Annotated in this window: 42 protein-coding genes (1 of these 42 cut by a window edge); 20 read left to right on the top strand and 22 right to left on the bottom strand. The window is 52.5% G+C overall.

Annotated features, from left to right (window positions below; all coding sequences use genetic code 11):
- Window positions 1–29 precede the first annotated feature (29 nt).
- The 4 genes from PSE_RS06575 to PSE_RS06555 all read left to right on the top strand — a co-directional run bounded on the left by PSE_RS06575 (window position 30) and on the right by PSE_RS06555 (window position 4945).
- Entirely contained in the window at window positions 30–905 is an 876-nt protein-coding gene (locus PSE_RS06575) for a hypothetical protein (RefSeq protein WP_051125886.1), read from the top strand.
- Window positions 906–927: 22 nt separating this feature from the next.
- Window positions 928–1383, top strand: a complete 456-nt coding sequence (locus PSE_RS06570) for a type III secretion system chaperone (RefSeq protein WP_014284139.1) — start codon at window positions 928–930, stop codon at window positions 1381–1383.
- A gap of 415 nt (window positions 1384–1798) precedes the next feature.
- Window positions 1799–2776 (top strand): aldo/keto reductase, encoded by a 978-nt coding sequence (locus PSE_RS06565; protein WP_008552783.1) that lies wholly within the window; start codon window positions 1799–1801, stop codon window positions 2774–2776.
- 558 nt (window positions 2777–3334) lie between these two features.
- Window positions 3335–4945: a BCCT family transporter gene (locus PSE_RS06555; protein ID WP_014284138.1), complete on the top strand. Its 1611-nt coding sequence runs from the start codon at window positions 3335–3337 to the stop codon at window positions 4943–4945.
- A 100-nt stretch (window positions 4946–5045) separates the two neighbouring features.
- On the opposite strand, the gene PSE_RS06550 is transcribed toward PSE_RS06555, so the two are convergent.
- Window positions 5046–6161: an extracellular solute-binding protein gene (locus PSE_RS06550; RefSeq protein ID WP_148266093.1), complete on the bottom strand. Its 1116-nt coding sequence runs from the start codon at window positions 6159–6161 to the stop codon at window positions 5046–5048.
- A gap of 262 nt (window positions 6162–6423) precedes the next feature.
- Here PSE_RS06550 and mgtE point away from each other — a divergent pair, with 262 nt between their 5' ends.
- From mgtE to PSE_RS06535, 3 genes are all read left to right on the top strand, one after another.
- Window positions 6424–7830: a magnesium transporter gene (gene mgtE / locus PSE_RS06545; RefSeq protein WP_014284136.1), complete on the top strand. Its 1407-nt coding sequence runs from the start codon at window positions 6424–6426 to the stop codon at window positions 7828–7830.
- A 184-nt stretch (window positions 7831–8014) separates the two neighbouring features.
- Window positions 8015–8407 (top strand): hypothetical protein, encoded by a 393-nt coding sequence (locus PSE_RS06540; protein WP_041768070.1) that lies wholly within the window; start codon window positions 8015–8017, stop codon window positions 8405–8407.
- Between the two features lie 198 nt (window positions 8408–8605).
- Window positions 8606–8950 (top strand): cupin domain-containing protein, encoded by a 345-nt coding sequence (locus PSE_RS06535; protein ID WP_244421362.1) that lies wholly within the window; start codon window positions 8606–8608, stop codon window positions 8948–8950.
- A 142-nt stretch (window positions 8951–9092) separates the two neighbouring features.
- Here the strand turns inward: PSE_RS06535 and PSE_RS06530 are convergent, their stop codons facing one another.
- The 3 genes from PSE_RS06530 to PSE_RS06520 all read right to left on the bottom strand — a co-directional run bounded on the left by PSE_RS06530 (window position 9093) and on the right by PSE_RS06520 (window position 12958).
- On the bottom strand, window positions 9093–10544 hold the full coding sequence (locus PSE_RS06530; RefSeq protein ID WP_014284134.1) for a DEAD/DEAH box helicase: 1452 nt from the start codon (window positions 10542–10544) through the stop codon (window positions 9093–9095).
- Between the two features lie 382 nt (window positions 10545–10926).
- On the bottom strand, window positions 10927–11220 hold the full coding sequence (locus PSE_RS06525) for a GIY-YIG nuclease family protein (protein ID WP_014284133.1): 294 nt from the start codon (window positions 11218–11220) through the stop codon (window positions 10927–10929).
- Between the two features lie 373 nt (window positions 11221–11593).
- A complete protein-coding gene (locus tag PSE_RS06520) occupies window positions 11594–12958 on the bottom strand; it encodes a pentapeptide repeat-containing protein (protein ID WP_014284132.1) in 1365 nt (454 codons plus the stop codon).
- Window positions 12959–13625: 667 nt separating this feature from the next.
- Here PSE_RS06520 and PSE_RS06515 point away from each other — a divergent pair.
- Window positions 13626–13952, top strand: a complete 327-nt coding sequence (locus tag PSE_RS06515) for a hypothetical protein (RefSeq protein ID WP_014284131.1) — start codon at window positions 13626–13628, stop codon at window positions 13950–13952.
- A gap of 1058 nt (window positions 13953–15010) precedes the next feature.
- On the opposite strand, the gene PSE_RS06510 is transcribed toward PSE_RS06515, so the two are convergent.
- The 3 genes from PSE_RS06510 to PSE_RS06500 all read right to left on the bottom strand — a co-directional run bounded on the left by PSE_RS06510 (window position 15011) and on the right by PSE_RS06500 (window position 17477).
- On the bottom strand, window positions 15011–15679 hold the full coding sequence (locus tag PSE_RS06510; protein ID WP_041768068.1) for an HAD family phosphatase: 669 nt from the start codon (window positions 15677–15679) through the stop codon (window positions 15011–15013).
- Between the two features lie 110 nt (window positions 15680–15789).
- Window positions 15790–16845 (bottom strand): DUF418 domain-containing protein, encoded by a 1056-nt coding sequence (locus PSE_RS06505; protein ID WP_014284128.1) that lies wholly within the window; start codon window positions 16843–16845, stop codon window positions 15790–15792.
- 47 nt (window positions 16846–16892) lie between these two features.
- Window positions 16893–17477 (bottom strand): TetR/AcrR family transcriptional regulator, encoded by a 585-nt coding sequence (locus tag PSE_RS06500; RefSeq protein ID WP_208982468.1) that lies wholly within the window; start codon window positions 17475–17477, stop codon window positions 16893–16895.
- A 111-nt stretch (window positions 17478–17588) separates the two neighbouring features.
- On the opposite strand from PSE_RS06500, the gene PSE_RS06495 reads away from it, so the two are divergent.
- Entirely contained in the window at window positions 17589–18275 is a 687-nt protein-coding gene (locus PSE_RS06495) for a hypothetical protein (RefSeq protein WP_208998102.1), read from the top strand.
- A gap of 41 nt (window positions 18276–18316) precedes the next feature.
- Here PSE_RS06495 and PSE_RS06490 read toward each other — a convergent pair whose 3' ends face one another.
- Window positions 18317–19507, bottom strand: a complete 1191-nt coding sequence (locus tag PSE_RS06490) for a sodium:proton antiporter (RefSeq protein ID WP_014284126.1) — start codon at window positions 19505–19507, stop codon at window positions 18317–18319.
- Between the two features lie 140 nt (window positions 19508–19647).
- On the bottom strand, window positions 19648–20421 hold the full coding sequence (locus tag PSE_RS06485; protein WP_014284125.1) for a class I SAM-dependent methyltransferase: 774 nt from the start codon (window positions 20419–20421) through the stop codon (window positions 19648–19650).
- A 164-nt stretch (window positions 20422–20585) separates the two neighbouring features.
- Here PSE_RS06485 and PSE_RS06480 point away from each other — a divergent pair, with 164 nt between their 5' ends.
- Complete coding sequence (locus tag PSE_RS06480) at window positions 20586–21587, top strand: succinylglutamate desuccinylase/aspartoacylase family protein (RefSeq protein WP_014284124.1); 1002 nt, start codon at window positions 20586–20588, stop codon at window positions 21585–21587.
- Between the two features lie 48 nt (window positions 21588–21635).
- On the opposite strand, the gene PSE_RS06475 is transcribed toward PSE_RS06480, so the two are convergent.
- Complete coding sequence (locus PSE_RS06475; RefSeq protein WP_014284123.1) at window positions 21636–22511, bottom strand: DMT family transporter; 876 nt, start codon at window positions 22509–22511, stop codon at window positions 21636–21638.
- Window positions 22512–22629: 118 nt separating this feature from the next.
- Between PSE_RS06475 and PSE_RS06470 the strand changes: the two genes are divergently transcribed.
- Window positions 22630–24015 carry a PLP-dependent aminotransferase family protein gene (locus PSE_RS06470; RefSeq protein ID WP_014284122.1) on the top strand — a complete coding sequence of 462 codons (1386 nt, stop codon included), beginning with the start codon at window positions 22630–22632 and terminating at the stop codon, window positions 24013–24015.
- A gap of 8 nt (window positions 24016–24023) precedes the next feature.
- On the opposite strand, the gene PSE_RS06465 is transcribed toward PSE_RS06470, so the two are convergent.
- From PSE_RS06465 to PSE_RS06445, 5 genes are all read right to left on the bottom strand, one after another.
- On the bottom strand, window positions 24024–25688 hold the full coding sequence (locus PSE_RS06465) for an SDR family oxidoreductase (RefSeq protein WP_041768065.1): 1665 nt from the start codon (window positions 25686–25688) through the stop codon (window positions 24024–24026).
- Window positions 25685–26143, bottom strand: a complete 459-nt coding sequence (locus PSE_RS06460) for a thiol-disulfide oxidoreductase DCC family protein (protein ID WP_041768063.1) — start codon at window positions 26141–26143, stop codon at window positions 25685–25687. The genes PSE_RS06465 and PSE_RS06460 overlap by 4 nt, the downstream gene beginning before the upstream one ends.
- Window positions 26144–26219: 76 nt before the next feature.
- Window positions 26220–26864, bottom strand: a complete 645-nt coding sequence (locus tag PSE_RS06455) for a DUF1062 domain-containing protein (protein ID WP_014284120.1) — start codon at window positions 26862–26864, stop codon at window positions 26220–26222.
- A 454-nt stretch (window positions 26865–27318) separates the two neighbouring features.
- On the bottom strand, window positions 27319–29988 hold the full coding sequence (gene adhE / locus PSE_RS06450) for a bifunctional acetaldehyde-CoA/alcohol dehydrogenase (RefSeq protein ID WP_014284119.1): 2670 nt from the start codon (window positions 29986–29988) through the stop codon (window positions 27319–27321).
- Between the two features lie 533 nt (window positions 29989–30521).
- Window positions 30522–31160, bottom strand: a complete 639-nt coding sequence (locus PSE_RS06445) for a pseudouridine synthase (protein ID WP_014284118.1) — start codon at window positions 31158–31160, stop codon at window positions 30522–30524.
- Between the two features lie 152 nt (window positions 31161–31312).
- Between PSE_RS06445 and PSE_RS06440 the strand changes: the two genes are divergently transcribed.
- Both PSE_RS06440 and PSE_RS06435 read left to right on the top strand, forming a co-directional pair.
- Window positions 31313–31672: a cupin domain-containing protein gene (locus PSE_RS06440; protein ID WP_014284117.1), complete on the top strand. Its 360-nt coding sequence runs from the start codon at window positions 31313–31315 to the stop codon at window positions 31670–31672.
- Between the two features lie 188 nt (window positions 31673–31860).
- Entirely contained in the window at window positions 31861–32142 is a 282-nt protein-coding gene (locus PSE_RS06435) for an SCP2 sterol-binding domain-containing protein (RefSeq protein ID WP_008552794.1), read from the top strand.
- Window positions 32143–32204: 62 nt separating this feature from the next.
- Here PSE_RS06435 and PSE_RS06430 read toward each other — a convergent pair whose 3' ends face one another.
- Window positions 32205–32852, bottom strand: coding sequence for a TetR/AcrR family transcriptional regulator (locus PSE_RS06430; protein WP_014284115.1), 648 nt, complete (start codon window positions 32850–32852; stop codon window positions 32205–32207).
- Between the two features lie 97 nt (window positions 32853–32949).
- Between PSE_RS06430 and PSE_RS06425 the strand changes: the two genes are divergently transcribed.
- Window positions 32950–33756: a response regulator transcription factor gene (locus PSE_RS06425; RefSeq protein ID WP_008552691.1), complete on the top strand. Its 807-nt coding sequence runs from the start codon at window positions 32950–32952 to the stop codon at window positions 33754–33756.
- 253 nt (window positions 33757–34009) lie between these two features.
- Window positions 34010–34762, top strand: coding sequence for a hypothetical protein (locus PSE_RS06420; protein WP_008552793.1), 753 nt, complete (start codon window positions 34010–34012; stop codon window positions 34760–34762).
- Here the strand turns inward: PSE_RS06420 and PSE_RS06415 are convergent.
- From PSE_RS06415 to PSE_RS06390, 6 genes are all read right to left on the bottom strand, one after another.
- On the bottom strand, window positions 34748–35173 hold the full coding sequence (locus tag PSE_RS06415; protein ID WP_041768905.1) for a Fur family transcriptional regulator: 426 nt from the start codon (window positions 35171–35173) through the stop codon (window positions 34748–34750). The two genes, PSE_RS06420 and PSE_RS06415, sit on opposite strands and share 15 nt — an antisense overlap.
- Before the next feature lie 16 nt (window positions 35174–35189).
- Window positions 35190–36005 (bottom strand): metal ABC transporter permease, encoded by an 816-nt coding sequence (locus tag PSE_RS06410; protein WP_008552780.1) that lies wholly within the window; start codon window positions 36003–36005, stop codon window positions 35190–35192.
- Window positions 35998–36813: a metal ABC transporter ATP-binding protein gene (locus PSE_RS06405; RefSeq protein ID WP_305809597.1), complete on the bottom strand. Its 816-nt coding sequence runs from the start codon at window positions 36811–36813 to the stop codon at window positions 35998–36000. Before PSE_RS06405 ends, PSE_RS06410 begins: the two co-directional genes overlap by 8 nt.
- Window positions 36814–36926: 113 nt before the next feature.
- The gene (uxuA, locus tag PSE_RS06400; protein WP_014284112.1) at window positions 36927–38111 is read right to left on the bottom strand and encodes a mannonate dehydratase; all 1185 of its coding nucleotides are present in this window, start codon (window positions 38109–38111) and stop codon (window positions 36927–36929) included.
- A gap of 59 nt (window positions 38112–38170) precedes the next feature.
- Complete coding sequence (locus PSE_RS06395; RefSeq protein ID WP_014284111.1) at window positions 38171–38935, bottom strand: FCD domain-containing protein; 765 nt, start codon at window positions 38933–38935, stop codon at window positions 38171–38173.
- A 13-nt stretch (window positions 38936–38948) separates the two neighbouring features.
- Window positions 38949–40748 carry a glycoside hydrolase family 2 protein gene (locus tag PSE_RS06390; RefSeq protein ID WP_014284110.1) on the bottom strand — a complete coding sequence of 600 codons (1800 nt, stop codon included), beginning with the start codon at window positions 40746–40748 and terminating at the stop codon, window positions 38949–38951.
- 656 nt (window positions 40749–41404) lie between these two features.
- On the opposite strand from PSE_RS06390, the gene PSE_RS06385 reads away from it, so the two are divergent.
- The 5 genes from PSE_RS06385 to uxaC all read left to right on the top strand — a co-directional run.
- A complete protein-coding gene (locus PSE_RS06385; RefSeq protein ID WP_014284108.1) occupies window positions 41405–41929 on the top strand; it encodes a TRAP transporter small permease in 525 nt (174 codons plus the stop codon).
- 11 nt (window positions 41930–41940) lie between these two features.
- Complete coding sequence (locus tag PSE_RS06380) at window positions 41941–43263, top strand: TRAP transporter large permease (RefSeq protein ID WP_014284107.1); 1323 nt, start codon at window positions 41941–41943, stop codon at window positions 43261–43263.
- 52 nt (window positions 43264–43315) lie between these two features.
- On the top strand, window positions 43316–45715 hold the full coding sequence (locus tag PSE_RS06375; protein WP_014284106.1) for a glycoside hydrolase family 31 protein: 2400 nt from the start codon (window positions 43316–43318) through the stop codon (window positions 45713–45715).
- A gap of 15 nt (window positions 45716–45730) precedes the next feature.
- Window positions 45731–47209 carry a mannitol dehydrogenase family protein gene (locus PSE_RS06370; RefSeq protein ID WP_014284105.1) on the top strand — a complete coding sequence of 493 codons (1479 nt, stop codon included), beginning with the start codon at window positions 45731–45733 and terminating at the stop codon, window positions 47207–47209.
- A gap of 94 nt (window positions 47210–47303) precedes the next feature.
- Window positions 47304–48119, top strand: the 5' portion of a protein-coding gene (gene uxaC, locus PSE_RS06365; protein WP_014284104.1) for a glucuronate isomerase. The gene runs 603 nt beyond the window's last position; 816 of the gene's 1419 nt are visible here — the first part of the coding sequence; its start codon is at window positions 47304–47306; its stop codon lies off the right edge, out of view.

Genomic DNA, 48119 nt, shown 5'->3' with positions numbered 1-48119 from the left:
AAACTTACTTCAACGTGGAAGGTGCGCAGATGGATATTACGTCGACCTCAAACTCAGTCAGTGGTGCTTTTGGTGTTCCTCCCCTCACTGATGGCGCAGCCGTACAGGGCGGTATTGCAGATGGGGCATTTCTTAGCGCTGAGAGTGTCAGTCGGTCGGGGAAACCGGCAGATGATCAACTGCGGCCCTCCTCTTCTCATAAACAGAGCTTTGCTCAAGTTGGTGAGACATCCGAACTTCAGAATGTGAAGAGCCGGGTTGAAGAGCGCCGGGATGCTAAGCGGGAACTCGTCAGTGACCTAATTGATCTGATTGAAACCGGACACGGCGGTTCCAGAGCCTTGATGGCAGGTGCGTTTGAAAGAACGACTGAGAAACTCAACGTGTTGATGATCAAGATCGAAGAGTCTCCAGCACTCAAAGATATTGTCAAAACCGGAAAGGGCTTCAAATCTGCTCCCGACGGGTTGATCAACGTCCTTTCCCGCCGGGACAATATGCACTCCTTCCTGAAGGCTCACACTGCACGCGATATGTACAGTGAGAACTTTTGCCTTCAGTCGATGGTTTCTGATCTGAAGTCCTGGACCGGAAAAGTCATCGACACACAAAAACACAGCTTTGATCGGGCTACGGCTGCGGATCTCCACCAGCGACTGGATGCTTCAACGGATGTAGGCGCTGCTGAATATGCCAAGAACCCTGCCAGCCGTGCGCCGGAAACACCGGAGGAAGCGGTTCAATATCTTTTCTTTGCTGTTGGTTTGTTCGGCAACGATAAGGAAGCCTGGACTGACTATGCCAAGGAGCCTTTGCAGGACACCTTCCCTACCATTCAAAACCTGAGCTTTGAGCGGGCCCAAGCTGTATTTGAGCGTAAGTCCGCAGCTGGTGATTATGCATAGGGCGATGAGAAGGTAAGACGACATGGCAAACCAGTTTAACTCCATGCTGACCCAACTTGGTGAGAAATGGGGCCTTTCTCTCCGTCTGGATCAGCAAAACGCCGTAAAGCTCACCGACCGACACGGCACCGTTTGGCAGCTTGAGTATTATCCTGAGACAGGTTCCTTCACTTTTTCCGGTGTGATTGATTGCCAAATCCATTCTGAAGAGGATTACTCCTTCTGGCTTGGCCTCAACCGGGAGCGGGACCTGATGGGGTACTCTTATATAAGCGTGGAGGATGGGCTGGTGCATTTGGAATGCACTTTGCCAGCTGATGTTCTGGATGCACAGCAGCTTGGGAACTTGCTTGAGAATATGAGTGGGTTGATGGTTGAGTTGGTGGATTATGGAGCGAAGGGTACTTTGGCGAGATCTGTGCCTTTACAGAATGGCGCCGGTCAAACAGATGGGGCTCTTATGTTTCTGGAGGTTTAAGGCAACAAGGCACAGAGCTAAGCCGCTTTCCATAGCTTAGCCTGTCTCTGAGACCACTTCCTTTATATAGGATCTGTCGTTTGCGTTGGTTTGCGTGATTTTGCGTTGAACCGCGTTTTTCTGCGTTGCTATGTTGTTCTGAAGCAGATGCAGAGTGGTTTGCCTCGATTTGAGAGCCGCTGTTCGTGCCTTATAGAGAAGAGCCTTTTCTTGCCCCTAACACGAACTCATTCCCCTTCTATCCTATCTTATCCCCGCCCCTTGCAGATCTATCCCCGTTTCTACCTCAGTCTTTGCAGATTTGGAGAGCTTCTGCTGTTCAGAGTCAGGTCTGGAAAGGCGGTTATGGCGCATTGTCATCATTGAGTTTGTGTGCTCCCTTCGCTTCGGGAGATTTTTAATCACGGAAATAAGAATGATTTTCAAAGCTTTGAAAGAAATGAATACCTCTGTTCTGGGGTTTGGTTGCTGGGCTGTGGGCGGCACCTGGAACGATACTGAGGATCAAACCTCCATCCGAACCATGCAGACTGCTGTGGAGCTTGGCATCAACTTCTTTGATGTTGCTCCGGTTTATGGCCTTGGCCATGCCGAGACGCTTTTGGGAAAAGCGCTTGAGACCACCGCGCGTGAGCAGGTTTACATTGCCACCAAATGCGGGCTGGTTTGGAATAACCCGGAAAAAGCCGTCAAAAACAACCTGACCAAAGCCTCAATTATTGAAGAGGTGGATCAGTCACTGGTTCGTTTGCAGACAGATTACATTGACCTTTTGCAGTGCCATTGGCCTGACCCAAACACGCCGCTGGAAGAAACAGCTGAAGGGCTGCGTGCCGTGGTGGAGAGCGGGAAGGTTCGTCATTTGGGCGTCTCCAACTTCTCATTGGAGATGACGCAGGAGCTGATGCAGCATTGTGAACTGGCGACTTACCAAGGGCTTTATAATCTGCTGGAGCCGAATGCCACGCACTATCACAATATTCCGCTGAGCTATCGCAGCCGCGACGAGATCATTCCACTTTGTGAAAAGCATGATCTTAAATACCTGCCGTATAGCCCGCTGATGCAGGGGCTGCTGACAGGTACATTCAAGCCGAGCGGTAATTTTGATGAGAAAGATGACCGGGCGAACAATCCGAAACTCAACTCACCGCTACTGGAACAGTATCTGGGCTGTGCTGATGAGTTGAAAGCTTATGCGGAAACAGCAGGCATGCCGCTGGCGCATCTGGCTATGGGTTGGCTGATGGCACAGGATGCTGTTGGGCCAATCATCACCGGCGCCTATCAGGAATGGCAGGTGAAAGAGAACATTGCCGTTACTGAACGCACCTATGATGCAGCCCTATTGAAGGGCGCAGAAGACATAGTGGCGAAGTGGTCACTGGCATAAAACAGCAAAACCCAGCTCCTGCAGCTGGGTTTCTCTTTCTGCTCTCAGTAACAAAGGGTCTACCACTCTTTACATCAGACCATGTTCGACACCGTGAGGAATACGGTTTTGGAATAATGAGATTGCAACCTGAGAGATGTGGGATAGGAACCTTTTATATCTGGCGTTGCTTTTGCACGATCAGGCAAGGTTGAAAAAGCTATCCCCAGCCATACGTAGTTTTACGCTTGTGTGCAATGCATCTAAATTTGTAGGTTTCGCGCACATCAAGTGGTGTCTATCACTTCACCATCAGCGTCGGCCTTCTGACATGGCCTGATCACTTTCGCTGTTTGGCGCCACTATCCATCTGTGCTTCCGCCATGGGAGCAACCGCGTTGCCAGCTTCGCCCCTTTGTTTGGGCCCTTTATCTCTGGCAGTGATCATGGACTCGCCCTTGAGTTTTCGCGGCAGATGGCAAACAAGCGGATTTTGGCTCTTGGTTGAGCTACTCAATCCATGCAACGCGCGCATTCGGTGCTGCACGTGTGGATGTCTGCCAATAAAACAGGACCAGTATGACTGATCAAACCTGCGCAGATCTCATCCCGGCCCCGGAAGGGCCGTCTAATCTTATTGATACAGACTACGAAGTTGGACAGGACAATATTACACCACGAATCGCTGGTGTTCCGTTTGACGTTCACAACGTGGTTTTCACTATCTCCAGTATTGCGATTGCAATTTTTGTTGCAATTACTCTGCTCTACAAAGACGCTATTGGGCCGGTCTTCACCGATCTTCGTGTGTGGCTGACTTCTAGCTTTGACTGGTTTTTCCTAATTGCCGGCAATATTTTCGTGTTGCTTTGCCTTTTCCTGATTGTCTCTCCACTCGGGAAGGTGCGGATCGGCGGCAGAGATGCAAAACCAGATTACAGCTACTCAGAATGGTTCTCCATGCTGTTTGCAGCTGGCATGGGCATTGGCCTTGTCTTCTACGGCGTTGCTGAGCCAATCGGGCATTACTCTTCCATCACCTCTGGTAGCAGCTGGGCGCCTTTGGGCGGTGAAGCGCTGAACGGTGCGGAAGCAGAACGCCTTGCCATGGCCGCAACCATCTTCCACTGGGGTCTGCACCCATGGGCGACTTACGCTGTGATCGCTCTTGGTCTGTCGCTGTTTGCTTACAACAAGGGTCTGCCACTGACCATCCGCTCCATCTTCTACCCTATTCTGGGTGAACGCGTTTGGGGCTGGCCGGGTCACGTGATTGATATTCTGGCTGTGTTTGCGACTTTGTTTGGTCTGGCGACTTCTCTGGGTATTGGCGCGGAGCAGGCAAATGCTGGTTTGCAGCATCTGTTTGGTATGGAAAGCACCACAACCTCCAAGGTTCTGCTGATCATCGCGATCTCTGCTATTGCACTGTGTTCCGTTGTTCTGGGTCTGGATAAGGGCATCAAACACCTTTCCACCTTCAACGTGATTACTGCTGCTTTGCTGCTGGGCTTCGTTTTGCTGGCAGGTCCAACACTAGATATTCTGCAGAAGCTGTTCTGGAACCTGGAAGCTTATCTGGAATACCTGCCTGCGCTTTCCAACCCGGTTGGCCGCGTGGATGACAACTTCCGTCAGGGCTGGACAACCTTCTACTGGGCCTGGTGGTTCTCCTGGGCACCGTTTGTGGGCATGTTCATTGCGCGCATCAGCCGTGGCCGTTCCGTACGTGAGTTCATGATCTGCGTGCTGGTTATTCCAAGCGTTGTGACTACCCTTTGGATGACTGCATTCGGTGGCACTGCGATTGAGCTGGAAGCAACCACCACCCTTGGCAAGATTGCTGGTGCGGCGACTGAGATTCAGCTGTTTGAACTGCTGAGCAACCTGCCGCTGGCTGAAATCACCTCTGTTCTGGGCGTTGTTCTGATCATCACCTTCTTCGTCACCAGCTCCGACTCCGGTTCTCTGGTGATCGACACCATCACTGCAGGTGGCAAGGTGAATGCACCGGTTCAGCAGCGCATCTTCTGGGCGTCTCTGGTGGGTCTTGTTGCGATTGCATTGCTGCTGGGTGGCGGTCTTTCCAGTCTGCAGGCGATGACCGTTTCCACCGGCTTCCCGTTTGCGATTGTCCTGCTGGGCGCATGTTTCGCGATCGTCAAAGGTCTGCGCAGCGAACCAAAGTAAGACAAAGTTACATCAAGCATTTTAAAAGCGGCGGAGTATTCTCTGCCGCTTTTTTTGTTTGCACTTCTATATGAGCGATAAGCTCATGATCTTCACTGCATCAATGAATGGTTGCCGCTAGTTTTTTAGCGGCGGCGCGCATGTTGGATGGGAGCGGGATATAGCCGGAGGAGATGGCGGCGCCTCTTGCCTGTCCGCTTAAGACGAACTCGGCGAACTCACGCACGGCGGTGCCGGTTTTCTCGTCAGGGTAGACGTCTTCCGTCACCAGCCAGAAAAATGAGATGATGGGATAGGCGCTTGGAGATTCAGGATTGTGGATCTCATCGATGGACAGCGGCTCTCCACTGCGACTGATTTCTTCGATAGCAGCTTCACCTGCGTTTAAGGATGGAGCTACAAAGTTGCCCTTCTGATTTTCGACCAGCGCCATGGGAATGCCGAGCGTGCTGCCGAAGGCGGAAGGCGCGTAGCCGATGGATCCGTTGATCTCCGTGAGTTTGGTCACGACTTCAGAGGAGCTGGGGACGAGGATGGTGTCTTTCGGGAAGGTTTCCAGCGGCCAGATGCCAGCAGTTTTACCGGCCCACGCATTTTCTGCGGAGTAAAGATGTCTGGAGAGTGCCAGGTTCGCACCGCTGGCATCACTGCGGCCAATAATGGTGATCTTCAGTTTCGGCAGGCGCAGGTCCGGGTTCACCATGCGGATTTCACGATGGTTCCAGAACTGGATGGAGCCGTCGAAGATGCCAGATAGGGCGTTGCGGGTGAGCTTAAGGTGCCCTACCCCCTCGATATTGTAGAGAATGCCGAGCATGCCTGCGGTGATTGGGATTTCCAGCAGTTTGTCTTCAATGGCGACGGGCTCATCCGCTGCGTCCACATCCAGATCCTGCTCCAGAATAGCTTCCAGCGGTGCACTGGAGACGGCGAAGTCCACCTTGCCCGATTGCAGGGCCAGCACACCTGCGCCACTGCCGATGGGGTCGTATCTGACTTCGATATCCGGATTGGAGGTTTTAAAGAGCCGCAGAGTCTCGTTGAACAGGACATCCGGATACATGGAGCCGGCGCCGGTGAGCTCTTCGTGCGGTTCTGCCTGAGCGTAGCTGTCCTGGGCGTATGAAGACTTGATCAGAAAACCGGTTGCCAAAAGTGAAAGAAACGATGCAGCTAAAATCTGAACGCACAGTTTTGGAGAGATCCGGTTGAGCATGGCACATCTTTCTCGGAGATTTTCCAATATGTAAACGCTGTCCTGCGTCATTTTTCTGCTGGCAGAGGCAAGTTGATCTGCCAGTCCACTGTCCCTCATAGCTCAGATTTTATAAAGGCTTCCTCTTTGCGGGCTGCAGTATTCTTTGAAAACTTTAGGGATGCTCTCAGCTGGTTGGTTTTGCTTGTTCTTAGGGAGAGATTTACTTCGCTGAGGCATGGTCTGGGCAAGCAGCGAACGTACCCAGACGAAGGTGCGGAGGATGGCCAAGAACAAGAAGCCACTCCAGTGGAGCAGTAAGGCAGATACAGCAGCGCATGAGCACAACAAACAGGTGCTGAAGCGGGTGCGCCATCAGTTGCGCGCGGACGACACCACCCCATTGGTGAAGCGGCTGAAAAAGTGGTCCCCAACAGACCTTTTGCAGCTGCTGACTGCCCTGCCCTTGCCTGAAGCACGCAAGCTGTTTGCGCTGCTGCCCATCCGCCCCTCCACCAAGATTTTGGCTGAGCTTTATCCGGACTTTCGGGCGGAACTGCTCAAGGATGGGACTACGGCACGGCTGGTGGAGATCCTCAACACCATGAAGGAGAGTGATCTGGCGGATACGCTGGACGAGTTTCCGCAAAGCCTTCTGGATATTGTAGTGCCACAGCTGGATGCACGGGCGGAGATTGAGGAGCGGATACGACATGGAGAGGACACCGCCGGACGTCTGATGAGCCGCAAGTTTGTTGCGTTTAACGAGGATTACACTGCCGGGAAAGCCATTGCTGCGATCAAGAGCCAGTATGATCTGGTGGGCCGGTTCCGCACCGTGTTTGTGGTGGATGCCAAGCACCGGCTGGTGGGACGGCTGGATGTGACGCGCCTTTTGACGCTGGAACCCAAGGCCCGCATTGGAGATGTGATGGATGCCAATGTGCTGGCGGTTTCTGCGGAGATGGATCAGGAGGATGTGCTGCGCAAGGCAGCCAAGCGGCAGATTTCCTCCATGCCGGTGATTGACAGCGACGGCAAGCTGATTGGCCGGATCACCACTGAGCAGATGAACCAGATTGCACGCGAGGAGCTTTCGGAAGACCTGATGCTGATGGGCGGTGTTTCACCAGAAGCACGCCCGACGGATTCTGTGCGCCGGATCATCAAAGGCCGGTTGCCCTGGCTTATGACGGGACTAATAGGCTCTGCTGTGGCCGCGCTGGTGGTTGGATCTTTTGAGGATGAACTAGAGAAAGCGGCCATTCTGGCGGCGTTTATTCCCGTGATCATGTCCATGGCGGGCAACTCAGGCCTGCAAGCCTCTGCGGTTGCAGTTCAGGGCATTGCGACTGGATCTATCTGGACGGGCAGCACCTTGTTCCGGCTCTGGAAGGAGTTTTGCGGGGCGATCTCCAACGGATTTATTGCGGGCAGTGTGCTGACGGTGCTGATCAGCATTGGGGCCATTTTGTTTGAGATCCACGATCCGGTATGGCTCGCGCTGACGGCGGCGCTCTCACTGGTCATCGTCACCACAGTGGCAGCCATGGTGGGGGCAACAGTGCCGGTAATACTGGACAAAATCGGCATTGATCCCGCTGCAGCAACGGGCGTTTTCATCACCACCAGCAATGATGTACTGGGCGTGCTGGTCTACTTCACCACCGCCAGTTTTCTTTATCTCTAGTCGACTTATACCCTGTACAGAATTCTCTGCCGAGGCATGCCTGCGAGAAAATCGGCCGAAAGCAGACATTTGCGCCATTCTGCCTTGGGTTCACAGAAGATCTAGCTGACGAGCACCATGCTGATTGCACAACTTTAAATATATATAAAAATAACTATCTTATTATTAGGGGTGAGAATCGTTTATGAAACTGAAGCTTATATCAACTCTCTTGGTGGTTGCAGCTGTCACGGGCTGTGCTGGACCTCAGGGAAAACTAATAACACCGACTGCCAATGGTTATGACAAAATAGTTTTCCAAAAAACCGCCCGCTTTAAGGTAGCCCCTGCTATACAATATACTATCGTTGCAGGAAGTGAATTCATCCAAGATCGAACTATGAAAGATGTTCCAGTTTATTGCGGTCAGGTGACACGCGGCTCAGTTCTATTACCTACAGACGCAGGAACTCAAATAGTTGGAGATTGTTTTATTTATGAAGATCACGACGCGATAACAGTCAATCCGATGCGGCTTTATCACGGTACACGAAAACTCCCGCAAGGTACGATTAAGCTCGTAAAGGCCAAACGTTAGCATCTCAAGAGTTATGGCCTCGCATGACGTGTGGGTGGATCTGGATTGAAGAAAGTTCCAACGCCATAATCAGGCTCTGGTTTACTCTCAGTAAACAGCCCGCATAAAGATCGATTTATGAGTAAGAGGGACTTTATGGAACAGGAACAGAGCTTCAGTCATAATGAGGGGGAGAATGGGGAATTTGAGGAGCGGGGGTTGCGGAGTTATTTTGAGTATCGCGACCTTGGTGTGGCGGATGCGACCAACGGGGCTGTGGTTGCGCATGTGATCAAAGCGCGGGAGGGGCACAATGCGACGGGCCAGTGGCATGTGCATGATTGCTCCTTTCAGTTTTACTATGTTCTGAAAGGCTGGGCGCGGTTTGAGTATGAGGGGCATGGCATTCGCACGGTAAGGCCGGGCGATTGTGTGGTGCAGCCTGCTGGCATTCGCCACCGGGAGATTGAGCATTCCGAAGATTTTGAGCTGATTGAGGTCGTCTCGCCTGCCAACTTTGGCACCCGCGCGGAAGACGAAGAGGTTGAGGCAACCGAGGCCTGACAGCAAAACCGGGGCTAAAGCAGGTCGCATTTTAGCTGAAACGCTTGGTCTGCTTTAGCTTTTGTTTTTGCGTATTTTTGTCTGAAAACCGGGGCCCACTTTTCAGAGATACACTTTAGAGGCCCCGGCGTTTTTCATAAACTTAGCGCTGCGCCGCTGCTGGTTTTGCGCGGCGTGGTCTGCCGCTCTGGGTGCGGTTTTGGTTGCGGTTCTGGCCGTTTTTCTGGCCCGGACGGGCGTTTGCGTTTGGCTTGCCGCGACCACGACCTGCATTTGGCTTTGCGCCTGCTGGTCTTGCACCATTCTCGCCAGTTTTGCCTTGAGCAGAACGACCTGCGCCACCGGCTGAGCGGTTTGCGCCGCCGCCACCGCCATTGCGACGACGATTGTTTTGCGGGCGTTTGTGGCGCTTGAGGCGTTGTGGCTCTGCGGTTGGGTCAAATGTTGACATGTCACCGGATGCGCCATCCCAATCACTGTCGCCAGATGGGATTTTGCGACCGATCAGGCGTTCGATATCGCGCAGGTATGGCTGTTCGGTTGCATCACACAGGGAGACGGCAACGCCGCTTTTGCCTGCGCGGGCGGTGCGGCCAATACGGTGCACATACGCTTCCGGCACGTTTGGCAGCTCGTAGTTGACCACGTGGCTGACGCCATCAATATCAATGCCGCGGGCCGCGATATCCGTTGCCACGAGGATTTTGATGCGGCCATTTTTGAAGCCATCCAGCGACTTTTCGCGGTTGCGCTGGCTCTTGTTGCCGTGGATCGCAGCTGAGCTGAGGCCTGCTTTTTCCAGATGGCCGCTGACACGGTCTGCTCCGCGTTTGGTGCGGGTGAAGACGATGGCGCGTTCGATGTCATCTTCGGAGAGGATGTCCAGCAGAGCGGCGCGTTTTGAGCTGGAGTTGAGGAAGCGCACGGACTGGTCGATCTTTTCAATCGGACGGGACACCGGCGCGACCGAAATCTCATGCGGGTTGCTCAGGAATTCTTTGGCCAGATTGCGGATCTGGATTGGCATGGTGGCGGAGAGCAGCACTGTCTGGCGCACTTTTGGCAGTTTGCCAAGAATACGGCGGATGGCTGGGGCAAAACCAAGGTCCAGCATCTGGTCGGCTTCGTCCAGTACAACCGTTGTTGTGGCGTCCAGCTTAATGCCGCCGGTGCTCATGTGATCTTCCAGACGGCCCGGGGTCGCGATCACAATGTCCAGACCTTTGGACAGGGCGCGCAGCTGTGGGCCGGGCTTCACACCACCAAAAATCACAGCAACAGACGGGCCGATGAACTGGCCGTAGGTGCGCACGCTTTCGGCGATCTGGGAGGCCAGCTCACGGGTTGGTGCCAGAATGAGCGCGCGGCAGGTGTGCGGCGCTGCTTTCTTGCGGTCTTCTGCCAGACGGGTGAGCAGTGGCAGCACAAAGGCCGCGGTTTTGCCGGTGCCTGTTTGTGCGATGCCGAGGATGTCCTCGCCCTCTTTCATCAGCGGGATCACTTCGCGCTGGATTGGGGTTGGAGCCTCGTAGCCCTCTTCTTTTACGGCGCGCAGGATAGGTTCTGCGAGGCCAGCTTCGTCAAAATTCTTCACTCTCGTACTTCCAAGATGTGCGGAGCACGCGCCCTGAATTGGGATCAGGCGCTTGCTCATAATATGAGTGCCAGCGTGATCCCCGCAGACAAGCGTCTACGTGGCCAGACCGGCTAAATTTGAGATCCATGGAGTTTGAGAGGTGACTTTTAAAGCGACCTAGAAACGCTGCGGACCACGGTGCATGCCCGTGTTACATCCCACTCGAGCAGGCTGCCCTTGTCATTGTTATGATGGCAGCAGGGTAGCGCCCACAGCATAAGCCCGATGAACGCGTTGGCTGAGGAGATATAGGGAAAGCAGCGGGAATGCAAGGGGGTGAACATGCCGAACGCACCGCACCGCCGTCATCCCGCACTTGATGCGGGACCCAGAGCGATCATCAACACCCTTGCACCAAATCCAGATACAGATCACGCCATGTCGGATTAAGTGTTTCAATGAGCTTCAGTTTCCACGCTCGCCTCCAACGCTTCAGCTTTTTCTCACGAGCGATGGCATCTCCAATGCGCTCAAACTCCTCAAAATAAACCAATTGAGAAACATCGTAACGAGCGGTGAACGAGGTTGCGGTCTTCTCTTTGTGCTCATGAATCCGACGTGCCAGATTGTTGGTAACACCAGTGTAGAGCGTACCGTTCCTCTGACTTGCAGTGATGTAAACGAAATAAGGCATGCCGTAGTTTGCAGATACGTATGTGGCCTGCAAACTGCGTGATGTGGCTAGGGTTTTATCAGTGGTGAGTTCCAGCTGGGTCCCGCATCAAGTGCGGGACGACGACGGTGGAGGCTTTAAGGCCTGCCCAACCGCCCCTCGCCGTTATGCCGGACGAGCGAAGCGAAGATCCGGTATCCAGGGCAATGCGGCAGACACAAAGTGTCTGTTTTGCGTATCATTCGGGCAAGCTGCCCTGCTGGCGATAATGATGGCAACGGGGTGTAAATGCTCAAAGCCGAGGCTCCCTCCCCGCCGTCATCCCGCGCTCGACGCGGGAACTAGAAGCAACCTGCCAATTTTATGCATAGGTTAAGAAAGTGAGGCAAAATGCCTAGCTTTGGTATGGCCAGCCCTCCAACCCAAGCCTCTTTTGAAACTTTTCGATTTCACGAGGAAGAGTTAGATCATGGCTGTTACGATTAACCCAAGATGCAAAAGGTACTTGGCTAAACATGATCTCTTCTCGTTTTTGCGCTTCTGCAGCGTTATCTTCATTGCGTAACTTTCGGATAAACCTCTTTTCTTTATCGATGTCTTTCCAATTAAGCTCGATTGTCGGCGCTAACTTTGTATCCGCAGAACCAATTGTCAGGTTAATATCAGCAGGCTCGCCCAAAAAGCCGATTGCACTGAGGTCGGTTCCTATCAAAGAAATACCGTAAATATCACCGAGCGCTATCGCCTCACCTCCACTAAATGCGCCATGAATTGCTCCAACTCCCATTTTCGGTCCATCCATCACCGCAAAATCAAAGCGGGTGCCACGAAGTTCAGCTTTTACAAACTCAGCAAAATTTAACAGTGCGCCGTAAAACTGAGTACCTGTTAGGTTACATCCACCAAACAAAGCCGCTTCAAGCCTACAGTTATGAAACCGAGCAGCCGTGAAATTAAGGTTACGAAAATCAACTCCTGATAAGTCAGCATTTCTCAGATCTAGCCTAAACTTGCTCTTTTCTTCAGCGTATAATTGCTCTTTTGATCGACGTCCCAATACATTGATTGCAGCTTGAATATCAGTTCTAGGACTAACTTTCTTAAATGGAGGCTCCGTCGGTTCTAAATCTAAGACGGGTGCATTCTCGCGGATGTAGGCACAGAGAATTTCCATAATCTGCAAGTGATCCCTAAGACTATCCTGCGCAATTCTCTCTAAAGCATATATTGCTCCAATGCGAACTTCTAAGTTTGGAACACTACTTTCGTGTATTTCTCTATCAATAATTGGCGTACCATCTGGGCGGAGAGCTGGTTTGGGATTTCCATCTTGATCTCGCACCCATTTTCCATCTTTCTTCTGGTATTTAGGTGTTTCGATTGTTTTCTTTACGACTTTCTCGGCTCCAAGACCTTCTACAGCTTTGTTAATTCGGTCTGTAATTTGGCTTTGGACTGCTGTGTCCGAGTTTTTTTGAGCGACGATGGATCGCCAGACCAAGAAGGGCGCACTGAAGGCTGCTGCTATAACCAATCCAATATTTCTGATCGCGCCACCCGTGGTGTCAGTGCCAAATGGTCCATACCCCAATAATGCACCCAGAAGATGCCAAAGGCCGATCAGGCAAATAAGGACAATGGCTACAGCAGCGCTAAACAAAAGTGCACCTGTAAAGCCTCCTAGCCACTGAGCTCTGGTGAAATCAACATCTCTATTCAGATGAACCCAATCCCAAAATGTTGGCTTTTCATTCTTCATGGGAACACCGCTTAATCTCTACTCAGAAATAGTCTGTATGTTTGGCAAGCAACTCAAAGCTGCATGTATCATTAGTTGCTTCAGCTGGCACTCTTCAACCAAAATTGAGAGCAACCTCTCCACTTTGTTCTAGGCAGCTGTGGATCCCGGCTCGGGGGCCGGGATGACGGCGGAGGGGGGCTCCATTGCCGTCATCCCGGACGAGCGGAGCGGGGATCCGGGATCTAGTGCGGGGTGAGAGGTTTGTGCTTGGGGCTCTGGGTCCCGCATCGCGCTATGCTTGTGCGGGATGACGAAGGAGGGAAGGTACTGCTTCGTGCGGTATGACGGGGGTGGGGTGTTATCAGCGTATCCTTGGGGCAACACCTTACCGGCTTTTGCAACTTTTCGTTGACAGTTCGAGTGTTCCATTCCACATTCATATGTGAGGCGTCGAAACCTCCTTTCCACGCGGTAGCCGCTCCCGTAACTAGCGGATTTTTTGTGCCTTTTTTCTGGGGCACAAACCCTTTGCTATGAGCGGAAGGGCGGTGAATACAATACCCTTTCGGGGGGAATAAACTCGCCTGCCGTGGTCAGGTTTCGAACCTCCCGCTCGCCAGTGGGTCTTCGAAAACTCATTTGTCGTGCGGTTCATTCAACAGCCAACCACGTGAGGGCTTTGATTATGGACGACACTGCATGCGCCTGTGGCGCCACAAATACTCTCCAAAATGAAATTGACGAAGTGAACGTTGCCGTTTCTGATCTTCAGAACCTTGTTTACGTTCAGCATTTGGTGCTGAGCGAGCGGATGAAGAACAGCAGCGAGCGTGATGCTTTGATCACCTTGCACTATGCACTCTCTGACCGCCTAGAGGCACTTGATAAGACCTGCGGAATTTTGACTGATGCGTTGTTCGGTACCTTCTCCCCTAGAGGAGCATCCGACAGCGCGACACGCAGCGTCGCCTCTCCACCACCGGTCAACACCAATATTGTGTCTTTAGATTAGATCACTGTGATCGGCACTCCAAGGGCTGGCGACTAAAGCAGTTTGCCTTCAAACTGAAACAGATAAACTGCTTTAGACTTTGATTTTGCGTATTCTTATCCGAAAACCGGATTCCACTTTTCGGGAATACGCAGAATCCACCCTTGCACAGCCCTTCATGAGTGTCCTGCTGGTCTGCGGCCGGGTGAGTTGTGCCCGCAGGCCAGCGTTTTTGTGTGTTTGATTGGCGGATGGCCTGTGCTTTTTCGCTGACTTCAGGGGTATGGATCCCGGCTCGGGGCCGGGATGACACCGGAATGCGCGCCCTTGCCGTCATGCCGGACGGAACGGGGTGGAGATCCGGTATCCAGAAAAGAGGTTCTGATGTGGGGCTCTGGGTCCTGCATCGCGCTGCGTTTGTGTGGGATGACGGCAAGGTGTCGGATGTTTCCAAAAACTTATGCCCCTTTTGCTGCGTGGCTGCATACTAAAAGGCAGGTTCATGCAAACGGGTGGTTTGGGGGAACGTCCCTCAAGCTAGTATGAACCGGGTGGGGCTACTGTGAGAGGTAACGTATCTTGTAGCAGGTCCGTGGAGGTTCCCCTTTCACCAACAGTGTTGAGGGATAGCGGATGTCCGGTCAGGCCAGAGGGCACCAGCACTGGTGTCACTTCTCTGCGAGAAGTGTCATTCACAGTGTCTTTTGGAGTTTGGCCTTAGCCTCCTGCAAAAACGCCCGGGCAAGGCGACATGCCAATGCCGAAGAAACTTATTTACTTATACTGCGCAGGCGTTGTCTGCCGCCTTGCCCATCCCGGTTTTCGGGAGATTTCAGCCGCACCACTGCATGGGATGCCATGCGGTGCTGTTCGTGTTTGTGCAGTTAGGCTGTTCTCTTCCACGACAAACGGGCCCGACGCCCTTCTGGCAGGCGTTGTGCTTGCTCGCTGGCTTCAGGGGGTATGGATCCCGGCGCGGGGGCCGGGATGACACCGGGGGGATCGGCCCTCAATGCGTGGAAGAGAGGTTCTGGTGTGGGGCTCTGGCTCCCGCATCGGGTGCGGGATGACAGTGGGGGTTAGGCCGGCACGAGGCCCAGAAGGTCTGGCAGGGTTGTCATGGACTGGAAGGGGTGGGCGCCGAAGAGGGTTGTTGGGGTTGGGATGTTTTCCGGCGAGTAGACGAAGCTGCGCATGCCTGCGTTGGCGGCGGCTTTGAGGCCGGTGGCGCTGTCCTCGATCACCACGCAATGCTCCGGGCTGATGCCTGCCATTTTCGCACCGTGCAGGAACAGGTCTGGCGCGGGTTTGGGCGCGCCGACATCCGTTGCGGTGAAGACGTTCTCGCCGAAGAACGGCAGCAGGCCCGTGACTTCCAGTGACAAGCGGACTGTTTTCGGATGGCCGTTGGAGCCGACGCAGATGGGAATACCGGCGTTCACCAGCTGCTCTACCACTTGCTTCACGCCCTCAACCGGCTGCGCTTCCTGCCCCATCGCGACGTTGGCTTGCTCGTGGAAGTCCTGTGTCCAGGTTTCTGGCGCGGTCAGGCCCTGCTCTTTGAGGTAGTCGTTCACATCACGGCTGGTTTTGCCGACGAACATCTCCCAGCACTGCTGAAAGGACAGCGGTGCGCCAAACGACTGCATCATCTGGTGCAGGATGCGGATGTAGATCTTCTCTGAATCCACGAGCACACCATCACAATCAAAAATCACCAGTTTTGGAGGGGAGGATAACTGAAGCACTAAACTATTCCTGAAGCAAAAACGCGAAGGTAACTGCAGGTTGAACGTGAGGCAAGTGTGGTTTGAGCGAGAGAGGTGTACGTTTGTCACCTCCCCTGCCTTCGTTTGTTCTAGCCCGCCACTTTGCGCATGAGGGCTTCGATGGGGCCGCGTTTGAAGAAGCGGCTCCAGATGAGGGCGTAGATGACGGCTAAGGCGCAGAAGATGCCGGAGGCGAGGAAAGCGGTTTGGGTTGTCTGGCCGCCGAGCAAGCCGAGCTCGTCCATCACGCCCATGCCCAGCAGGATGTGGGCGAGGTAGAGCGTCAATGTCTGGCGGCCTGCCGGGTTGAGCACGGCCAAGACGCCGATGCTTTTCAGCAGTGGAGCTGCCCGCAGGCACACACCGACCACCATGGAGGCGACGGACATTCCGGCGATCAGATAGAACGGCATGGGCGGGATTGGGTTGGTGGTGACCAGATCCACCAGTTCCGGGTCTACCATGGCCAAGAGAGGCTGCAGGTAGGCGCTGACGGCGTTCACCAGCAGGAAGGCCATAAGCCCGCCAAGCATGAGGGCGTCCTGCGTTCTGGCGGAGGAAAGAGACCAGCGGCTGAGCATCACGCCGTAGAGCAGGAATGCGAGCCACGGGATGACGGGGTGCCAGCCGTTGAAGAACAGGTTGCGGACGAAGCCAACCGGGGTCCAGAACTCAGGATAGGCAAGATCCGTCCAGTTCCAGCCTGCCTCGTAGTCCAGCGTCAGTACCATCAGCACAGCCGTGGTTGCCAAGCCAGCAATGACCCAGCCCAGCGCCCGATTGCTCAGAGGCAGCAGCAGTGCACCGAAGAGGAAGTAGAACGCGTAATAATGCAGGATATCCGCATCAAAGATGAGCATGTTGAGCAGGCCCAGCACAAGCAGGAAGGCAGCGCGTTTGAACGTGGTGAAGATGGTGAGATTGATCTCTCCCTTCAACCCCGCAAGGCCAAGCCCGATGCCTGCCAGCACCACAAAGGTGGCCGCAGCCCGACCTTCCAGCCCATAGATGATGGCACCAAGGACGCCCCCTGTCCCTTCCGCCCCCATAACGATAGAGAAGTTGACGATCACCATCCCTACAAAAGCAATGAACCTGGCAAGGTCCAGCCCTTCCAGACGCCCGATTTTTGTACCTGCAGCCATCACGTTTTCACCCTGCCTTACGTGTGTGTATGCTGTCTGCCCTGCGCTTATGCCCCTGCCAGTGCGGTGCCTTTGACCTTCTTTGTTATGCCGCCAAAGAGGGTTTGGATGGCAAGGGCGCTGGCGTCGTTGGTGGCGATGTTACCTGCCTTTGCGGTACTTGCCGCGGCATACAAAACAGCGTCCAGAGAAGCGATGATCCAGCTGTTTGGAATGAAGGAGAGAATGTCGCCTTCTGCCTTTGCGCGATCAATTAAGTCACAGAGTTCCTGATCGTGGCGCTTGATTTCTCTCGCGATTTCAGGATCATCCCACACGTCGGGATTCTTCCAGAGGAAGTGACAGGAATCTGCATAAGGCACCAGAGCGCCTACAATGGCTTTGAGCTGTTCAAACGCTTTGCGCTTGCCTTTTACGGCTGTGTAGCAGGCTTCATCCATCTGCTCCAAAGCGCGGAAAGCCACGTCACGCAGCAGTTCCTCACGGGTGCCAATGACACGGTGGAGAGTAACGCGTTTGACGCCTGCGGCTTCTGCAATATCTGCCAAGGAAGCCCGTGGCTGCATGTTGAGCACGCGCACGGCTGCTTCCAGCAGCTTATCTTTAGTGGTGTTGTTCAATGGTATTGACATGATACGTATATGTATCATTTAATACACAACTGTCAATAAAGGTCCTGTAATTTTTCGCAGGAAATAAGAAGGTTCGAAGCCCATGACTGATATCAATACAATGGATATTTAATGAGTATTATCAAAAGATTGTCCCACGCTTGCGTTGTGGCACTGCCTCTTTTTGCCGGGGCGTTGTTCAGCATGCCTGCCCATGCTGATCATTGGGTGCCCTGGGCTTTTTCGTGGGATCGCAACGAAGCAACACATCAATATGTCAGTCCAGAACAGGGGCTGAAGAAGATTAAAACCACATCCCTCTGGAGTCCTGAAGGGGAGCTTCTGGTGGTGCGGCTGGTGAAATCCAAAAGCTTTTTGAAGATGGTTGAGATGTTCGAGAAGGAGATCTCAGAGAAAAGCAATCCGGAGCTCATCTCGCGGTATGGCATGCTGCTGACCTACGGTGCTTACATGTCTGATGATGAAGACGACATGGTTGAGCTGGCGACAGCAGCGGATGAGTATTATGATCTGGCGCTGCAAAAGGATAACACCTGCTGGGGCGGATGGCTTGGCAAAGCAACGCTCTACGGCTTTTCTGAAGAGCGGGATCTGGAGGCTTCTTCCATCAAGATCCTAAAGTCCATGATTGAGGCGCAGCAGAAGACCAAGTCCAACTGGCATCATGTATACCCCTATCTTGTGCTGGGGGCGATTTATGAGCGGAAGCGGGATTTTCTGACGGCCAGAGAAATCTGGACGGAGGGTCTGCGGCACTTCCCGAACAATGAAGCGCTGAACTCCAAGATGGCGGATTAGGCCATTATGTGCTGGCGAGGCTTGTTCTTGCCAGCCTTACTCTAATTCTTCTTCAATGCCTTGATGAAGGAATGCGCGGTTATTCCATGCAGAATGACACTGAGGCCGATGGTGGTGACCGCGGTTGAGGCAATCACAGAACTGCCCGGCAGGTTTGCATCCAGCACCACGATGGCGAACACAATGCTTGCTAATCCACGCGGGCCAAACCAACCAATGAACAGCTTCTCTTTTGTGCTTAAAGGCTCACCCCTCAACACCAGATAGACCGGCAGAATTCTAACCAACGTCAAGCTTAGGATGGAGTAGGCGAGGATTTCCCAGGTGAATTCGTGCAGGACAGAGCCGATGATGGCAGCGCCGAAGATGAGCCATGTCATGAGGGAGAGCGAGTCTCCTATTCCTTCAGCAGAATCCAGCAGCTGTTCTTTGTAGGGCTTCTCCAGCCATCCGAAGACGATGCCACCCACGAAGGCTGCAATGAACCCGCTCCCCCCTGCAATTTGGGCCACTGAGAAGCAGCAGATTGCAAGGGCAACGACAGTCACCTGCTCCCACGTTTTGGATTGCTCTTTGCTTTGGAAGGAATAGTCAATGATCTGTCCGGCCAGTGTGGCGATCCCTATCCCGACAAGAACGCCCAATCCTATCTGCTCAGCAAGAAGCTGGGCAGCCATTTTGTTCAGGTGGGTGATCAGGGATGGGTCGGCTGCAATTGGCAGAAGTGAAAACACGATCGGCACGCAGATCCCATCGTTCAGCCCGCTTTCTGCATTGAGGGTTCCCCTGATTTTTGCAGGTACGGATGGGTCTGTCACGACGGCTTTGCCCAGAGCTGCATCTGTGGGCGCCAGGAGGGCTGCGAGGATGGCGACTTCGATTATCGGCAGTTCGGGCAGCAAGGCCATTCCTGTTCCAATGCCGAAGAGGATGGTTAGGGGCAGGCCTATCAGCAAGAGGCGTCTTGGCAGATCTATGTTGGTTGCAAGAACCTTGAGGTTGGCTTTGGCCGCATCCGTAAACAGAACGATGGCAAGGGCGAGCTCTGCCAGTGTCTTGATGGACTCATTAGTCAGTTTGACCTGAAACCACTCCAGCCCATCATTGCCAAGCAGAAAGCCGATGATGCAGAACAGCAATGCTCCGTTGACCGGCTTTTGCTCCAACCGCCTGCTCATGACGCTGTACAAAAAGACCACTGCAAAAATGACAGTCAGATTCTGATAGGACATTGGGCCGTTTCAGTCTTGCGGCTCCCACCTATCATGCTCAGTGGATCGCCCTCAGGTTATGATGCACCCTCACTCTAAGAAGATAGTCTTTGCATTGGTTTAAGCAGCTTTGGTCGATTTGCCTGAGCTTCTCAATAGTCTCAGCAGTGTCCGCTGAAGACCTTTGTTGCGTATTCGATTACAACCGGCTCTCCATCCGCCCAATGATCTTGCAGGATGATGTTGAGCTCTTTCAGGAAGGCCTCATTACTTGCCTTGATCGCGGCCTGCACCTTTGAGGAGCTCTTGGCCATTTCGATGAACTCATCGTGGGAAAGCGTGCGGGACCAGGGGAAGCTTTGGATCTGCGTGTCTGCGAAGCCTGCCTGTGCCATCTCCTGAGCATAGTCGAACTTACGGTAGTCTCTGGAGTACGTGCTGTTGTGGGTCTCGATCAGCGTTTCATAGGCATCCATGAATGCACTACCTTCCAGCTGTCGGTTGTTTTCGATGATGACGAGGTGTCCGCCTTTGATGAGAAGGCGCTGTGCTTCCTGATAAAACCTTGGCCGATCAAACCATTGAGCGGCTTGGGCGACGGTGATCAGGTGGAAGGCATTGTCCTGAAACGGCAGTTGTTCTGCATGGGATTGATGCCAGGAGATTGCGCAGTCTGCATCCTGCTCCCTTGCCTGAGAGAGCATGTCTTCATTCACATCACAGCCGGTGAACTTGCTCTGCGGGGCGAGTTCCAGAAGTGGGCGGGTCAAGATGCCGGTGCCGCAACCAACATCCAACAGGCTCCCCTGCTCTGCTCCTTTGGACTCTGCCAGCAGATCCACAATCCGCTCCAACGCCTTTTGCGGATAGCGTGGACGAGCTTGATCGTAAATCTTCTGCAAGCCCGAAAATGCGTGTTCACTGGTAATCGTCATGGAGGCACCTTAAAATGAATACATTAGTATACAATGCGTGATACTGCGATGGGATTGAGAAGTCAATGAGGGTGATAGGGTTGGCCTCTGGCCTCACAACAACTATGTGAGCTTTGACGTAAACTCACTTGTTCATCGCGCTGCTGGCGGGATAGGTTTCTCTCATGAAAACAACAAATGATATCATTGATGGTGTACCGGTCATCGAGAAGCTCAGTGTTGATGAGCTTGGGGCTGGTAAGCACCGTTTTTTCTTTAAAGCGACCACCGACTCCCTGGGCAATTACCACCGTGTGCCGGTGATCGTAATTAAAGGGTCTGAGCCGGGGAAGAAGCTTTTCATTCAGTCGACGCTGCATGGGGATGAGGTTCAGGGTGTTGATGTGATCCACCAGCTGCTACCGCATCTTGATCCGGCGACGTTGAAGGGCACAGTCATTATGGTGCCGGGCGCTAACCCTCCGGGCATGCAGCTGGCTTCCCGCTACTACCCTTCGCAGAACGAGACACAGACGTTTACGAACCTCAACCGGATGATGCCTGGCGATGCGACAAGCTCCAATGCGGGCAGCCGTTTTGCATATGCGCTGTGGCATAATCTTTACATGGACAATGCAGATATCTTTCTGGATCTGCATACGGATTCCACCGGAACAGCCTTTCCGTTCTTCATGTTTGCTGACTTCCGCAGTGCAGATGTGTGCCGTCTGGCAGCGCTTCAGCCAGCGGATCAGATTTTGGAAGATGACGGCATTGACGGTTCGGTTGAAACTGAGCTGGTTCGTGCTGGCATTCCATCGCTCACGGTCGAACTGGGCTGTGCCAATGTGTTTGATCCGGATATGACCCGCCGCGGTGTACAGGGCATCCTGAACACCTTGGTGGACTACAAGATGATTGTGGGCAAAGTCGATCTGCTCGGCATCGAGACTTATGTGGGCAATGAAGAGGTGTCTGTCATCGCAGATCAGGGTGGCTTTGCACGTGTGCTGGTTAAACTCAATCAAGATGTGACCAAGGGCCAACCAGTCGCGACCATGACCAATGCCTTCGGTGATGTTGTGGCAGAGTACTCCGCGCCTTGTGATGGCCGTGTGCTTTCCGTATGCACCACGCCACTGCGTGAGCCGGGCGCGACCATCATGCAGGTGCTGCGCCGCATTTAAGATTAGCCGAGAGCAGGCTGTTTGGTTTGGCCTGCTCTCGGCCCTCATTCACACATACTTCTTGGCACCGACAACACATCCTACAACAACCACGGTGGCTGCGATCATCATGGACGAGATGCTTTCCTGAAGCAGGAGAGCGGCGAGCATGAGGCCGAAGAAGGGTTGCAGGAGCATGAGCTGACCCACACCGGCAGCTCCACCAATGGCCAGCCCGCGATACCAGAAGATGAAGCCAACCAGCATGGAAAATATGGAGACGTAGGCCAGTCCGACCCATGCTTTGGAGGTTATCGGCGGAAACTCTGCAGGCAGGCTCGTGATGGATGCGATTAGCATCACCGGCAGGGCCAGCACGAGCGCCCAGGAGATGACCTGCCATCCGCCCAGTTTTCTGGAGAGCGTTGCGCCTTCAGCATAGCCTAGTCCGCATACGATGATTGCGCCGAACATGTAGAGCGAGCCAAGCAGGGAACCCTCACCGTTTTGCAAAAGAGCGAAGGTGGCAACGGCAAGGCTGCCCACACCGGAAAACACCCAAAACAGCGGCTTTGGTCGTTCCCCTCCCCGCACCACCGCGAAGATTGCAGTTGAGAGTGGCAGAAGACCCATCAGGACGAGCGACTGTGCTGCCGTCATTTGCTGTAGGGCCAGTGACGACAGCAGCGGGAAACCGATCACGACACCGAGTGCCACAACAGCCAAGGATGTGAGATCCTGCCGTTTTGGGAGTGGTTGGCGCATTAGCCCCAGAAACCCGGCTGCAAGAAGCGCGGCGATGACTGCACGTGTGCTGGTCAGGAAAAATGGCTCAAAACCGCCGACTGCAACGCGTGTTGCGGGCAGTGAACCGCTGAAAATGATAACGCCGAGCAGGCCGTTTCCCCATCCAGCGGAGCTGCGCTGTGCCAGTGATGCTTGCATGAGATCCCTCCGTTTTTTGCTTTTTTACTGAGGAGGGGCTAGGCACAACAGCCACAAAACAATACAATTGCAGCAAACTGTACTGCTACAATCATCGATACAGCAGGTGAGATGTAAAATGAGTTATGGGCAGCAAACACAACGCGTCATGCAGGCGGTGCGCAGCAAGATCAGCAGCCGTGCTCTGGAGCCGGGCGAGAAACTGCCCAGTATCCGCGGCTTCGCCTCGACCATGAATGTCTCGCCTTCGACGGTGGTGGAAGCCTATGATCGGCTTGCTGCGGAAGGCATCATCTTCGCGCGCAAAGGTTCCGGGTTTTATGTTTCGCCCAAGACACAACCCTTTACGGTTGCCGAGATCGGGCCACTGCTGGACCGTGAGATCGATCCATTCTGGGTTTCCCGACAATCACTGGACACTGGCGTGGATATGCTCAAGCCCGGATGTGGCTGGATGCCGGCTGATTGGATGCCCAATGCCTCGCTGCGCAAAGCTATCCGCAATCTGAGCAAGGCGGATGATCATCTGCTTTCCGATTATGCTAGTACGCGCGGGGCAGCTAACCTACGCCGCCTGCAAGCCCGCCAGTTTGCAGCTGAAGGGATTGAGGTTGACCCTAACCAGATCTTGCTGACAGGTTCTGCGACCCAATCCATCGATCTGGTGTGCCGCTTGCTGCTGCGCCCCGGTGACAAGGTGCTGGTGAGTGATCCGTGTTACTTCAATTTTCAGGCTATCCTGAAGGCGCACCAGGCTGAGATTGTGAGCATTCCCTGCACCAGAACAGGCGTGGACTTTGACGAATTTGAGCAAGTAATCATCGAGCATAAGCCACGGTTCTATATCTCCAATTCCTCCTTGCACAACCCAACGGGTGTTACCCTTTCTCCGCAGTCTGCGCATAAGATCCTGACGATTGCCTCTCGGCATGATCTCATCCTTGTTGAAGATGATGTGTTTGCTGAGTTTTTGCCAGAGACCACACCTCGCCTGACCGCTCTTGGCGGGTTTGACCGTGTCATCCGTTTGGGCAGCTTCTCCAAGACGCTCTCTGCCTCTGTGCGTTGTGGTTACATCGCAGCAAGGCCTGACTGGGTTGAGGCGCTGATTGATCTGCAGGTCGCGACAAGCTTCGGCGGCCCAAGCCCAATCGCGACTGAACTGATCCATTCCTGTCTGAGTGATGGTTCTTATCGCAAGCACATGGAAGCCCTTCGCCGCCGCCTTGCCAAAACACGGCGCGAGGTTTCCGCCAACCTTGCTGAACTGGGTATTCAGACCTGGCTGATGCCGGAGGGAGGTTTTTATCTTTGGTGCTCCCTGCCCGAAGGCATTGATTCAGCTGACCTTGCCCGGGCAGCTCTGCAGGAAAACATGGTTCTTGCCCCCGGCGACGTCTTTAGCCCAACCCAATCCATGGGCCAGTTCATGCGCTTCAACGTCAGCCAAATGGGCAACCCCGTCACCTACGAAATCCTAGCTGATGTGATGTGTAATCTTTGATGGTGCTCTCAGCCCTGCGCAAGAGGCTCCAAGGTCCCTTTGTAGGATACGATATGACCGACAAATGGAGCTGAGATCTCGACATCGAACGAAAAACGGCCATCTTTTTCTTCTTCAAAGGTATTTCCACGCGGCAGCAGAAAGCCCGGCATAGGGATTGAGTAGAGTGACCAGCGCCGCGGAATAAAGCGCAGTTTTCTATTTTCCAAAACAAGGGCCAAAGCGACTTTCACGGGTCCAAACTGCTCAACCATCAGATGACTGTTTTTGCCTGAGCCCGCTTTTAGAGATGACTTGAATGTCTTGCCATCAAACGTTCTGATCCACTCCTGCCCACCTTCTGCTGGCAACTGAGTAACGCTCACTGTTGCTGCTTTTGTGGCTTGAGGAAAGCCGAACAACCTTCCAATAAACTTTGCAAAAAGTCCCCTGCCCCGACGAACTTCAGCTCGCCCTTGCCAAGTCTGCTCACACTCCACGCTATGAAACACCTTGAGGGGAGTAGGAAGAAGATCAAACGCAGAGCCAAGGACTTGCCTAAACGGTGTCTTCTTATCTTGCGACTGACGAAAGCCCATGGTTATCGGCCTATCTTCAAAAAGCCGAGCATAGTCACTCAGCTCCAGCTCTTTGGTAGCTGATCTCGCACCAATCTCGGGATTATCGCCAGCAAGCATTTTGCGAATGATAGCTTCGATCGCCATAGAAGGGATATATGGGCCATCATCTCCCTCAGCGAGCATATGCCATGACTTTTCGATTGGTTTCCCTTCTGCTGAGCCGTGTACATGGATAAACATGCCGCCGCGATGTTCTCCGTGTTTGAGCAAGTTCAGAACCCAGTAGAAGAGCGGTGACAATGGCTCAAATGAAGGAAGTTTCAGAGCTGCCCGTGCATGCGCCATCCAGTTCAACATTCTATGCAAAATCTCTGGGATTGGGCCGGCTCCCATCCAAATCGACTGCATTGTTGGATGTTCCGGTGGCAGTACTTGAAGATCAGGTACATCCACGAGCGAGAAATGAGTATTTCTTAAAGGGAGCTTTCCTGGGACGGAGATGGTGTAGCGTAGTGTCTCTGCCAAGCCGATTGCTTGGTGCCGTTTGCCATCACGAAACAGGGTGATGGGAGACCCAGCATACCCGACTACAGCGCGCATGACATTGAGGCCAACACCAGCGTATGGAGAAGGTGCAATGCCACCTGTAACTCTATGGATCTCCATGGACTTTGAAAGCTCCCGGAGAACGCTGGCGGTCAACACGGGAAAGCTGCTCACTCCTGAAATCACAAAGATCCCGGCAGCTTTCGCCTGTTCATCGAACTTGGAAACACCAAAAACAAAGTCTGCGGCATCTGCAAAGTCTAGATAGTTCACTTTCGCCGACAAACAGGCTTCAATCGTCGCATATTTCTCACTTCCATAGGCCTGAAAAGGGCCAGAAGCATCGATGACAACATCGGGCTGGACTACCGGAAGCTGAGCACCAATTTCAGCGCGATCCAAACCTAGCGGCGTAAGGGTCGCATTACCGCTGTGTGTTTTGCAAAACTCTTCCGCTTTCTTTTGATTTCGACCGCAAATGACAACTTCAAGATCTTCAATATCCAAGAGTAGCTCAGTTAGGCGGCCACCAAAAACACCGTAGCCACCCAGCAATAAAATTTTCAAAGTAATAGCCTTTTTCTTAATTCTGGATCTTGCGTAGAACACAAATCAGTTCTGCCGAAAAATTTATAGCGATTGCGAGCAACAACGCTATACATCCTGTCCCGCAATGGCTTTGGCAAGATCATCAGGATACGGAGCGCTTTCCATATTCCTCCGAGGCGTTCTCCAACATGCACCAATGCATCAAGTGATGTGTATGCCGTTCTATTTTCCAGATATAGCCACGACGACGGATTAGCCGGATCAAGCCCATAATGTGATGCTAGTGCCTCTCCCAACTTGGACTGTAGCGGAATAATCCGGAACTCCTGATTTCGGTCGTTCCTTGCTATCCAGGCAGCACCTTTAGCGCAAAGGCCACAGCTGGCATCCATAACAGATACGGGCCCTTGATCAGGGAAAGGCGGGATACTTGCATCATCCCAGTAAGAAAACTGGCGCTGCTTTATTTCCATAGTGAAAACCTAGCATCATCCCGACATCAATGTAATGAAAAACCCCGGAGCTAAGCCCCGGGGTTGGTTGGTTTGGTTACTCAACGGGTTCGAGGTTGAACAGGGTGGTGTTGAATTGGGGTCGCAGGGGGTGGTTGGCTGCGAGGTGGAGGTGGATGGTGGTGGTGTGTTTGGGTGGTTTCTTCAGTTGAAGAGGAGCTCCGTTATCACCAGTGAGATTGCCTTGTTTGGCGAGAGTTTTGAGGGTGTTTCTTGAGATACTGAGTTCCTGAGCCAGCAGTCTATCCAGACGGAGGCTGACTGGCAGGTCCAGATTCAGGGTGATTTCAAGGTGTGCCCACTCCCCGGCTTTGCCTTCCACGATTTGCTTGTGAATCGTGATTGCTGTTTCCCCGTCACTTGGAGCTGCAACAGCTGGCAGGCCTGTCCGGTCAAACGCAAGTTTGCGGATTTGATGGGGGCAGTTGATTTGCAAGGCCTCCATCAGGTCAGGTGCGATTTGCTTGCGGGCGCGGCGTTCGAAGATTGGCCGGTTCCACGTGGCATCGCAGGCTTCACATTTGTAGATGAGCCAAGCATCCAGTTTGGTGCCGTTGGCGTTCAGGCGGAATTTGCCTGACGGCTTGAAAGGCTTGAGGACACCGCAGGTCTTACAAGGAATGACTGGGCGTGGTGGGTTTTCTGGTTGAAGTGTCCAGACGCATTTAAGCGATTTCGACATGCTTTAAGATTTCCACTTGTCAAAAAGCGGATGCGCAGCATGACGCCGTTACAGCACACGGTAAGGCTAAGGATTTTATAGAAAGCAGCGCGCAAAAAAGCGCATGGATAGTGCCAGAAATCACGAGGCCAAACCGGTCTCATGCCACCATCCGCGCAACAGAAAGCGCGCCGCAAAAGGATATCTCTTGCGGAACAATGATAGACTAAAAGAGACCGGTGATTACATAGGCAAAATTGATTTCTCGCGTTGTTAAACTAGGTGGACAGCCCTAGCAAAACACGCCCATCAGTTGAAGAGGCTTTGAACGCCGCAGAAATTTCCTATGGCTGGCTGTTGCTTTGCCGCAACTTTTACTCAGGGTTGAGTAAGGAGCCTTCAGAGGTTGACATGCAAAAACCCCGGAGCTCCGCCCCGGGGTCTTTTTTCGAGCCGCAATGTGTGCCTGCGGGAATTAAGCTTTGGCTTTAGAGGCCTTCTTTGCTTTTTCCTCTGCAAGAACAACCACATCCTCCGCGCGGCCCTCTACATAGACGCGACCGTAGTAACCATCGAGAAGGAGTTGTTTGATCTCATCGATCAGTGGGTAGCGTGGGTTTGCTCCTGTGCACTGATCATCAAACGCTTCTACTGCGACTTCGTCGAGCTTTGCCATGAACTGCTCTTCAGTGATGCCCAGGTCTTTGAAGCCTGCTGGGATCTCAAGAGCTTTCTTGACGCTTTCTACCCAAGCCACCAGCTTTTCAACCTTTGCATCGCGATCGTCGCCAGGTGTGGTCAGGCCGAGGTGGTCTGCGATGTCACCGTAGCGGCATTTCGCTTGCGGACGGTCGTACTGAGAGAACGCGGTCTGCTTGGTTGGGTTGTCGTTTGCGTTGTAGCGGATCACGTTAGAGATCAGCATCGCATTTGCCAAACCATGCGGCACGTGGAAGGCAGCGCCTACCTTGTGAGCGATAGAGTGACAGACACCCAGGAAGGAGTTCGCGAAGGCAACACCAGCGATTGTTGCGCCGTTGTGAACTTTCTCACGAGCTACTGGGGATTCTGCGCCCTTCTCGTAGCTTTCAACCAGGTTCTCTTTCAGAAGCTTCAGAGCCTGCAGGGCCTGACCGTCAGAATATTCGTTGGCCAGAACAGAGACGTAAGCTTCTGTTGCGTGGGTAATGGCGTCGATACCACCGAATGCGGTGAGAGACTTCGGCATATTCATGACAAGGTTGGCATCAACGATTGCCATGTTTGGTGTCAGCTCATAGTCCGCGATTGGGTATTTCACGCCGGTTTCATCGTCGGTTACCACTGCGAATGGGGTAACTTCAGAACCAGTACCAGAAGTGGTTGGGATCGCGACCATCATGGCCTTCTCACCCATTTTCGGGAACTTGTAGATACGCTTACGGATGTCCATGAAGCGCAGTGCAAGATCAGCGAAATCTACTTCTGGGTGCTCGTACATGACCCACATGATCTTCGCAGCATCCATTGGAGAACCACCACCCAGAGCGACAATCACGTCTGGCTTGAAGGTCCGGCACAGTTCTGCACCTTTGCGAACGATAGACAGGGTTGGGTCTGCTTCCACTTCGTAGAAGACGTCGGTTTCCATACCCATGCTCTTCAGGACGCGAACGGTTTCATCAGTGTAGCCGTTCTTGAAGAGGAAGCCGTCGGTTACGATCAGCGCACGTTTTTTGCCTTCAAGGTCACCCAGTGCGATTGGCAGACAACCGCGACGGAAGTAGATGGATTCAGGCAGTTTGTGCCACAACATGTTTTCTGCTCGCTTCGCAACGGTCTTCTTATTGATCAGGTGTTTTGGACCAACGTTCTCACTGATGGAGTTACCACCCCAAGAGCCACAGCCAAGGGTCAGAGATGGAGCGAGAGAGAAGTTGTAAAGGTCACCGATACCGCCGTGAGATGCTGGGGAATTGACCAGAATACGCGCGGTTTTCATGCGACGGCCAAACTCTTTGACGCGATCTTCGCAGCGGTCCTGATCTGTATAGAATACAGAGGTGTGACCGATACCGCCCATGGCAACCAGCTTTTCAGCAATGTCACAAGCCGCATCAAAATCTTTGGCTTTGTACATTGCCAGAGTTGGAGACAGCTTCTCGTGAGCGAATGCTTCTGCTTCGCTTGCTTCTGTCACTTCACCGATCAGGATCTTGGTGTCAGCAGGAACTTTCACGCCAGCCATTTCAGCGATTTTTGGAGCAGGCTGACCAACGATTGCTGCGTTGAGCGCACCGTTCTTCAGCAGAACATCCTTCACAGCCTGAAGCTCTTTGCCTTTCAGGATGTAACCTTTGTGGGTTGAGAAGCGTTCTTTCACCTGTTCGTAGATGTCTTCTACAACGATGACAGACTGTTCAGATGCACAGATCACACCGTTGTCGAATGTTTTAGACATCAAGACAGATGCGACCATGCGTTTTACGTCTGCAAACTCATCTACCACCACAGGTGTGTTACCCGCACCCACGCCGATTGCCGGCTTACCAGAAGAATAAGCAGCCTTCACCATGCCCGGACCACCGGTCGCGAGGATGAGGTTGATTTCTTCATGGGTCATCAGGGCATTGGAGAGTTCAACAGTTGGAACGTCAATCCAGCCAATGATGTCTTTTGGAGCGCCTGCTTTGATTGCAGCCTCAAGGACGATGCGTGCGGCCTCGTTGGTTGCGAGCTTAGCGCGTGGGTGCGGGCTAAAGATAATGCCGTTGCGGGTCTTCAAAGAGATGAGCGCTTTAAAGATCGCAGTAGAAGTTGGGTTTGTGGTTGGAACGATACCGCAGATGATGCCTGTCGGTTCTGCAATGGTGATTGTTCCGAAAGTTTCATCTTCAGACAGGATACCGCAGGTCTGCTCATCCTTGTACTTGTTGTAGATGTACTCAGATGCGAACTGGTTTTTGATAACCTTGTCTTCCATGACGCCCATACCGGTTTCTTCAACCGCCATGCGGGAGAGCGGGATGCGGGCATCGGCAGCGGCCAGTGCTGCTGCGCGGAAGATCTTATCTACCTGTTCTTGAGTGTATGTTGCGTAGATTTGTTGTGCTTTTTTAACCCGAGCAACAAGGGCGTCTAATTCTTCGCGATTAGTGACAGGCATTTTCTTCTCCGTAGGCAAGAACCGAAGCAGAAACGTGACAGACTATCGGCATTTGTCACAAAACAGTTCAGGGGAGGAAGCTGCTCTTCTGTTCGACACGGATATTATTGGGTCACATTCTACTTTAGGCGCATGACATAAGTCAAAAATCAGAGATATATGAATAGGATGTCATAAAACTCGGCTGTCGGAAGGCCACTTTTACGACTGGTTTTGTGATGAGGCGCGAACTTGTCATTTATTGCATAGCATTGCATACAGTTTCAGACGCCCCAAACTGTGATATTCTATTTTTATTTCAGATAGTTAAGTAGAGACGCAAAGGCACCTCTGGAGATACATTTCAGCGTCATTGACTTTTAGGACAAGTCAGCTGACCTAAACTGCGACAAAGTCGCATACTGCCAATATTTTACCGGTAATTTCACCTAGTGCTTGTGAATAGTGCGCTCTGGATGCAGAAAACACGAAGATACACGTATGTAATGTGACTCATTTTTACAAATTCAGTGAGTCTGGCGTGTAATTACGGATTACAGATCCCAGAACGGGCAGGATGCGGTGAAGGTGTTGTACTCACCACCGATTGGGTGTCGTAGTTCCAGCGTTTGAGCGTGGAGATGCAGGCGCTCAGAGAAAGACAGCGCCTCGCCTTCCGCATAGAAGCGATCGCCCACAATTGGATGCCCTAACTCCAGCATATGCACACGAAGCTGGTGGGAGCGTCCGGTGACCGGCATCAGCTTAACGAGGGTTGTATGCTCTTCGCGGTTTATGACTTCCCACTTGGTGAGCGCAGAGCGGCCCAGCTCATGATCGACCATCTGCTTAGGACGGTTCGGCCAATCGCAGCGAAGAGGCAGGTCAACCTCCCCCTCATCATCCCTCAGGTGTCCCCATACACGTGCAATATAGGTTTTGCGTGTCATGCGCTTTTCAAACTGCAGACCCACATGGCGGTGTGCGTCCTTGTTCATAGCCATGACCAGCAAGCCGGAGGTGTCCATGTCCAGTCGGTGGATGGTGGTCGCTGTTGGGTGGATCGACTGCGCGCGGGTTTCCAGACAGTCCTTATGCTCTTCCGCACGGCCCGGGACACTGAGTAGCCCGCTAGGTTTGTTAAGCACCAGCAGTTGCTCATCCTGATGGACAACATCAAGGAATGGCTCCATGGGCGGCGTATATATGAAAGGGGCGCTAGGACTGTTCATGGGGCGCTTATAGCGCCTTGCTTGCAAACGTCAACGCATGTCCTTCCGTCTATGTTGCGCTGCCTGAGAGCTGCCCCATATATCGTGCAGTATTCTATATTGATGAGGTTCCTATGATTGGCAATTTTCTTTCTGAGTTTGAGAAGGTCACTGATTACTGGTCGCCGCGCGTTGTGGCGCAGGTGAATGATCAGTACGTCAAAGTCGCGAAGATCAAAGGAGATCTCACCTGGCATAAACACGATGATGAGGATGAGCTGTTCTACGTCGTGCAAGGTAGTGTCACTATTGAGTATGAAGGTGAGGCCGTGACGCTCAATAAAGGTGACTTCCACGTGGTGCCAAAGGGAAGGATGCATAACCCTGTTGCAGAAGAAGAATGCTGGATTGTGCTGGTGGAACCCGTCGCAACAAAGCACACTGGTGACGTGGTGACTGAGAAGACAAAATCACTGGAAGATCAGTTGGCGTAACGCCCCTACTAAGGCAGCATGGGTAATCTGGAATAAGCGGAATCTGATCTCTTTACATTGAAGACATGCTGGATTACGCTTACGTTAACAAGATGCCTGATGCGTAATACGTAGTGCGCTATGTAAACACTTTAGGCATCTGCCTGACTTTCGCAAACACTGTAATTTAGCAGATGGAGGGAACAAATATGAGCATGGAAGCAATTTTGAATGACCTGAAAGGCCGCGTTGAGTCCAGCGACTTTGACAGCTCAATCAAGTTTGACTGCGGTGACGAAGGTATTCTTGTGATTGATGGTAACTCCATCTCCACAGACAACCAGGACGTAGATTGCACAATCGGCGTTTCCTTCGAAGATCTGCAGTCCCTGATCGCTGGCGATCTGGACCCAACTGCTGCATTCATGCAGGGCAAGTTCACCATTGATGGTGACATGAGCGTTGCAATGAAACTGAGCCAGTTGATCTAACAGCAGCTGCGACGAGATTGTGCATTCGGGCCGCGTGCCCGAGTGCCTCCATAGACGAAAGTCTACAAAGCTTCTTGCACTCTTTGTTCGAAAAGCTGCTGCAGAAACATCGCCCAGTGCTCGATGTAGTCCTGCTTATCTTCTTCTCTCATGAACAGACCATCCGACGTAATCAGACCCGTCATCATCTGACGTGATGCTGTAATGAGCGTGCGCGCTGTTGCCTGACTGATCTGATCACTCTCAAAGATTGCCAGAATTCGATCGTCGGTGACTTTTGCGAAGTTGTCAAAAGTGGGTTTGATGCGGCGGCGCAACGTATCTTCTGTTCGCGCTGCAACAAGAATTTCCATCATGGTGAGGTACTCAGGAGAGTTCGCCTGATTCGTCCACCATTTGATAGTCAGCTCAGAAATTCTGCTTTTATCCTCACCGATTTCGTTCAACCACTCCAAAGTTAGCCGAACTGATTTAGCGAGCAATCTTTCCAGAACGAAGACCATCAGATCTTCTTTAGTCGGGAAATGATGCTGCAGCGCACCCTGCGAAAATCTCGTCTTTTCCGTAATTTTCTTAATAGATGCACGGTGATAGCCAAATTCGTGCAAACAGCTGATAGCGGCAAGGAGGATCTCCTTACGCATACGATCACTCTTCTCTGCCTGAGTAGATTTTCGCGTTTCGCCGGTATCTTGAAAAATATTTTTCATAGTGCCTCACATCAACGCTTGTAAAAAAACCATATGCATGTATTTTTTTCAAGAGATACGACGAAACACGTAGTGCATAGTTTAGGGAGGAGAAATTATGTATCGGGAGCGTCAGTCCACTGTTGGAACCCTAAGGGAGAAGGTTTCCATGCACACTGTTATTATTGGTGATCCACATCCGGCATTTTCCAGAGCACTTGCGAGCATCTACTCAAATGAGTGCCACGGCGTAAATGTACTTGTGACTAAGAGCTTTTCCGAGTTGCAGACTTGGGTAGAACTTCACCCTTCCGCAGTGGTACTTGTGAACCCTCGGATGAAGGGGGCACCAGGTCTCAGCACAGCGTCTACGCTTCTGGAGACCTATGAGATTTCCAGCCTTGTTATGTTGCTTGAGCAGGATAACCCGGGCCTTTCCGAATACTTCATCGCTCGCGGCGCAACCGCAGCAGTGCCTAAAACCGCTGACTTCTCAGTGTTCAAAGCAGTTTTGACCGGTGGCACCGTTGAAGTGACAACTGAAGCAGAAGATGCGCAGAACGCGTTTGGCATCGACTTTTATGAAGGTCTTGCGAACCTGACACGTCGTCAGGCCACCATTTTGACCTATCTGAAAGAAGGCAAGCTGAACAAGCAGATCGCGCATGAGCTTGGCATTTCCGAAGCGACCGTGAAGCATCACGTTTCTGCGCTGCTGAGCACTCTGGGCTTCTATTCCCGCTCTCAGCTGGTGGCTATGATCAACGAGCTTGGCATCAACGTGGATTATCGTGGCGGCAACCGTAAAGCGGCCCGCGCGAAGACCAACTCACGTCGTGTGGCCAATGGCTACAAGATCGCCGGTGCCGGCGCTGGTGTGACACCAGCTTCCGCGCTGCAGCCGACATATGTTGCGGCTCCTTAAACCAAACTGACACAGCCTGTGGCGAGAATGTCGCTCCCTCGCCGCAGTGTATTCTCCTTCCTTTTGCGGGCGTTACAGCAACGACAAGCCAACAGTTGACGTTGCTGTAGCGCTCTTGCCACAGCAAGCAGATTGTTTCTTCAGATTGACTGTTTGCGCTCTAAACGCACTTGCCGTTACGTCAATTTTTCCTCATTATTGATTTTGCAGGCTCCCAAGGCCGGGCTTCAATCTTTAAGAGGACTAGGAAACTGTGCAGCCAAGCGATTTTGCCAGTTTGAGCGACCTTGAGGTCATTTGGAGCGATCACGGCGGAACCTGTCCGATCCCCACACGCACCCTTGTTGCTTCCGATTTGCTATTAAGCATCGGCCCTTCACCTGACAGAGAGTTTGATCAGACGTTCCAGCGCATCTCCGGCGCACTTGTGCTTGCCTATGGAGATCCGCTGTACAACGGTGGTCTGCGGATTGTTGATGAGGTTGCTGAGCCAGAGCAAAGCCAGTTGAGCCTTGTGTTTTCCTCCAAACACCAGGGGCATTTCAACACGGTCAGCCATGAAGCCTTCTACAACAATGAGAACGCGCTTTATGTGCCGTTCCGCAATCTCAGCGAAGTGCATCCGGAAGATGATATTGAAAGCCTGTTTGGAGATTATTCACCCGGTATCTTCCTCAGATATGTGGTGAGCGAGCGGACGCGGTCATTCCCGGATATGCTGGCGCGGCTTGCCGAGCGAGCGACTGGGCTACAGGTTTGCAGCAAAAACCGGTCTTTGCTTTTCTCCAGCCTGTCAGAGCTTCGGCGTAAGTTGCCCAGTGATCTTATTCTGGTTGATGGAAGTGGGTTTGGTGGACAGCCAGCCTCACGGCAGCAGAAGAAGCCTCTGCTCTACACGACCAACTGGATTTCCCGAGAGCTGATTGAACCGTCAGAGCTGCACCATACTGAGAGTGAGGTGCCAAGTTTGTTTGATCTTAGGCGCCGGTTCTCACTCAGTTCCTGAGGAGTCTTCCGACTTTTCCTGACAAGACGCGCAGGTGCCTTTGATTTCGATGGAGGTTGATTTGGCATCGAAGCCGTTTGCACTTGCCCAGCCGCTCAGAATTTCAGCCACATCATTATCCGCAAACTCCAGAGCTTTACCACAGGTTTCACAGATGGCAAAGCCAACCATCTCGACTGCGTGGCAAGCTGGGTGAGCACAGGCAACAAAAGCATTCATGCTCTCAAGGCGATGCACCAAGCCAAGGCCGATTAGTTTGTCGAGCGCACGATAGACCTGCAATGGTGCGCGAAGTCCCTCAGTCCGGAGCTGATCCAGAATAGAGTATGCACTCATTGGCGCATCTGAAGCACACAGCAGATCCAAGACCAGACGCTGATTTTTCGTGAGCTTCACTTCTGCAGTTGCCATTGCCACTTCTTTCACCCTATTGCCCTCGCTCCTTTCCCAATACCCCGTTTAGGAGGCGAGATGCAAACAATGATAGCAGAAATAAACACAGGCTGGCCACGACGATTGACGGACCTGAAGCACTATCAAACTGCAATGAGCCTTCCAACCCCAGAACAACACTCGCAACACCAATGACTGAGGATGCAACAGCCATCTGCTCCGGTGTTCTTGCAAACCAACGCGCAGTGGCAGCTGGAATGATCAGCAAAGCGGTGATGAGCAGAACACCAACGATCTTCATCGCGATGGCAATAATAGCGGCCATCATGACCATGAAGATGAGCTGCGTCAGGTCTGGATTGAAACCCTCCGCCTCTGCCAGTTCACGGTTGACCGTAGAGGCCAGCAAAGGGCGCCAGAGGAAGTACATCAGGCCAAGTATGACCGCTGCGCATGCATAGATTGCGATCACATCCTCATTGCCAACGGCGAGGATGTCTCCGAAGAGCAGCGAGAGCAGGTCAAACCGCACATGGCTCATAAAGGCGATCAGCACCATGCCGAGTGCCAAGGCGGAGTGGGAAAGCAATCCCAGCAGCGCATCCGTTGAGAGCGAGCCACGTTTTTGCAGGATGAGCAGGCACAAGGAAACCGTGACCGTGACGGCGAGCACACCGAGCATCAAGTTAATGTTCAAAAGGAATGCCAGCGCAACACCCAGCAATGCGGAGTGAGACATGGTATCGCCAAAGTAGGCCATACGGCGCCAGACAACAAAACAACCGAGCGGGCCTGCGACCAGGGCCAGACCAATGCCTGCGAGCATGGCTCTGAGAATGAAATCATCCATGATTGCAGCAGTCTCCCGAGTTTCCCTTGGACGGAACGATTGTGCCGTCAGCTTTGTGGCTGTGGTCGTGATGATGGTGGTAGATCGCCAATGACTGGGAAGCCGGATCACCAAACAGCTGCTTGTACGCATCTGAGGCAGCGACCTGTTCTGGCGCGCCGCTACAACATACGTGCCCGTTGAGGCAGACCACCGTATCCGTCTGCGCCATAACCACGTGCAGATCGTGAGAGATGAGCAGGATACCGCAGTTCAGCTCTTCACGGATTTTGAGGATCAGATTGTAAAGTGCGATTTCACCGGAGTAGTCCACGCCCTGCACAGGTTCATCCAGCACCAAAAGGTCTGGCGTGCGCAGGATTGCACGGGCGAGCAAGGCTCTTTGGTATTCCCCACCAGACAACTGCTGCACATTGGAATCTATGAGGTGCGATATACCCGTCTTTTCCAGCACCGCATCGATTTCAGCCTTCGACGGTTTGGCTGTCAGGCTCATCAATCGGCGGACGGTGAGCGGCATAGTCCAGTCGATTGCAAGCTTTTGCGGGACGTAACCGACCTTGAGGTTCGGCTTGCGCTTGATTGATCCGGCATCTGCTTTCAGCACGCCCAGTGCCGTTTTTGCAGTTGTGCTTTTGCCAGCACCGTTTGGTCCGATGAGTGTAACAATCTCGCCAGAGTTCACATTTAATGAGACGTTCTGGATCAACCAGCGGCCTTGCCGTTTGATCCCAACTCCATCCATTTCAATCAATTGCACGATAGGCACCTCAACTCGTCGCGGGCAGCACCACGAAGGGGATGGCATTTATATGTTACGTAATAATATAACACAAATGAAATATTCGTTGATTTCACAATGACACAAAAAAGCCGGAGCAATGCCCCGGCTTGTCTGATGTTTGATTGCTGAAATTTTGCTTAGGCTGGCTCGCGCATTGCACGGACTGCTGTCTCCACCCCGCGCAGTTCGGCCAAACCACGCAGGCGGCCAACAGCTGGATAGCCCGGTGCAGACTTCATCTGAAGGTCTGACAGCATTGCATGGCCATGATCCGGGCGGAATGGGATCAGATCATCTGAACCTGCCGCTTTTCTGCGCTCTTCTTCATCCACCAAAGCAGAGATCACACCAACCATGTCAACGTCACCTGTCAAGTGATCAGCCTCATGGAAGGAAAGCGGGTTCTCTTCGCGCTTGGTTGCGCGCAGATGCACGAAGTGAATGCGGTCGGCATAGCGCTTCACGATGCCTACAAGATCATTATCAGCCCGAACACCCAGAGAGCCAGTACAGAATGTAAAGCCGTTTTCAGGAACATCGACTGCTTTCGAAATATACTCGTAGTCAGATTCAGTGGAACACACGCGTGGCAAGCCAAGCAGTGGACGTGGTGGGTCATCTGGATGGATGGCCATAACAGCGCCAGCTTCTGCACACACTGGAATGACTTCCTTGAGGAACAACGCGAGGTGTTCTCTCAGCTTATCTGCATCGATACCCTCATAGCGTTCCAGATGTGCGCGGATGTCTGCTGTGGTATAAGACTCTTCGGAACCCGGCAGGCCTGCGAGAATGGTTTTGACAAGACCGTCCTTATCTTCCTGCGTCATGCCTTCATATGCGGCTGTTGCGCGGGCGAGTTCTTCCTCTGAGTACTCATCTTTTGCATTTGGGCGCTCAAGAATGAAGATATCGAAGGCTGTAAAGATGTCTGCATCAAAGCGCAGGCATGTGGCTCCGGTTTCCAGCTCATACGCCAGATCGGTGCGTGTCCAATCCAGAACGGGCATGAAGTTGTAGCAGATCTTGGTGATGCCGCATGTCACCAGATTGCGGATGGATTGCTTATAAGTCTCAATGTACTTTTGAAAGTCACCAGTGCGCGTTTTGATGTGCTCGTGTACCGGGATACTTTCAACAACAGACCAGACAAGACCCGCAGCTTCGATCTCATCTTTGCGCTTTTGAATTTCTTCAACTGGCCATACTTCGCCATTAGGGATGTGATGGAGAGCGGTGACAATGCCCGTTGCCCCTGCCTGTCGAACATCTGCGAGAGTGACCGGATCGTGTGGGCCATACCAGCGCCAAGTCTGTTCCATGTTTAGCTCTTTGCTTTTCAAATTTTGGGGCCGGAGCCCTGTTTAACATTTCATGTCGGTTATTTTTTGAGATCGTTCACCGCAGCCAGCGGGTCCGTATCAAACAGGTACGCATCGAATGACGGATCATCGACGTCAGAAAGTTCCAGCAGTGTCATGCGAACATTTTCAAGGTGTTGCCACATGGCTTGCCGGGCCATTTGCGGATCGCGGCACTGCAGTGCTGTGAGGATTGCCTGATGATCGTCCAGCCACTTCTTCTGATAGCCTCTGTCGAAAATACGCTGGTGCAGCTGCTCCCACATGCGGGAGCGCTTGCGAAGCGTCCAAAGGTGTTCAACTGACTCAGTCAGGACCGAGTTCTGGCTCGCCTGTGCAACCAGACGGTGGAACTCTTCATCTGCCTTGTGGCTTCCTGAACCGGATTCAATTTCATCCCGCTCCTTGGCCAATGTTTCACGCATCTGGATGATGTCGGCTTTGGTCGCCATTGTGGCGGCAAAGGCAGCGATGTTGCTTTCTAAGAGTTGGCGGGCCTGCAGCAGCTCGAATGGACCGATATCCGTTTCCAGCGCACTGTCCGGCGTCACATCCCCGGGGAGGCGGAGAACATAAGTGCCGGACCCTTTGCGCACATCCACAAGCCCCTGCACTTCGAGCATGATCATGGCATCTCTGACTAACGACCGACTCACGCCCAGATCCTCAGAAATCTTGCGCTCTGTGGGGAGCTTGTCACCAATGGCAAAGGCGCCATTCGCCAAATCGCGAACCAGCTCTTCTGCCACATCCTGATAACGTCTTCTGTTCGGGTCTAATGTCATGGTGCAATCCAGATCAGTTTTTCGCTTTCAGCTCTGCATAAAAATCTGCAAGAAGTTTGAAGGCTGTTTTCTTTGTTTTCTTGTCTGAGGCTATCAGGCCTTTGCGGTTCCAGCCCTGCTGGAACATGTTTTGTCGGCGTTCCACACGGAAATCATAGAGAATCCAAGGCGAGATGCCCTTCACGAATTCTCGCTGGCGCAAGGTGGCAATCTGCTTTCGATAGACTTCAGCCATATAACTCTCGCTAAAGAAGCCCTTTTCCAACCTGCCTTCGCCGATGTAACCATCTGCGCCAGTTTCGGAGATAACAACGGGCTTACCGGGGTCGGAGTTGTCGAGGAAGTCGATCAAATCGTCGAAGTTCTCCTCATACCAACCGTAGTACTCGTTGATGCCGATCACATTGATGTGCTGGATCAGGCGATCTTCAATGCGGTTCTTAGTGTGGTTTACGAGGCAAGCGGCTGAGGTCAGGCGCGTTGGGTCCATGTCTCTCACGGTATCAACCAGATGCTTCATGAAGGAGAGACGTTCGTCTGTATCCGGGTTTTCGTTACCGACAGACCAGATGGCGACAGAGGCCCTATTGCGGTCTCGCTTGATCAGCTCCTGAAGCTGGTTGCTTGCATCTTTAAGAGTATTCGGATTCTTGAAGTCGATTGCCCAGTAGACCGGTATCTCTTCCCAAAGCAGAATGCCCTCGCGATCTGCCATTTTGGCGGCGCGTTCGTCGTGCGGGTAATGAGCGAAGCGCATGAAATTGCAGTTCAGCTCTTTGGCATGCTGGAAGCGCTGCTCCAGATCTTCATCGCGCAGAACTTTGCCGGTGAACTCGTCGTCTTCATGGACAGAGATACCGCGGAAGAAAATTGGTTTTCCGTTCAGGAGAACATCTGTGCCGACTTGCTGAATCTGGCGGAAGCCAATCCGATCTTCAATGCGATCTGCGTCGAGAGTTACAGATACGCTGTAAAGGCGAGGGTTTTCTGGTGACCATAGTTCTGGCTTGGCTGGAATGGTCAGCTTGCCGAAACCGTCTTCATTAACAGAGACTTCAACTTTGATGCCCAGCTCTGCCAGTTCAACAATGACTGGTGCCTTATCTGGCCCATCCACTTGCAACTCAACCGCGATTTTGTCGTAGGAGCTATCAGGAACCAGATAGGCGAAGAAATCTGAAATGAGTGTCTTTGGGGTTCTGTAGAGTTCGACATCCCTGTAGATGCCGCCGTAATTGAACCAATCAGTGTTGCGCATAGGCACACGGTCGAGCGTGCGGGTGTTGTTGACACACAGCATCAACCAGTTACGGCCCTGCTTCGCATGCTCGGTGAGTTCAACGTTAAATGGGGTGGAGCCACCATAGTGATTGCCGAGGAACTCTCCGTTGAGGAACACCTTACAATCATACTGGGCTGCCCCTACTCTCAGGAACAAGCGCTCATCATCAGGCAGCTCGTCCAGATCCAGCGGGCGCGTGTACCACGCACTGCCTTCAAAGAAGTACCACTTATCTTTGAGCATAGACCAGCAAGATGGGACCGGAACGGTTTCACCTACATATGGGTCGTAGTCGTATGGTTCTGTTTTTTCCTCCGGGGCTTCAGGTGTGAAGGAAAACCACTTCTGGCGCAGTCCTGTGTCCAGAAGGTCGACACAGAAGTTCCATTCTCCGTTCAGCGACTCAGCCTTACGGCCACCAGTGAAGATCAAGGTGCTGCTGTTCAGGTTTTGCGTGTTGAAGGGGACGTCGTAGTCCTCATCATGCAGGCAAGCCAGGCCGTTGTCGGCACCTTCCATCCGCTCAAGCATCACTGATCCTCGTTGACCAATACCGGTTTCGTCGTTCTTGGGACATCAGTCCAAGTTGGTCGACCTATTTATGCACTCTCCAGATGACAGGGAACTTTTGCTTTTGAATTGCAAACCTCACCAACAGGACACTCTTCCACTCATTGAGCTGCGAATGCTCTTTCTGATGGTCAGCAAATCATCTGCCGTTACTCTCAACCTACTGTATTCAATAGATTAAACACCTGATTGAGAGCTCTTTTCCACTTCCTTCGGGTTTGCACATACCTTTCAGAAATCTACCAGTGGTTGGTACTTGGGTAACCTCTTCATCTTTCTTATGAATCAAGAGGTCAGCGCCAAACCGGCAGATTTGTTGAAAGGTGAAGAAAGGAGATCAACCAAACCTCTCTCCACACATGCCACATTTCTACAAAACTGCGACATTGTCAAACCATTTTATCATATTGGTTGACCAATAATCAAAAATCAGCAATTAATTGGGAGAGAGGTAATTTAATTGGATTCATTGGATATCCGTAGATCTGCAGATCTCCAGCTGAAACCCTCTCACGAATTCAATAGTTCCTGAACAACCCCTCAGGAGAAATTGGTCGCCCACTGCAGATTCTTTCTGCATACTAAGCCCGCGCCCTCACCTAGATTAGGGAATTAAAATGCAAGCGCTGACCAAAATAGTTAACACGATCCTGAAGGCCGTCACCGTGTCGGTTTTTGTGGTGCTCGTGGTGTGTGTGGTTTGGCAGGTTTTCTCGAGATACGTTCTTGGAACCCCAAGCACCGTGACCGATGAACTCGCTCGTTTCATGTTTATGTGGATCGGCCTGATTGGTGCGGCCTATACGCTCGGAATGCGAAGACACCTGGCAATTGATCTGCTGACCGGCTCTCTGACCGGCAAGCGGAAACTGCTTTCAGATTACTTCATCGTTCTGGCGATCGCCTTCTTCTCAGGTGTCGTCATGCTTTATGGCGGCGGGCAACTTGTTATGAAGACGCTCGCCAACGGGCAGGTCTCCCCCGCTCTCCGTGTTCCAATGGGCTATATCTACGCAGCCATCCCATTCTCTGGCGGCATCATGCTGTTCTACTGCGTTGAGTTCTTCCTTGGTCTTGTTAACGGCACAGGTACAGGTCCTAACGACCAGATGCCTGACGCTGCTGATACTGCTGCTAAATAAGAGTAAGTCTGATGGAATTTTTAAGTAGTGAACTTCAAAGCGGTCTTATTCTGTTTGGTGTTTTTGGCGTTCTGGTTACACTTGGTGTGCCGATCTCTTTTGCCATCGGTCTGGCAGCAACGGCGACGATCACCTTTTTGATCTCCTTTGATCAGGCACTCTTTGTTGTTTCGCAGAAGATGGCGAGCGGTCTGGACAGCTTCACGCTGCTGGCGATCCCGTTCTTCATCCTTGCTGGTAACATCATGAACTCCGGCGGCATCGCGCGGCGTTTGATTGAACTGGCGAAGATCGTGGGGGGCCGATTGCCGGGCGCACTGGCACACGTCAATGTGCTGGCGAACATGCTGTTTGGCTCCATTTCCGGTTCTGCTGTGGCTTCTGCTGCTGCAATCGGTGGCATCATGTCTCCGCTGCAGCGCAAGGAAGGATATGATCCAGCCTTCTCCGCAGCTGTGAACGCGGCTTCTTGCCCAACTGGTATGCTGATCCCACCTTCTTCCACGCTGATCGTTTACTCTCTGATTTCCGGTGGCACCTCAGTCGCAACGCTTTTCGTTGCTGGTTATCTGCCGGGTATTTTGATGGGTCTCGGCGTGATGGTTGTGGCTGGTATCGTTGCGACGAAGCGCGGTTATCCGTTGATCCCGCTGCCAAGCTTCAAAGAGATCATCTTCAAAATTGCAGATGCTTTCCTGCCATTGCTGCTCATCTTCATCATCATGGGCGGTATTATCGGTGGTGTATTCACTGCAACTGAGGCTTCTGCTGTGGCAGTGGTTTACACTCTACTGCTCGCCGTTGGCATCTACCGCGAAGTGAAGATCACTGATCTGCCGACCATCATCCTTGAGAGCGCGATTACCAGTTCCATCGTCCTTCTGCTGATTGGTTGTTCCATCGGTATGTCCTGGGCGATGACCTTCTCTGACATTCCTTATGCAATTGGTGAAGCACTGGCGAACGTCTCTGAAAATCCGTTCATCATTATGCTTGTGATCAACATCTGCTTGCTAGTGATTGGTACCTTCATGGACATGACGCCTGCCCTGTTGATCTTCACACCGATCTTCCTGCCTGTTGCGACTGAGCTTGGAATGGATCCTGTGCACTTCGGTATCATGATGACTTACAACCTGTGCATCGGCATCATCACACCGCCAGTGGGTAGTGCGCTGTTCATCAGTTGCTCTGTGGGCAAGGTGGCTATTCAGGATCTGATCAAACCAATGTTGCCGTTCTATGCAGCAGTGATCTCCATCCTGATGCTGGTGACCTTCATTCCTGAAATCAGCCTGTTCCTGCCACGTGTCATTCTTGGCTATGGCGGATAACAGACAGAAACCAAGCAACCATAACAACAACCCAATAACTGGTTGAAGTATAATGAAAACGCTAGGTAAGTGGTCCTATATCGAGACCGAACAGAACCGAGTTGATTTGCTCGTAGATGATAAGCATCTGCTCTCTTTGTTCGTTCTTGAAGACAAGCTTGTTCGGGTTCTTTTACGCAAAAACGGAGAGTTCAGACAGGGACGGACCTGGTCCATCACACCGGCTGAAATGCCCATGCCGTTTGAAGGTCGGTCCCGTCTTTCTGTTGAAGGGTTCTCTCTTCCAGAGTTCAAGCAGCAGCTAACGGAGGATACACTGGTACTGGAGACGCGGTCTTTACGCGTCTCCGTGAAAACACCGCTTCAGATTATCTGGGAAGCGAAGAACGAGGACGGATCTTATCAAATCATTGCCAGCGAGCGTCCAACAGGCGCTTACATGGTGGGTGTGAAGGACAACAAGAACTCACACTTCTTCAACCAGCCTGCGGATGATCGGATTTATGGACTGGGCGAAAAAGCTGGCAACCTTTTGCGTAATGGCCGTCGCTATGAAATGCGCAATCTGGATGCAATGGGCTATGATGCAGAGACCACTGATCCGCTTTACAAACATTTGCCATTTACTTTGACGCGTACCGGCTCTGGTGTTTCCTATGGCGTGTTCTACGATAATCTGGCGAGTTGCTGGTTCGATCTGGGAAACGAGATCGACAACTACCATCGGCCCTACAGATCATACCGGGCGGAAGATGGCGATCTGGACTACTACTTCATGCTCGGCCCTTCCCTGCTGGAGGTGACCAAGACGCAGGTCTGGCTGACAGGCAAGCACATCTTCCCACCAAAGTGGAGCCTCGGGTATTCCGGGTCCACCATGTATTACACCGATGCTGACAATGCACAGGAGCAGTTGGAGGGCTTTGTAGACCTCATCAAAGAACACGCCATTCCTTGCGACAGTTTTCAGCTTTCATCCGGTTACACATCCATCGGCACAAAACGTTATGTGTTCAACTGGAACTATGAAAAGTGTCCTGATCCCAAGGCTATGACTTCCAAGTTTCTGGATGCAGGCGTGCATCTGGCAGCCAACATCAAACCGTGCCTGTTGCAGGACCACCCGCTGTATGAGGATGTGGCCGCGAAGGGTCTATTTATTCGGGACAGTGAAGCCGATCAGCCAGAGCGCTCGTTGTTCTGGGATGATGAAGGGTCTCACCTCGACTTTACCAATCTGGAGACTGTCAACTGGTGGAAAGCAAGCGTCACTCAGCAGTTGCTTGAGCGAGGGATTGGTTCAACCTGGAACGACAACAACGAGTATGAGATCTGGGATTTCTCAGCTCGGTGTCAGGGGTTTGGTGAAGAAATCGAAGTTGGGCTTATCCGACCACTGCATTCCTTCCTTATGATGCGTGCATCCTTTGAAGCGCAAGTAGAGTATGCACCCGAGGAACGCCCCTATCTCATCTCCCGCAGTGGCTGCCCAGGCTTACAGCGTTATGTTCAGACGTGGACAGGCGACAACCGGACGGGTTGGAACAACCTGAAATACAACATCCGCATGGGCCTCGGGCTTTCCTTGTCCGGCATCTACAATGTTGGTCATGATGTTGGTGGGTTCTCTGGGCCTCGTCCTGATCCAGAACTATTTGTTCGCTGGGTTCAGAACGGCGTGATGCATCCGCGCTTTACGATCCATTCATGGAATGATGATGCCACCGTCAATGAAGCCTGGATGTATCCGGAACTGACGCCGCTCATTCGCAATGCGATCCAACTGCGTCAGTATCTGATGCCGTATTTCTACACCATGCTGCACGACATGCATGTGATGGACGAGCCGCTGCTTCGCCCGACATTCCTAGATCACGAAGGAGATGAGCGCACCTTTGCAGAGACGGATGACTATCTGCTTGGCCAGGATCTGCTGATTGCATCCGTAGTTGAGCAAGGCGCAACAACGCGTGAGATTTATCTGCCGGACAATGGCGACGGGTGGTACGAGTTCGATACAGGCGCGTATCACAAGGGCGGACAGACGATCGTTGTTGATGCCCCCTTGGAACGCCTGCCACTGTTTGTGCGGGCTGGCACTGTTTTGCCGCTCGCTAATGCTACAGCGAAGAACACAACAGAGTGTGATCTGAACGCGCTGGCGATCTTCCCATTCCAGGGAACAGGAAAGCGTGAGCTGGCGGTATTTGAGGATGATGGCATCAGTCATAAATGGCTGGAAGGCGAGCACAGCACCTTGCATCTGGTTCTCTCCAGCACGTCCGATGAGCAAACCTTAACTCTGTGTCGCAGTGGCTCCCTCAAGACTGATGGACGAGACCTCTCTGTCTTCATCAAAGGCCGCTCTCCAAATGGGCTGGTTCCGACTGTGATCGTGAACGGACAGCCGATTTCGAACGACACCCACACTTTCTCCCTCAATGAGCTTTGATAAGGCCCACTTTCTATGACTTTTGAATTTCAAAAACTCGATCTCAATGCACTTCCAAGTGATGTTTCGGTGCCGTCTTATGTTCGCGGATCATTGAAACCACGCGTTGCTCATATTGGTTTTGGCGCCTTCGCCCGTGCGCACGTTGCTATGCATCTGCATGAGACACTTGCTGCCGGGGGTGGTGATTGGGGCATGCGCGTGATCGAACTGTTCGGCACCTCCGATCTGTTTGATAAACTGGAGGAGAACGATCACCTCTACACACTGGTTGAGACCGCTGATGAAGGTACGAACACTCGTCTGCTTGGTGCGGTGTGTGAAACGCAGCATCTGGCGCGTGATGGTGTTGAGGCACTGATTGATGGTTTGGCTGAAGAACAGCTCAAGGTCATTTCACTGACAGTCACTGAAAAGGGTTACTGCGTTAAAAACGGGAAGCTGGATCTGGACAATGCAATGATCCAGCAGGACCTCTCTTCCCCTTCTGCTCCAAAGACTGCTATTGGATTGATTGTTGCGGGTCTGGCTAAGCGTCGGGCACTTGGGAATGGCCCGATCACCGTTATGTCTTGCGACAACCTCCCTCACAACGGTGTCCTTTGCGGTATTGCTGTTCGCGAGTTTGCTGCGAAACTGGATGCAGAGCTGGCGGCGTGGATTGAAGAGAATGTCTCCTTCCCTTCCACCATGGTGGACCGCATTGTTCCGGCACTGACGGACGAGTCCCGCGAGCTGATCCATGAGAGCCTTGGCGGACAGGTTGATCTGAATGGCATCGTTTGTGAGCCGTTCCGTCAATGGGTAATTGAAGACAACTTCAAAGCAGGTCGCCCTCAATGGGAGCTTGCCGGAGCACAACTGGTTGCTGATGTGGAGCCATTTGAAGAAATGAAGCTTCGCACGCTCAACGGTTCTCACTCCTTCCTCGCCTATCTTGGCTTCCTCGCTGGCAAAGAGACTATCGCGGATTGTGCAGCTGATCCTGTGTTTTACGCTGAAGCGCGCAAGCTGATGGTGGATGAGCAACTGCCAACACTGGACGTGCCGGGAGATGTTGATCTGGTGGCTTATGCGGACTCATTGCTGAAGCGTTATTCCAACTCCAAACTGAAACACCGCACCTGGCAGATTGCAGCCGATGGCACACAGAAAATGCCGCAGCGCTGGCTGAACTCCGTGAAGTTCCATTTGGCCAATGGGGGCGATTATCGCCACTTGGTGCTCGGGATTGGGGGATGGATGAACTACATCCGCGCGGATCGCAATGGCGAAAGCTATGAGGTGGTTGATCCACTTAAAGAGAAGCTTGCCGCAATTGTCGCCAATGGCGGTGCTGACGAGACAACCTACGTCGATAATCTGCTTGCGTTGGATTCTGTGTTCCCATCTGAACTTGTTGCTAACGATGAGTTCAAGAAGGCAGTTCACAACGCCTATCGTGCAGTGGCAGAAAAAGGTGCCGCGCAGGCCGTAGCAGATTTGGCAGATTAGATTTCCCGGAGTTTTGCCAGGCACCAGCAGGGCAAACGCTCACTTTCAGGGAGAGATCATAGGGTCGCTCCCACCACTTTCAGGGCAGAAAACGATGCAGCCATTTCTTGGACCAGACTTCCTCCTCGAGACAGAAGCCGCACAACGACTTTACCACGATTACGCAGCAGAAATGCCGATCGTGGACTATCACAACCACCTATGTCCGCAGACCATTGCTGAGGACCGCCACTTTGATGATATTGGCCGCGTATGGCTGGAAGGCGATCACTACAAATGGCGTGCAATGCGGTGGGCCGGTATCAGCGAGAGCCTGATCACTGGCAAAGACACCAGCTTCAAAGAAAAATTCCTTGCTTACGCCTCTGTGATGCCGAAGTTCCTTGGGAACCCTCTATATCATTGGACTCATCTAGAGATGTATCGCTACTTCGGGCTGGAAGGCGTGATCCTCTCTGACAAATCGGCAGAAACCGTTTGGGAGGTTTGTAACGCGAAACTGGCGACCAAGCAGTTCTCCGCGCGCGGTTTGCTGCAGATGCAGAACGTGAAGATGCTGGGCACCACTGACGATCCTTGTGATGATCTGCATTGGCACAAGATGATCGCTCAAGATCCAACCTCAACCATGGTTGTGCGCCCAACCTTCCGTCCAGACCCAGCCTTCAAGATCGATAAGCCGACATTTGGCGACTACATCATGAAGCTCAGCAGGCGCATTGGTTTCCATATCGACAAGTATGAACGCCTTCTCGAAGCGTTGAGCATGCGGCTGGATCATTTTGGCCGACACGGTTGTCGTGCTGCAGACCACGGCCTGGACTCCATGCTGTTCTGCCCAGTTCCACCAGCTGCAGAGTTAGATCGCATCTTTAAGGAAGGGCAAAGCGGCGCAACACTAAGCGTTGAT

It is taken from the genome of Pseudovibrio sp. FO-BEG1, assembly GCF_000236645.1.
Taxonomy (GTDB): domain Bacteria; phylum Pseudomonadota; class Alphaproteobacteria; order Rhizobiales; family Stappiaceae; genus Pseudovibrio.
This window is presented reverse-complemented; position numbering and strand designations above follow the sequence as displayed.

Bases quoted from the DNA above. Each gene is read 5' to 3' on its own strand.
- PSE_RS06575 (WP_051125886.1), top strand. From the start codon at position 30: ATGGATATTACGTCGACCTCAAACTCAGTCAGTGGTGCTTTTGGTGTT.
- PSE_RS06570 (WP_014284139.1), top strand. From the start codon at position 928: ATGGCAAACCAGTTTAACTCCATGCTGACCCAACTTGGTGAGAAATGG.
- PSE_RS06565 (WP_008552783.1), top strand. From the start codon at position 1,799: ATGATTTTCAAAGCTTTGAAAGAAATGAATACCTCTGTTCTGGGGTTT.
- PSE_RS06555 (WP_014284138.1), top strand. From the start codon at position 3,335: ATGACTGATCAAACCTGCGCAGATCTCATCCCGGCCCCGGAAGGGCCG.
- PSE_RS06550 (WP_148266093.1), bottom strand. From the start codon at position 6,161: ATGCTCAACCGGATCTCTCCAAAACTGTGCGTTCAGATTTTAGCTGCA.
- mgtE (WP_014284136.1), top strand. From the start codon at position 6,424: ATGGCCAAGAACAAGAAGCCACTCCAGTGGAGCAGTAAGGCAGATACA.
- PSE_RS06540 (WP_041768070.1), top strand. From the start codon at position 8,015: ATGAAACTGAAGCTTATATCAACTCTCTTGGTGGTTGCAGCTGTCACG.
- PSE_RS06525 (WP_014284133.1), bottom strand. From the start codon at position 11,220: ATGCCTTATTTCGTTTACATCACTGCAAGTCAGAGGAACGGTACGCTC.
- PSE_RS06520 (WP_014284132.1), bottom strand. From the start codon at position 12,958: ATGAAGAATGAAAAGCCAACATTTTGGGATTGGGTTCATCTGAATAGA.
- PSE_RS06515 (WP_014284131.1), top strand. From the start codon at position 13,626: ATGGACGACACTGCATGCGCCTGTGGCGCCACAAATACTCTCCAAAAT.
- PSE_RS06505 (WP_014284128.1), bottom strand. From the start codon at position 16,845: ATGGCTGCAGGTACAAAAATCGGGCGTCTGGAAGGGCTGGACCTTGCC.
- PSE_RS06500 (WP_208982468.1), bottom strand. From the start codon at position 17,477: ATGTCAATACCATTGAACAACACCACTAAAGATAAGCTGCTGGAAGCA.
- PSE_RS06495 (WP_208998102.1), top strand. From the start codon at position 17,589: ATGAGTATTATCAAAAGATTGTCCCACGCTTGCGTTGTGGCACTGCCT.
- PSE_RS06490 (WP_014284126.1), bottom strand. From the start codon at position 19,507: ATGTCCTATCAGAATCTGACTGTCATTTTTGCAGTGGTCTTTTTGTAC.
- PSE_RS06485 (WP_014284125.1), bottom strand. From the start codon at position 20,421: ATGACGATTACCAGTGAACACGCATTTTCGGGCTTGCAGAAGATTTAC.
- PSE_RS06480 (WP_014284124.1), top strand. From the start codon at position 20,586: ATGAAAACAACAAATGATATCATTGATGGTGTACCGGTCATCGAGAAG.
- PSE_RS06475 (WP_014284123.1), bottom strand. From the start codon at position 22,511: ATGCAAGCATCACTGGCACAGCGCAGCTCCGCTGGATGGGGAAACGGC.
- PSE_RS06470 (WP_014284122.1), top strand. From the start codon at position 22,630: ATGAGTTATGGGCAGCAAACACAACGCGTCATGCAGGCGGTGCGCAGC.
- PSE_RS06460 (WP_041768063.1), bottom strand. From the start codon at position 26,143: ATGGAAATAAAGCAGCGCCAGTTTTCTTACTGGGATGATGCAAGTATC.
- PSE_RS06455 (WP_014284120.1), bottom strand. From the start codon at position 26,864: ATGTCGAAATCGCTTAAATGCGTCTGGACACTTCAACCAGAAAACCCA.
- adhE (WP_014284119.1), bottom strand. From the start codon at position 29,988: ATGCCTGTCACTAATCGCGAAGAATTAGACGCCCTTGTTGCTCGGGTT.
- PSE_RS06445 (WP_014284118.1), bottom strand. From the start codon at position 31,160: ATGGAGCCATTCCTTGATGTTGTCCATCAGGATGAGCAACTGCTGGTG.
- PSE_RS06440 (WP_014284117.1), top strand. From the start codon at position 31,313: ATGATTGGCAATTTTCTTTCTGAGTTTGAGAAGGTCACTGATTACTGG.
- PSE_RS06435 (WP_008552794.1), top strand. From the start codon at position 31,861: ATGAGCATGGAAGCAATTTTGAATGACCTGAAAGGCCGCGTTGAGTCC.
- PSE_RS06430 (WP_014284115.1), bottom strand. From the start codon at position 32,852: ATGAAAAATATTTTTCAAGATACCGGCGAAACGCGAAAATCTACTCAG.
- PSE_RS06425 (WP_008552691.1), top strand. From the start codon at position 32,950: ATGTATCGGGAGCGTCAGTCCACTGTTGGAACCCTAAGGGAGAAGGTT.
- PSE_RS06415 (WP_041768905.1), bottom strand. From the start codon at position 35,173: ATGGCAACTGCAGAAGTGAAGCTCACGAAAAATCAGCGTCTGGTCTTG.
- PSE_RS06410 (WP_008552780.1), bottom strand. From the start codon at position 36,005: ATGGATGATTTCATTCTCAGAGCCATGCTCGCAGGCATTGGTCTGGCC.
- PSE_RS06405 (WP_305809597.1), bottom strand. From the start codon at position 36,813: ATGCCATCCCCTTCGTGGTGCTGCCCGCGACGAGTTGAGGTGCCTATC.
- uxuA (WP_014284112.1), bottom strand. From the start codon at position 38,111: ATGGAACAGACTTGGCGCTGGTATGGCCCACACGATCCGGTCACTCTC.
- PSE_RS06395 (WP_014284111.1), bottom strand. From the start codon at position 38,935: ATGACATTAGACCCGAACAGAAGACGTTATCAGGATGTGGCAGAAGAG.
- PSE_RS06390 (WP_014284110.1), bottom strand. From the start codon at position 40,748: ATGCTTGAGCGGATGGAAGGTGCCGACAACGGCCTGGCTTGCCTGCAT.
- PSE_RS06385 (WP_014284108.1), top strand. From the start codon at position 41,405: ATGCAAGCGCTGACCAAAATAGTTAACACGATCCTGAAGGCCGTCACC.
- PSE_RS06380 (WP_014284107.1), top strand. From the start codon at position 41,941: ATGGAATTTTTAAGTAGTGAACTTCAAAGCGGTCTTATTCTGTTTGGT.
- PSE_RS06375 (WP_014284106.1), top strand. From the start codon at position 43,316: ATGAAAACGCTAGGTAAGTGGTCCTATATCGAGACCGAACAGAACCGA.
- PSE_RS06370 (WP_014284105.1), top strand. From the start codon at position 45,731: ATGACTTTTGAATTTCAAAAACTCGATCTCAATGCACTTCCAAGTGAT.